Origin of the sequence: Kitasatospora sp. GP30 (assembly GCF_029892145.1) — a bacterium.
GTDB lineage: Bacteria > Actinomycetota > Actinomycetes > Streptomycetales > Streptomycetaceae > Kitasatospora > Kitasatospora acidiphila.
The window spans coordinates 394270-451132 of record NZ_JARZAH010000002.1; the positions used below are offsets into that span (position 1 = coordinate 394270).

Below are 56863 nucleotides of genomic sequence, written 5' to 3' on the forward strand. Positions count from 1 at the left end.
GGCCGGGCTGTCCGGCGCCGCGCCGCTGCCCGCGGCGCTGCGCCCTGCCCTGCCGAGCGCTCACGAAGTTCACCGGTAGTCGGTCTTGACGCCCATGGTTGGAACGGGAGTTGACGGGTAGCCTGGGGCGGACCGCCGGTGCCCGCGGCGTCGGTGGCCCGTCACCTTGGGGGGAACCGTGTCACTTCGGCTGGACACCGCATTCGCCGAACTGGCGTTGCGCACCGGCGGGGACACGGCGGCGCTGGCGGTCTTCAGACGGGTGCTGGCCGCGGACCCGCCGCCCGACCCGGCCACCGCCTGGCGGGCCCACCGCGGACAGGCCTGGGCGCTGGAGAAGCTGGGACGCCTGGAGGAGGCGATCACCGAGTACCGGGAGCTGCTGGTCGCGCCCGAGGCCGTGCCGGGCAGCGCGGACTGGGCGCTGCTGACGGTGGCGCTGTGCCGCTGCTACCGGGACGTCGGGGACCATGCGATGAGCATCGACCTGGGGGAGCGGGCGCTGCGCGAGCTGGCCGCCGCCGAGGCCGAGCCGATCCACGAGCACCTGCAGCTCGGCTCCACCCTGATGGGGTGCTACGTGGTGCGCGGCGACCTGACCTCGGCCAAGCTGCTGGCCGAGCAACTGCTGCCGCTCGCCGAGCGCGCCGACTCGCGGGTGGCCCGGGGCGCGGTGGAGTGGAACCGCTCGGTGATCGCCCGGGAGCAGGGCCGCCTCGCGGATGCGCTCGAACTGGCCGAGCGGGCCCTGGTGTTGATGGCCGAGGCGGACAACGAGCGGCACCAGGGCATGCTCCGGGTGAACCTGGCGACGGTGCTGCTGGCCGGCGGCGAGCCGTGCCGCTCGGTCGAGCTGCTCGCCACCGCCCATCCGATCCTGGCGGACCACGCCCAGTTGCACGAGGCCGTGTTCGCGATGGCGCTGCACGCCGAGGCGCTGGTCCAACTCGGCGAGCCGGACGCGGCGCTGGACTGGGTGGCGCGCGGCCGCGCCCGGTTGGACGGGGGTGGGCAGCCGCACTGGTACTACCGTGCGCAACTCGCCCTGGCCGCGGCCAGGGCCCGGCTGCTGGCCGGCCAGGACGGGCCGGGGGAGGCGGAGCTGCGCGGCTGTGCGGCGCTGCTTGGGCGGGCGGCGTCGGCCCGCCCGGTCGCCGTGCTGTGGCGCCAGCTCGGCGACGTCTGGGCCGAACGGCAGCAGGCGGAGGAGGCGATGACGGCCTACCAGACCGCGCTGACCGTGCTGGGCCTGCCCGCCGCCCCCGTACCGGTGTCCGGACGGCGGCGGGCACTCTCCTGACCGCCGTCCGGCGATGTCAATCGGGGTCAAGTGAACTGTAAAGGGCCTGGGGGGCGGCCGAATCGAGCATCGAGCGCCTACCATCACGCGGTATGAAGCTGATCACCGCCGTCCTCAAGCCGTTCAAGCTGGAGGAGGTCAAGGCCGCGCTGCAGGAGCTGGGCGTGCACGGCCTGACCGTCACCGAAGCCACTGGTTACGGCCGCCAGCACGGCCACACCGAGGTCTACCGGGGCGCCGAGTACCGAGTCGACCTGGTGCCCAAGGTGCGCTTGGAGACCGTGGTGGAGGACGACGACGCCGAACGGGTGATGGCCACCATCGTGCAGGCCGCCCGCACCGGCCGGATCGGCGACGGCAAGGTCTGGGCCCTCCCGGTCGACACCCTGATCCGGGTCCGCACCGGGGAGCGCGGGCCGGACGCGATCTGAGCGCCGGCGGACGCCGTGAAGTGACCCAGTGGGACGACCAGTTGGACAGGGGCGGGATGAGCGCCGCGGGGCAGCAATAGAGTGCCGGGGAGGAGGGCGACCATCGTGACCGATCGCAGTGCGCAGCGGGAGCAGCGCAAGCAGCGGCCCCAGGGGCTGATCACCACCGGGCAGCGGGCCGAGTACATGCGGCAGGGGAACGCCTCGGCGGTGCTGCGTGCGGTGCTCGCCTACGGGCCGGTGTCGCGGGCGGAGATCGTCCGGCACACCGGGCTGTCGGCGCCCAGCGTCACCAAGCTGACCGCGGTGCTGATCGAGGCCGGCCTGCTGGCCGAGCTGGCGCCGGCCGAGCCGACCCAGGGGCGGCCACGGGTGCCGCTGCGGGTGGACGGCGAGCACACGGTGGCGCTCGGGGTGCACATCGACCTGCTGCGCACCACCTTCGGCCTGGTCGGCCTGGGCGGTCGGATCATCGCGGAGCGCGAGATCGTGCATCCGGCCGACCCCGCTCGGCTCGGCCCGCGCGAGCTGGTCGGGCGGGCGGCGGAGGCGATCGGGACGTTCCTGCGGGAGCGGCTGGGCGAGCGGCGGTTGGTCGGCACCGGGGTGAGCATCGGGGGCTGGGTGGACGGCGCCAGCGGGCTGGTGGTCGAGCACGGCCCGCTGGGCTGGCGCGATGTGCCGCTGCTCGCCGAGTTCGGCGACCGGCTGCCCGGTCCGGTGGTGCTGGAGCAGACCGTGCGGGCGATCGCGCGGGCCGAGCTGTGGTTCGGCGTCGGGCGCGAGGTCGACGACTTCGTGCTGGTGTTCCTGGGCAATGTGCTGGGCGCCGCGATCGTGGTGGACCGCACCGTGCACCGCGGTCCGGGGGCGGCGGCCGGCGGGATCGAGCACCTGCCGGCCACTGATGACCCGTCAGTTCGCTGCCCGAAGTGCGGGACCGGCTGCCTGAGCGTGGCGGCGAGCGACATCGCGCTGCTGGCCGAGGCCCGCGCGGCCGGTCTGCTGGATGCGGCGGGGCGGTCCGGCACCAGCGGCTCGCTGGACCTGGAGCGGCTGGTGGCGAACGCCCGCCCGGCCGGCTCCGGCAGCGGCGACGAGCGGGCCCAGGAGTTGCTGCGCCGCCGGGCCCGCCGGGCCGGGCGGGCGATCGCCACCCTGGTCGACCTGGTGAACCCGAGCCGGGTGGTGCTGGCCGGCGGGATCCTGGTCGCCGACGAGTACCTGGACGACCTGCGCGCCGAAGTCGCCCAGCGCAGCCATCGCGGCCCCTCGGTGGCCGCCGACATCGTGCCCGCCGACTTCGGCGCCCGGACCCTGGTGCGCTCCTCCGCCGTGCCGGTGCTGGAGCGGGTGATCACCGAGCCGTTCAGCTCGCTCGGACTGCTGTGACCCGAGCCGTCGTCCGAGGGTCCTGGGGGCGGTCGGACGAGGCGCGGCCGCGCTGCCAAGGCCGCACCGAAGATTGACTGATGGTCCGCTCGGTCGGAACCGCTGCGGGCCCCGGCGTCGTCATAAGATCTGCACAAGTCGCCGCCCGGTCTCGGGCCGGCGCGGCCCGGGCTCGTTCGGCCCGGGCATCCACCCACCAGCCGGAAGTCCGCCCACCGTGCAGCCGCGCCCCAGTCGTTCCCGTGTGTTTTCGTCCGCCGCCGTCGTCCTGGCCCTGGCCACCGCGCTCACGGCCTGCGGCGGTTCCGACGACGGCAAGAAGCCGGCGGCCGACGCGGCCAAGGGGGCCTCGGCGGCAGCGTCGCCGAACGGCTCGGCCGCACCGAGCGGTGCGGCCGGCGGCCGGCCGAGCGCCTCGCCGAGCGCGAGCGACTCCAAGGTGCTGATGCCCACCGGGCCCGCCACCCAGCTGACCAAGGCCCGCGACACCGCGGCCGGCCCGATCATGATGACCACGCTGGCCGGGCCCAAGTCCGGTGTGACGGCCAAGGTCTGGATCTGGCTGCCGCCGGAGTACAACGACCCCAAGTACGCCGACTACGGCTTCCCGGTGCTCACCCTCTACGCGGGCGGCCAGAGCAACGGCTACAACACCTGGACCGACGACCAGCTGCCGATCCAGGTCGAGGACGAGCAACTGGTCAAGCAGGGCAAGGCCGCCCCGTTCATCATGGTGATGCCGGTGCAGAACCTGGTGTCCAACGAGCACCAGACCCTGGACTGCAGCGACATCCCCGGCCAGCCGAAGATGGAGACCTGGATGACCCAGGACGTGCCGGATTTCGTGCATGCCAACTTCCGAACCCTGAAGAGCCGGGACGGCTGGGGGCTGATGGGCGCCTCCACCGGCGCGTTCTGCAGCGCCAAGCTGGCCATGCAGCACCCCGATCAGTACAAGGCCGCGGTGCCGATCGACGGCTACTTCGACCCGGACTCCTCGTTCTGGAAGGGCCACGAGGCCGAGCGGCTCGCCAACAGCCCGGATGTGCTGGTCAGCCAGTCCAAGGCAGACGTGCGGATGCTGGCCACCGCGGGCGGCGCCACCCCCGACGAGGTGAAGCTGGTCAAGAACTGGGTGGCCAAGGCCGCGCCGCCGCTGAAGATCGACTACTACGAGCAGCCCGGCGGCAAGCACCTCACCTCGCACTTCAAGAAGATGATCCCGGACACCCTGCAGTGGCTGACCAAGAACATGGCGGGGCCGTCCGCTCCCTGACCCTGGCCGCGACCGACGAACGGGCGGTGCTGACATCTCGTCAGCACCGCCCTATTTCGTCCCCGTATGGCCTCTGACCTGCACGGCAATCCAGCATTGATTCGGTTCTGATCGACTGCGGACACGCTGTGGGCCACGGCATCGCGCTTCCCGACCAGCGGGTGGGCGCCGACGCCAGGTCCCTCCAGAGTCCGCCCTGAGTGCCGAGAAGAGTGCCATGCAGCCGCATTTGCTTTCCGTCCCCGCCCAGCGCGGCGCCAGTGAGGCGGTTCCAGCCGTGCGTCCCGTCCGATTCGCCGGCCTCCGCCTGGTCCACGCCGCACTCCGCCGCGACCTGCAGCGGATCCCCACCGCGCTGCGCCTGCTGCAGCCCGATGACGAGGCGAGCGCCGAGGCGCTGCAGCGGCACTGGGACTTCCTCACCGCCATGCTCACCTGCCACCACGAGCAGCAGGACGGGCGGATCTGGCCGATGCTGCGCCGGTTCGCGCCGGAGCTGCGGCTGCTCATCAACTGGCTGGAGGACGACCACCACAACCTGGACCACTCCTTCACCCGGACCACCACGCTGATGCGGATCGGCACCCGGGACCCGGCCAGCGCCTGGCCGGTGGCCTACGCGGTCGAGGAGCTGGCCGCCCGGCTGGAGACCCATCTGCGGATCGAGGAGGAGCAGGTGCTGCCGGTGATGGCGCAGCTGCTCGCCCCGCAGTCCCGGGTCGGCACCCTGGGCGAGCTGCTGGACCTGCTGCGGCTGGCCGACGGGCCCGGCGCACCGGACGCGCTGGCCTGGCTGCTGGAGGGGGTGGCGCCGGAGCAGGTGGACGCGCTGCTCGCCGAGTGCGACGACCTCACCGCCCGCCAGTGGCCGCACTGGCAGGCTGTCTACGCGCGGTGCACCGAGGAGCTGTGGGGCACGGTGCCGTCCGGGGACTGAACCGGCGGAACCGACTTCCGGCGCCCGATCTGCCGCATCCGGAGCAGGAGTTGACGCACATTCGGGTCACCCGTGGTGCGAGCGGTGACCATGGGTGGACAAGGTGGGAACAGGCCGTCACCGGCCTGAGCCAACCTTGGAAGGAACACCACCCTCATGCAGAAGAAGTGGACATCGGTCCTCGTCACCGGCGCGCTGGCGGGCTCGCTCGCCGTCACCACGGGCATCGCCATCAGCCACGCCGCGGCTGACAACCACCCGATGATCAGCCCGGCGGCGGGGACCCCCACCGCGCCCAAGACCCTCGCGGCGATCGGCGACCTCGGCGCCGTGCTGCACCTGGTCGGCGACCTCGCCGCGACCAGCAGCCCGATGAACGGGGCCGCGGTCGACCCCGCCGCGCTGAAGGGCCAGCTGGCCAAGCTGACCGCCGCCGCCGACAAGCTCAAGGCGGAGCTGCCCGCCGAGACCACCACCACCACCGACGACCAGTCGGGCGTGCCCGGTGCGCCGGTCGACCCGGCGGGCTTCGCCTCCCCGGCCGGCGCCGCGCAGCCGGGTAGCGTCAACCCCGGCGGCCCCGAGCAGCCCGGCACGGCCGAGGACCCCGGCGGCCCGGTGCAGTTCGGTGGGCCGATCCAGCGGGACACCCAGCCGGCTGCCGCCAAGGGCGTGGCGGAACTGCTGACCGCCCTGCGGCAGCACGCCGGCGCCCTGGTCAGCGCCGCCTCCGCCAAGCAGCCCGACGCCGCGAAGGTGCAGAAGGCGATGGTGCCGCTCTCCACCGACGCGCTCCAGCTGAGCACGGCCGCGGTCAACCGGCTCAGCGCCAAGTGATCGGCCTTCGCGGCTGAGCGGCGTGCACCGCAAGGGCTGACCGGGTGCCGGTCAGCCCTTGCGGGCCGCCGCCAGGATCTTGGCGGTGGTGTGGAAGAAGCGGACGGTCGTCTCGCCGGTCCACTCCTTGCCGAAGACCGGGTCCGGAGCGCCGACCGGGCGCCCGCCGATGATCCGCCCGACGATGAAGGCCTCACCCTCGGTGGCGGCGATCACCTCGACGTCGCCCCGCGCCGACCGGGCCGGCAGCCCCAGCCCGGCGGGCAGCGGCTCGGTGAGGAAGGCCACGCAGAGCCGCACGTCCTCGGTGACCGGCACCCCGCGGAACGGGTCGGCCTCGACCACGGCGGCCAGCTCCTCGACGGTGCGCAGCAGCACCGGCACCCGAAAGCCGAGCGCCTCCCGCAGGTGTGCCGAGATCACCCGGGCGAGCTCCGCCCGGTCGCGGCCGGCCGGATCCTGGAAGAAGACGTTGCCGCTCTGGATGTAGCTGCGCACCCCGGCCAGCCCCAGCTCGGCGAAGAGCGCCCTCAACCGCTCCATCCGCACCTGTCGACCGGGCACGTTCACCGCGCGCAGCAGTGCCACCCAGGTGGTCACGAGGGCAGCACCGACCGCAGCGCCTCCTCGCTGCGGGCCACCACGGCGTGCCCGTCGTCGGCGGTGATGATCGGCCGCTGGATCAGGATCGGATGCTCCGCCAGCGCGGCGATCCAGCGCGCGCGGGCCGCGTCGCCGTGCTGCCACTCGCGCATGCCCAGCTCCTTGGCCACCGCCTCGTCGAGCCGGGTGATGTCCCACGGCTCCAGGTGCAGCCGGCCGAGCACCGCCTCCAGCTCGGCCACCGACGGCGGGTCCTCCAGGTAGCGGCGGACCGTGTAGTCGAGGCCGGCCGCGTCGAGCTCGGTGAGCGCGACCCGGCACTTGCCGCAGCGGGGGTTGATCCAGATCTCCATGGGCTCAGGGTATGTGGTGGACGTGACCGAACCGGGACCTTGGGCCCGCTCCGCAGGGCCGAACGCCCTCGGCCGGGCCGCGGGCCGTTACGCGACCATGGATGGCATGCCCACTCAGACCAGCACCCAGAGGAGCCCCGCCGTGCCCGCATCCGCCGAGCCGCGCCGTCCGGCCGGTCCGCGAGCGGTGGCCGAGCCCGGCTCACCGCCGCGCTGGGTGCGCTGGCTGCCGGTGCTGCTGCTCTTCACCGACCTGGTGATCCAGACGGTGTTCCCGCAGGCCACCGCGGCGGGCTTCCTGCTCACCGCGCTGCCGGTGCTGGTCGCCTTCGGCTTCGGGCCGTGGCTCACCGCCGCGTCCGGCGCCGGCGCCCTGGTGCTCCAGGTGCTGGTGGCCAGCCACGCCGGGCACCTCTACGAGCACCACCACGTCTGGGTCTACCTGTCCACCGGGCTGGCCGCCATGGCCGGTGTGATGCTCGCCCTGCAACGGGTCCGGCAGGCCCGCCACCTGGTGCTCGCGAGCACGGTGAGCGAGGCGCTGCGCCGCACCGTGCTGCACCCGGTGCCGGAGCAGGTCGGCGAACTGCGCACGGCCGGCCGCTACCAGGCCGCCCAGGCGGAGGTCGCGATCGGCGGCGACCTCTACGAGCTGTGCGACACCCCGTTCGGCACCCGGGTGCTGCTCGGCGATGTGCGGGGGAGCGGGCTGGAGGCGGTGCGGGCGGTGGCCGACCTGCTCGGCGCGTTCCGGGCCACCGCCCATGAGGTACGCGAACTGGGCGAACTGGCCGAGCTGTTGGACCGCCAGGTGCGCCGCGGGGCGCTGGAGAGCGGCGACGAGGAGCTGTTCGTCACCGCCGTGCTGCTGGAGCACCGGCCCGACGCGGACCGGCTGGACGTGGTCAACCGGGGCCATCTGGACCCGGTGCTGCTCGGGGGCGGCGCAGTGCGCACGGTGCACTGCCCGCAGGACCTGCCGCTGGGGCTCGGACACCTGCGCGGCCAGCCGGCCCCGGCGCCGACCAGCATTCCGTTCACCGCCGGCCAGACGCTGCTGCTGCACACCGACGGCGTCACCGAGGCCCGGGACCGGGCCGGCCGGTTCTACCCGCTGACCGCCCGGCTGGCCACCCGGTTCCACGGCCGCCCCTCGGTCGTGCCCGAGCAGCTGGTCTCGTTCGTCACCGAGGACCTGGCCCGGCACGCCGGCCCGGCCCGCGACGACCTGGCCCTGCTGGCACTCACCCCGGCGCCCGTTCGCGGGAAGGCGGCACACCCGGCGTGACGGCCTCTTCGGGGTGACGGCCCCTTCGGATCAGCCCTTGAGGCTCAGCCCTTGAACAGGTTGTGCCCGACGTCCGCCGGCACCACGTCCTGGACCGGCTTGCCGCCGGGCACCGGCACGTGCTCACCGGGAACGGGCTCGTTCTGCCACCGGTGCAGCAGCACGACGCCGTTGCTCCCCCACACCTGCTGGTAGCCGTGGGCCAGCAGCAGCCGGATCCGGTCCCGCTGCTGCTGGTCGGAGGCGAACGGGAACGAGCGCCCGATGGACCGGATGAGCACGTACTCGCAGCCGCGCGGCGTCTGGTCGACCAGGACCACGTGGTCTCGTGCGGTCAGCCGGGGCGCGATCTGGTTGTCCGCCTCCACCCAGGCGCCATCCGGGATCAGCGTGGTGGCCTTCAGCAGCGTGACCTGGCGGGGCCCCGGGGACCACTGCGACGGGATGGCCAGCTCGGCCAGCCCCAGCGGCACGGCGGTGGCCAGACTGACGCCCGCCAAGCCGACGCCGAGCCAGCGCACCCGCCGGGGCCGGCCCCGGCCGTGCAGGCGGCCCAGCACCTCGATGGTCGCGGTCAGCAGGATCGGCCACAGGAAGGCGTCGTAGTGCCGGGCGACCGACCAGTGGTTGGGGTTGCTGGAGAGGATCCGCTCGGCCAGCAGCGGCACCGCGCAGAGCGCCGTGGCGGACCGCAGCGGCAGCAGGAACAGGGTGCCGAACAGCCAGAGCAGCAGCAGCGGCTTCAGCGTCTGGTCGGTGGCGGCGCGCAGCAGCACCAGCGGGTCGGTGAGGACGTGCTGTGCCGCGGCGGGAGCGTTGGGGCCGACGGCGTCGTAATGCCAGTAGTAGCCGGGTTCCCCACCCATCGTCGGGATCGCCCACTGGACGGTGATCGCGGTGGCCGCGAGGCCGGAGACGAGCAGCCAGCCGCCGGTCTGCCGAGCGGTGCCGGCTGCAGCCGAGCCGCGGCCCCGCCACAGCAGCACCAGCCCGTAGGCGGCGACCACCAGGCCCATGTCCTCCTTGGTGCAGCAGAGCAGCACCGCGGCCAGGACCACCGTGCGGTACTCGCGGGCCATGCCGCGTTCCAGCATCAGCAGGGTCAGCGGCACGGCGAAGCCGACCTCGTGGAACCCGACCTGGGAGGCGACCAGCAGCGGCCAGCCCAGCCCGAAGACCAGTCCGGCCAGGTCGCGGGCCCGGCGCCGCACCACGGGCTCGGCGGCGGCGAAGGCGTGGTCGCTGATCCGCCGGACCAGCGGGACGCCGGCGGCGAACAGCAGCGCCTGGCCGAGCAGTAGCGAACGCGGGTCGTCCCAGATCCAGTACAGCGGGGCCAGCAGCGCCAGGATCGGCGAGAAGTGGTCGCCCAGCAGCGAGAAGCCGGGCGGGAACTCGTGGTGGAAGTACTTCAGCGTGGAGACCGGCAGCCCGAAGTGGGCGTAGCCGCGCACACCCTGGTCGAAGATGCCGAGGTCGAACCCGCCGAGCCCGACCGAGGACCAGGCCCGCAGGTCGGTGCCGAGCAGGGCGGCGAAGCACAGCCCGGTCAGCAGCAGGGTGCGCTGGACGTCCGACAGGCGTTGCGGACTGCGGCCCTTCCGGACGTCAGGCCTGACGGCGGTGGGCTGCGGCGGTGCGGTCTGGATGCTCACGTGGTTCCTTGCTGGCGGTTCACGAGTCGTGCCTCTGCCGGACCCGGCTGTCGGGCGGCTGCTTCTCGTAGCGGTTGTAGCGCCTGTCGTGACGCTGGTAGCGCTGGGAAGCGGCCATCCGGTCAAGGTCCAGCCGTTTGAGGGATGCCGTGGACGGCGGGGCAGGCACTGAGACGTTCAGTCCAGACGGCCCGTCATGAATGCGATGCCCCAGTCGACTTCGGGCATGGGGCCCGTACTTGAATGACCGGTGTGTGAGGTGGCTCACACCTGACGCTCTTTTAACTGCACGTACGTGCGGTTACTTTGTTCATGCTGGCCCTGGCCACCAGGACGCGTGGCAGTGCGATCAGACAGGGGTGGGACCATGAAGTCCATGCGCAAGGCGACCAAGACAGTCATCGCGGGCGCTGCGGCCGCGGCAGCCGTCGTCGGTCTGTCCGGCACCGCTTCGGCGAACGACGTGACCGCCTTGTACCAGGGCGACACCCTGTACGTCGGGGACTCGGTCGACGGCTATGGCGCCTCTGGTCAGACCTACCAGCTGACCATGCAGTCCGACGGCAACCTCGTCGAGTACCGCTGGGACAACGGCAGCCGCAGGGCGTGCTGGGCAACGAACACCATGGGGTCCACCGCCAACCGTGCGGTCTATCAGCCGGACGGTAACTTCGTGGTCTACACCCCGGGCAACTTCGCGCCGTGGTCCTCGCGCACCGTGGGCGACCAGGGCTCGACCATCAACATCAACTCGCACGGTGCCTTGTGGGTCGGCTACACGCAGATCTTCGGCGGATGCTGACCGATCTCCCGAGTCGATCGGCCGGTTGGTGCCGTCTCGCTACCGTGAGGCGGCTTTGGAAGCTGTCGTGGCATCAGTCTGATGATTCGTCAGAACTGCGATTCACCAGCTGACTTCGGGTGTGCTGCTGCGCGGTTCGAAGATCGAGGGCGGCGGGTGTCGCACATCTGATGCCCGTTTAACTGCACGTACGTGCGGTTACTTTGTTTATGCTGGCCACCAGGACGCGTGGCAGTGCGATCAGACAGGGGTGGGACCATGAAGTCCATGCGCAAGGCGACCAAGATACTCATCGCGGGCGCCGCGGCGGCGGCAGCCGTCGTCGGTACGTCTGGAACCGCCTCGGCGAACAATACGAGTGAGTTGTACCGCGGCCAGACCCTCAACGCCGGGGACTGGGTCTTCGCCGCTTCCGCCGCCAACAATGGCTCTTGGTTCCAGCTGATCATGCAGTCGGACGGCAACCTCGTCGAGTACCGCTGGGACGGCGACCCGACCGCCGGCCAGCAAAGCCGTTCGGTGTGCTGGTCATCGAACACCATGGGGTCCGGCGCCAACCACGCAACGTATCAGCAGGACGGCAACTTCGTGGTCTACACGCCGGGCGGCTATGCGGCATGGGCGTCGAACACCGCGGGCGGCGGGGGTTCGAGCGTCGACATCAACTCGGTGGGCGTGGTGTTCGTCGGCTACAAGGCGATCACCGGCTCCTGCTGACAAATCTCCCTAGCTGACTGGCCAGTTGGTGCCGCCTCGCGAGCCGTGGGGCGGCACCGACGTTTCGCCTTGGCACAGGTGCGCCTAGATCGGGTTCGCCCAGGGCGCGGTGTGGTGTGCCGCCAAGGAGTAGCAACTTCCCCGCATGCTCTGCGGCGCGTTGCACCGGCTAGTGGATCGACTCCAACTCCGCCTGCTGGAGGATCAGATCGGCCTCCGCGGCGACCGCGGGCAGCTGTCGGGCCTGACGTATCCTCACGCCAAGGTAGATCAGCACCGCGATCAGGACCGGTGCGTACGGCGCCGACGGCAGCTGCCAGGACCAGGGCACGCCGCGGCCGTCCTGGTTGGGTGCCAGCCACATGGCGTACGACAGGAAGGCCACCGACACCGCGGCGAGCAGGCCCCGGGCCGGCCAGCTGCGGGCCTCGGCGGCGAGCAGGACCAGCAGCGGCACGCACCAGACGAAGTGATGGGTCCAGCTGATCGGGGAGACGAGCAGGGCGGTTATCGCGGTGGCCATCGCCCCCCAGGCCTCGGCCCGGGGCAGCACGTTCGCCGAACGGCCGGCCGCCACGGCGACCGCCAGCCCCAGCAGTCCGACCAGCACGGCCACCGCCATGACCGCGGTCCCGGGCTGCTCGGTGTGCAGCAGCCGGGCCGCGACACCGCGCAGCGACTGGTTGTCGACCAGCTGGACCTCGCCGACCCGCCGGGTGTCCCAGAGGTAGCGGGTCCAGAAGCTGCCCGAGGCGCCCGGCAGCGCCAGCCAGCCGAGCAGCGCCGCCCCGAGGAAGGTGCCGACCGAGACCGCGGCGGTCCGGAACTGGCGGGTGAGCAGCAGATAGACCACGAACAGGCCCGGCGTGATCTTGATGGCGGTGGCCAGCCCGATGCCGACGCCCTTGTGGGCGCAGGATTCCGAGCGGGTCATGTCCCACAGGACCAGGCAGAGAATGGCCAGATTGACCTGGCCGTACTGCAGGGTGGTGAAGACCGGCTCCAGCCAGACCGCGAAACCGGTCCCGAGCAGCACCGCGGCCGCGTGGTACCGCCGACCCGACCAACCCGCCAGCTTCACCGAGAGGTGGACGGCGAGGGCCAGCAGGCCGATGTTGAGGACCATCACGATGATCCGCAGTGTCGCGGCGTGCACCCAGGCGCTCGGCGCGAAGAGCAGCGCCGCGAACGGCGGGTAGGTGGCGGCCAGGTCCCAGCCCGGCAGCCGCATCGCGTAGAGGTCCTGGCCGTGCACCACGGCCGCGCCCTCGGCCCGGTAGACCAGCATGTCCACCATGGAGTGGTGCTGGTGGTGCCGGAGCGCGATGAAGGCCACCAGGGACAGCAGCGACAGCACGGCGGCCGGCCAGACGAACGACTGCCCGGTACCGGGGGCGGCGGGTCTGTCGCGCATGCGATCTCGGCCCGGTTTGCCCCAGAATGGCCGATCGCTCGCGTGCACTGGGACGACCCCCCTGTTGAGACGACCCGGACCATCCCTCAGCCCGGACGAGATCTGCAACGATATCCGACCTGTGTGAGTACGCCCTGTGAGGCTGGATTCGCGTGCGATCTTCATAACCGCGAACAGCGCTTTGCGATCAGTTCCTTCGGGCCGAAACGGGCAGCTGACCGCAGGGCCCCCGCCCCCTCGGGCGAGGGGCGGAGGCCCTGGAACGGGTGCGGCCGCGAGACGGGGAGCGGACTCTCAGAGGTCGTAGTAGAGCTCAAACATGCCTCTGACCTGCGATGGAAGAGCCTGGGGGGGCCGGTGCACGACGGGTGCACATTCTGGAGCCCTCGGGTGCCGCTTGCCGGCCCGCCGGCGATCGGGTCAGGTCCAGGTGCCCCGCCGTTGCCGAACGCCGATCAGGCCGGCGCCTTCACGTCATGGGCAGGAGCCGTAGAACCTGGTTGGTCGCCGCGGGCGGGTGGTGGTGCGTCAGGTGGTGGCACTGGGGCGTTGGCGATGCCTGACCGCTCACCTTTGGCTCAGCGGTAGCGCGGGAAGTCGCCGGTGGCGAGGAGCCAGCGGCCGACGGGGATGGGTTGGCCGTAGTCGTAGGTGCGGGTCTTGCCGTAGCTCGTGCCGTTCGGCTCGGACATCACCTGGGCCGTGCCGCGGCCGGGATCAACGATGAGGTAGAGCGGGATGCCCATCGCCGAGTAGTCCGCGATCTTGTCGCGGTAGTCGTTCTCCGGATTGGACCTGGAGACGACCTCGACGACCAGCTCGACATCGCGGGGGTTGACGGCGTCCTGCGGTTGGGAGTCGATCACATCCATGGGAAGGACCATGAGATCGGGTACGCGCATCCGGCCCAGCTCGACGTCCTGCATGTCGGTGTCCGTGAACACAAGCGCATCCGGGGCCTGCTGCTCAAGCTGTCGGCGCAGGTAAATGGCCGTCAGGCCGTGCGGAGTCGTCGCCGACATCATCATGACCAAGCCCTGCGGGCCGATCTCCACGCGGGGCTTCATGGGCAGCTGGGACAGCTCGTCCGCGATCTCGCGCAGGCGGGCGAAAGTGGCGGCATCGATGCTCATGATCCCAAGCTACGCCACTGCACGGCTGCTCCGGAGCCGCGCGCACTCACCAGGTGGCGGCTGGAGGCGTCGCAGTCGACGGTGAGCCACCACCTGAAGAAGCTGTGCATGGCTGGGCTGCTGTCGTGGGGCCGGTCACCTCGTGCCACCGGACAGGAGGCCGTTCGTACCGTTTGGTGCAAGGCCAGGGCAGGGTTGAGCATCCGGTCGGAGCGCGGTGGTCAGGCCATCGTGTCAGCCTCGACTGGAATTGGTTACTGAGCGTTGTGGCATGAGAGGGAAGGAGGATGTCCCGGCGGAGTCTTCGATGGGCGGCAATCGAGTTCGATCTCGGTGCACCGGTGCACATCGCGGGCGGGTGACGAGGTAGAGGTTCTCACTCGTGCAGTATCGGTGCAGGTCAGCGAGTCGCTAATCTGCATTGATAACTGCGGCCCCTATCCGTATTTCCGCAGGTCGGAGGGCCTACTCGAACATGTATCCGACCCGCGGAGACGCCTAGTCCCAGGGAAGATCATTTCACAGCCAGTGCACACGTGGCGGCCGCTACAGGTGCGCAAAAGTCTCGGAGCATCGCTGGCGCTGTCTCCTGCCCCGAGTTCGTGCCCGCAGAATCGGCACACCTGGTATCCCTTGAGCCGCAGGGTCCGGTCTTCGGCGACCATCTTCGAGTACAGGCGCGGAGATGCAACGTCGCCTTCGACATAGTGCTGCTTGCCGTCAACTTCCACGACAATTCGTACCGTTCCGGGGAGGCCGACTGCAACGGCAGCAACAACCAGCGGTGGGACCTGCTCCGGATCAACAACTTCCAGTAGATGCCGACCTCTTGAGGCTGGCCCGGCAACCTGGCGGCGGTCCGTCCGGTTACCGGGCCGGGACGTGGCCGTCGATCCGGTGAAACGTCTTCGGTGCCGCGCGGCTCGTGAGAGGCTCATTCGTGTCGGACGGGCCTAACGCGTGCTGTGAGGAAGGACGTGAGCCGGGGATGACCGATCGAAGCGAGGCTGCTATCCGGGATGAGCTGGCCCAGAATCTCGCGCTCATCGAGCCTGGCCTCTCGCTTGTGGGAGTCGAGTTTCACCTCAAGAACGCGCACGGTGCGCGCGGATTCGTGGACATCCTGGCGCGCGACTCACTCGGAAACCTGGTCATCATCGAGCTGAAGCGCAGTGAATCCACGTCGAGACAAGCGATCCACGAGCTTTTCAAGTACACGATGCTGGTTCGGGCCGGGCACGGGATCAGTGTCGGGAAACTGCGCTGCCTCCTTCTGTCGACCTCGTGGTCAGAGCTCATGGTGCCGTTCTCCGATTTCGTTCGCAACGTCGAGTTCGCTGCAGAGGCGAAGCGGTTGGTATTGGACGACGCGGGGCGGGTGAACGCCGTCCTACCGGTGCCCCTGGTTGCTGATCCAACCGCTGCCGGGCTGTTGCCGTGGCACAACATTTATCTGTACGGCGACGCTGTTGCCAGATCCGCCGGGGCGATGGAACTCGCCGACGGGATGCGGCGTGCCGGAATCTCCGACTATGTCCTCGCACTACTCGACCACCGCGGGGAGGGCGGCAACGTGATCCACCGGAGTGCCATCTATGCTGCAGTCTCGATGCACTTCGCCGACGGACGTCACCTAGTGCCGTACACCTCACCCGAGTATGCCGAGTATGAGCGGCTCACTTACCGGGCATCCCGGCGGGTCGTCCCAGAGAGCGTCGAGATCGGATATCCGGACAAGCTCCGCCAGATCCTGCGTTCCTGGGAGGTCGGCCGAGTCGTCCGTGGTGGGCGTTTCTCGTCGGACGCCTTGTGGCCCGACGACGGATTGATCGGCCTGATGCTCTCTGAGGATGGCGAGTACTCCGGTTGGCTCGAAGTACTGGCGTCCCCGCGACACCTGCCTGGGTGGAAGAAATCGCTCGGGCGCATTGCGCAGTTCCTTGAGGGTAACTGCAATTGGAGTCGTGGCATCGAGGACATACTAAGCCACCTGGAGCACACGGCGACCGCCTCGCTGGAGATTTTCAATCCGCGGGATGTCATTGCAGCCGTCGGCCATGCTGTACGACACGAGAACACCTCGGCGTTTTCGGTCCTGGAACTGATCGTTGATGCCGAGGGCGAGGTAAGAGTCTTCAAGGGATTCGTCTGTTGGGACGGTACGACTCGGCCGGCGGATCCGGTGGAGGTGATGGGTCGAGTCCTGGCGGGCGGCGCGGCCGAATATAGCGACCTGTATCACTTCGATGGCGTGGGCCCCCACGACCCCGCATTGATGGCATGTCACGGACTCTCGCACGAGCTCTTCGAAGTCGCTGACGGCAGGTTCGTCCGGAGATTCGACGCGGTGGATGGCGGTTGGGTTGAGTTCGACGAAGGGCAGCGTCGCCTGTTCAGGCCGGCAGCGGAGTTCCTGTTGGCCAATCAAGCCTACTGTCGGGCACTGGAAGCGCTGACCCACGTCATCGAGGTACCTGGATGACGACTCGGTTACTGACTTCGGCCTGTCAGAGTGGGGTTGGGGCGTCGGGGGCAGGCCGGTGCTGGCTATGAAGCCATCGGGGGTGTCGGGTCGGTACTGCAGGCGTTTGAGCCGATTGCGTACGAGGTCCTCGAGTCGGTCGACGGCGACGTTGGCCGGACTGCGGTCCATAACTGGTCCTCCACCCAGCCGTGCGCGGCCGTGCCCGGCTGGCCACTGGCCTGGTCTGCGGGCTGGGCGGCCTGTGTGGCAACTACCTCTGGGCCCGTCTGCAGCACAGAGCCCGCCGGAGAAGGTGCTGAAACTTGAGCACCCAGAGTAGTGAAGGGATGTGTCGTGTTGCGGTGGTTCATATGTCGGGAGGTGCGCTGCGGACCTTCCGCTGAGTTGGATCTCCGTGCGCGCTCATTTCACACTCATTTCACATCGCGAGCCGGTGTCAGCCCTCCGATGGGCGTTTCCGCAGGTCAGGAAGGTCCTGGCCTGCGGAAACAATGAGAGATCGAACTGCGTCTCCGCAGGTCAAAGGCCCCTTACAGGTCGTAGTAATACATGAACAGGGCTCTGACCTGCATCGGAACCACCCTCCGGGATGCCCGGTGCACAACGGGGGCACACTCGGGAGGGCTCAGGTCACGCCGCTCGCCGGTCGCCGCAGCGGGTAGAGGGCGTGTCGATGTTTTTCAGACAGACCCCATGAAGCCGGGCGCTTGACTCAGTGGCCCTCCGGTAGGGGCACGGCGTTCCAGTCGACCGGGCTGGCTGTCGGTACTGAGGACGAGAGAGAGTGCTGGCTGGTCCGGATTGCCTCTTTGGGCTGGGGTGGTGCACATCCGGGCACAGCGTGCGCACGCGCTTGACGTAATGATTGCGTCATCCTATCGTCGATACATGCTCTTCCCTGCGCCTTCCCTTGCTGTCGACGACGAGCGGGTACTCGACGAGATCGAGCGCATGCGCCTCGCGCTGCGGCACCAGGTTCGTACGGCCCCGGCCAAGTGGACCGAGGGCCTGCGCAAATTCCTGACGGCCGATGCCGTGGCGGCTTCGAACTCCATCGAGGGCTTCAGGGTGTCCACCATCGATGTTGAGGATCTGCTGGAGGGCGAGCGCGATGTGGATGTGTCAGAAGAGAATCGCGAGGAGACGCTCGCTTACCAGCGGATGATGACGTACATCCAGACATTGCACGATGTTGACGACTTCTCCTACAGCAAGGGGTTGCTCAACGCGCTGCACTGGATGCTGCAGGGCCACCGCCACACTGTGCGGAAGCCGGCCGGCCAGTGGCGCCGTGGACCGGTGTACGTGACCGATGCCCGCGATCCGAGTATCGCCGCCTACACCGCACCTGACGCAGGGGATGTTCCTTCGCTGATGGAGGAGTTGGTGGACTGGCTGAATGACGGTGACGACGCGCATCCACTCGTGCGGGCTGCGATGGCGCACCTGCATCTGGTGTCGGTCCACCCTTGGGCCGATGGGAACGGTCGGATGTCGCGCTCGCTGCAGACTCTCATGATCGCCCGGGAGGGCGTTCTCGCCCCGGAGTTCTCCTCGATCGAGGCCTGGTTGGGGCGCCCGGGCAACACCTGGGAGTACTACCGGGAACTGGGACGCCGAGGCTCCGAATACCTGCCCGACCAGGATGTCTCCGGATGGGTTCGCTTCAACTTGACCGCCTACCACCAGCAGGCGCAGACCGTGCAAGGCCGCCTGGACAGGTCCGGGCAGGTCTGGGGCCTGCTTGCGGACTTTGTCGAGGCTGCCAGCATGGACGAGCGGGTGGTAACGGCTCTGCACGACGTGGCCATGGCCGGCCGGGTGCGACGCTCGCGTTACGAACACGCGGAGGGACTGAGCGTGCAGCAGGCACAGCGGGATCTGCGTGAGCTGGTCACCGCTCAAGTGCTTGAGCCAGTCGGCCGCACTCGGGCCAGGTACTACACGGCCGGACTGCGTTTCCCGGAACGGGCACTAGGCGTGGCACGAACTCCGATGCGCCTCGTCGACCCGTTCGTTGGCTGAGATCCTGCTGGTAGGTGGACGGCGGCGCTCCACTGCGCTCCGCGTGGGAGGTTACAGTACGTCGCCGCTCGCGTGGAGGGCGCCGTTTTCGATGTCATCGACGTGGACGATGGCGTCCGGAATATCAGTGAAGTGCATGAGGGCCCTGACTGAGACCTTGTAGCTTCGACCTGCCCTCGCCACAGGGAGGGGAAACTGCCCTGCTCTGATGAGCCGGTACGCAGTGGATTCAGCGACCCCCATCACGCCTGCTGCTTCTCGGAGCCCGATGAATGAGGGGTAGAGATCTGAGGTGTAGTAGTAGAGATTTGGGTTGGAAATCCGGGTTCGGGATAGGCCTGAGGCCTTCACCGCCTGGCTGATCGACCCCGAGCGGTGACCGGCGCGAATTTCCTCGTGAAAACCTCGCACGGCATCGAAGCAACCCAGCCCGTGAAGAAGCGCTCCGAGTCGCTCACCCCTGATCTGTTCTGCGACATCCGCGTCACGGATGTTGTTGACATCGATGACTGACGACGCCCTCAAGGGGGCGCCGTGGGCTGGTATCTCCGGCGAAAGCAATATCTCAATGTCGTCCGTCGATTGCTCCGGTGAGCGGGCCTTCCCTCGCTGGAAGGCTACTTCGAAGGCTGCCTTGACCATTCGGTCCCTGACGTGGCGCGGCGGAACGCCCTGGGAAGTGTCTGCCCAAACCTCCAGTGCGGTTGCCACCATGGCTGACCGGAGTTCTTCACGCTCGACCCGGAATTCACGGGCGATCCTCGTGGACAGTGAGCGGAAACATGGAACGATGCAGTCGAGGATTACCATTCGCCATGTGTCGTCGCCATCCAGGTCACATAGCCTCCCCATGGCAATCATGGACTCCCATAGACGGGAATTTGGAGCGGAGCGGACTCCCGCCAGGATCGCCTCGGCGCGAAACCTTGGATACGTGTGATGTCGCTTTATGTCGCAATGATTGACATTTCCAACATGTGCGCAAACCGGCTCGCTCCCGAAGATATTCCGGATGTTCAATTCAATCTGGTGAAAGATATCCGACATGTGTGGACTCCAATCCGTGATGGTCACTCGTGGTCAAGTATGGAGAACTGCTAAGGGTCTGGCGGCCCTCCTGTTCGTGCCAATTTAATGACGTGAGGAATATTCAGTCGGCCTGCAGATGCCCTCGGCGCGCTGGCGCAGTTGGCGTGGTGCAGGGCAACGGGGCGAATCCATGTAAGCGTAGAAAGTTTTTCCGAAATCTGGAGATAGTCTGTTGAGATGAACGATATTGCGGGAAATGTGATCGGATAGATCGTCGAAATCGCCAGAACTACTGCAACACTCTTGACCGTTTCGGGTTGAGTGCCACCCTCGCATCGGCCTACGGCCGGCACCCTGAGATGCGATGAAGGGGTGGGCGCCTCCGCTCCCTGCGGGCGCTCCCAGTGTTGGTCGACCCTGGGCTTGTCCGTACAAACCTGCACAACGATCGAGGTCCCGTATGGGCCGAGTGCGCCGGCGGGCGGCAGTGCGTCGGTATCGACCCGCACGGCCGCCACTCGTGATCGTGAGTCAGAGTGATCAAGGAGAACTGCTGGAGACCGCCCGGATCGACAACGGCCCCGTGGTGCGGGCCCTTTAGATCGCCACGGTGGGTCCCGATCTGGATGCGGTACTGGAGGTCACCTCTGGCTGGGTACTGGGCCGCCGACGTGCTTCAGGCTGCTGCTGCCACCGTCCATCTGGCGCACCCGCGCCGCTTGACAGCAGCTCTGAGCGCCGTGGCCAAGCCATGGTGTGAGTCTCCGCTGGAACTGGTTACCGAGCGTTGTGGTTGCAGGATGGCGGGCGATGCCGTGCCGGAGTCTCCGGTGGTCGGTCACCGGGTTCGATCTGGGTGCACCGCTGGTGCACATCACGACGGGCTGAAGCTGCGGGGGGCTCCCACCCGAACGGCGTCGGTGCAGGTCAGCGACTCGCTGACCTGCACCGACACAGCCGGCCCTTTCGCTATTTCCGCAGGTCAGCGATCCAGCGCACCTTCGGTGCGCGCCGGGGGCGTGGTAAATGCCGTGGCGTGCGCGGGAGGTGCGCTTCCGTCTGCCCTGACGTGGGCCGATGCCAGTTCCGGGATGCTTGAGGGGTTCGTTCCGGCCGAAACCGATGCCTCTGTGATGCCGGTGAGCTCGCAGGTCAGCGTGGTGCCGAGGGCCGTCCACGGGACCGTGGAGTGTTGCTGTGATCACGTGCGTCAGAATTCCTGATTCACCCTGGCCCTCCCGGAACGACGTACCGCTTGACCGTGCGTCAGGGAGGGAGCGGGAGCGTGGATGTGCTGCACGAACGCTGTGCCGGCCTGGACATCAGCAAGAAGGACGCCAAGGCGGGTGTCCGGACCCCGAGCACGAAGCGCCGGGGGTCGTTCACCAGCCAGACCACGACCTGGGGATCGACGACGAACGCCGTGCTCGCCCTGCGGGACCACCTGATCGCCGCCGAAGTCACCCTCGTGGTCATCGAAGCCACGTCGGACTACTGGAAGCCCTTCTACTACCTGCTGGCCGAGGACCTGAACGTGATCCTGGTCAACGCTCGGCAGGTCAAGAACCTGCCCGGCCGCAAGACCGATGTCTCCGATGCCGCCTGGCTGGCCCAGCTCGGCGCCCACGGCCTGGTCCGAGCCTCGTTCGTCCCGCCGCAACCGGTCCGCGAGCTGCGGGACCTGACCCGGGCCCGCACCACCGCGACGCGCGAACGCGGCCGGGTGATCCAACGCCTGGAGAAGCTGCTGGAAGACACCGGGCTCAAGCTCTCAGCGGTCGCCTCCGACATCATGGGCGTCTCCGGACGGGCCATGCTCACGGCCCTCGTGACCGGTGAACGCGACCCGCAGACCCTCGAGGACATGGCCAAGCGCAAGCTCCGCAACAAGATCCCCGAGCTCACCGAGGCGCTGACCGGCCACTTCCGTGAGCACCATGCCCCCTGATCCGCCTGTATCTCGACCAGTACGACCAGCTCACCCGCATGATCCAGGACCTGGACGACCGGATCGGAGAGGCGATGGCGCCCTTCCGCGACGCCCTCGACCTGCTCGACACCATCCCCGGAGTCAGCCGGGGAACCGCTGAGGTGATCATCGCGGAGACCGGCGGCGACATGGCCTGGTTCGCCTCCGCCAAGCACCTCGCCTCCTGGGCCGGAGTCTGCCCGGGCCACCATGAGTCGGCCGGCCGTACCAAGAGCACCAAGGTCCGGCCGGGCAACCCCTACCTCAAAGGCGCCCTCGGCATCGCCGCGTTCGGTGCGGTCGGCAACAAGAACACCTATCTCCAGGCCAGGTACCGACGCCTCGCCGCCCGCCGCCGCCCGCCGTGGCCCGCTCAAGGCCCTGGTCGCCATCGAGCTCTCGATGATCACCGCGATCTGGCACATACTCACCGACCGCGTCCCCTACCACGAGCTCGGCGGCGACTACTTCGCCCGGCGAGACCCCGAACGCGCCACTCGCCAGGCCGTGGGCCGACTCAACCAGCTCGGCTACACCGTCACCCTCAACCCGATCGAGCACCCAGCCTGAACGACAGCAAGACAGAACCCGGCGACCGCTGACGGCCACCGGGTCCCGACCCTGCCCAAAACCACCCTGACTGCTGCTATTTACGCGTCAGAGGCCCCTTTACAGATCGTAGTAGAGCTCGAACTCGTGCGGGTGCGGGCGCAGGGCGATCGGGGCGATCTCGTTGGTGCGCTTGAAGTCGATCCAGGTCTCGATCAGGTCCGGGGTGAAGACGCCGCCGGCCAGCAGGTACTCGTGGTCGGCCTCCAGGGCCTCCAGTACCGCCGGGAGCGAGGACGGCACCTGTGGGACGCCGGCGTGCTCCTCGGGGGCCAGCTCGTAGAGGTCCTTGTCGACCGGCTGGAGCGGCTCGATCTTGTTCTTGATGCCGTCCAGGCCGGCCATCAGCATCGCGGAGAAGGCCAGGTACGGGTTGGAGGACGGGTCGGGCGCACGGAACTCGATGCGCTTGGCCTTGGCGTTGGAGCCGGTGATCGGGATCCGGATCGCCGCCGAGCGGTTGCGCTGCGAGTAGACCAGGTTGACCGGGGCCTCGAAGCCGGGCACCAGGCGGTGGTAGGAGTTCACCGAGGGGTTGGTGAAGGCGAGCAGCGAGGGGGCGTGCTTGAGCAGGCCGCCGATGTAGTAGCGGGCGGTGTCGGACAGGCCCGCGTAACCCTGCTCGTCGTAGAAGAGCGGCGCGCCCTCGGCCCAGAGCGACTGGTGCACGTGCATGCCGGAGCCGTTGTCACCGAAGATCGGCTTGGGCATGAAGGTGGCGGTCTTGCCGTTCCGCCAGGCCACGTTCTTGATGATGTACTTGAACAGCATCAGGTCGTCGGCGGCGTGCAGCAGGGTGTTGAAGCGGTAGTTGATCTCCGCTTGGCCGGCCGTGCCGACCTCGTGGTGCTGGCGCTCGACCTGCAGGCCGGCCTTGGCCAGCTCCAGGGACATCTCGGCGCGCAGGTCGGCGAAGTGGTCGACCGGCGGGGTGGGGAAGTAGCCGCCCTTGTACTTGACCTTGTAACCGCGCACGTCGCCCTCGGTGGAGCCGGTGTTCCAGGCGCCGGCCTCCGAGTCGATGTGGTAGTACGACGCGTTGGCGCTGGTGTCGAAGCGCACCGAGTCGAACACGTAGAACTCGGCCTCGGGACCGAAGAAGGCGGTGTCGGCGATGCCGGACGAGGCCAGGTAGGCCTCGGCCTTCTTGGCGATGTTGCGCGGGTCGCGGCTGTAGGCCTCGCCGGTGATCGGGTCCTGGATGAAGAAGTTGATGTTGAGGTGCTTCTCGCTTCGGAACGGGTCCAGTCTGGCGGTGGCCAGGTCGGGCACCAGGGCCATGTCCGACTCGTGGATCGCCTGGAACCCGCGGATCGACGAGCCGTCGAACATCAGCGTCTCGTCGGGGTCGAAGGTGGCTGCCGGGACTGCGAAGTGCTGCATGACGCCAGGCAGGTCACAGAACCGCACGTCGACGAACTTGACGTCGTTCTCCGCGATGAACTGCTTGACCTCGTCCGCGTTCTTGAACATCGGAGTCTCCTCTACCCGTCCGTCGGCCGGCCGTCCCAACCGGTTCGGGGTGGGCTCACGATAGGAACAGGCCGTTTCCTGGCGGTGACCCATTCGTTTCCCCCATGTTAAGCGGCCTCCTCCGAACGGATGGCAAAGCCGGGCGGGACGGGGCAAATCGTGTCCATGGCAGGGACGTTCCTGCTGAGTGGACTAGACCACTTGGGGTTGTCGGCGAAGCGGGATTCACTCGCAGGGGGAGTCGCCGCCGGTGCGCCCGGTAAGCCCGGCTACTGTTGATTCGTGGACAGCAGAGAAGCACTGGGATCGTGGCTGGAGGGCCCCAAGGCCGCAGCCGAGCGCATGGGGGCCGACTTCGGCTACCGCGGTGAGCGGCTGGGCCGCCCGCAGACCGGTTCCGGAGCCGTGGCCGGGCCGGGCCGGCGGATCGGCGCGTTGTTCGTCGACGGCTGGATCGCCAACATCATCGCCCTCGGCCTGCTCGCCCACGGCAACCTGGCCAAGGCCAACATCTACGGGCTGCCGGTCTTCTTCGCCGTCAACGCGGTGCTGCTGGCGACCGCCGGCACCACCTTCGGCAAGCGGCTCTTCGGGCTGCGGCTGGTCCGGCTGGACGGCAACCGGGCGACCGTTCCGCAGGTGCTGCTCCGCACCCTCCTGCTCTGCCTGGTGGTGCCGGCGCTGATCTGGGACCGGGACCAGCGCGGGCTGCACGACAAGGCGGTCGGCACCATCGAGGTCCGGATCTGAATCGCCGAGAGACCGCACGACATCGTCGAGATCGCACGACATCGTCGAGAACGTACGAGAGGGGCCCTGCTGCCGGCGGCAGCAGGGCCCCTCTCGTACGTGGTGCGGAGCCTCAGCGGGCCTGGCCGCCCTTGGGCATCCGGGCACCCTTGGGCATCGGGCCCTTGGGGATCGGCGCCCGGGAGAGCAGGTCGCCCAGCGCACGCAGCCGGTCGTTGGTCTCGGTCACCTGGGCCCCGGTGATCGCGCGGGGCAGTCGCATCAGGGTGATCTGCAGCTTCTTCAGCGGCACCTCGCCCTCGCCGTCGCCGACCATGATGTCGTGCACCGGCACATCGGCGACCACGCGGGCCATCTTCTTCTTCTCGGCGGCGAGCAGCGGGCGGACCCGATTCGGGTTGCCCTCGCCGATCAGCGCGATGCCGGCCCGGCCGACCGCACGGTAGACCGCGTCCTGGCTGCGGGTGACCGCGACCGGGGTCGGGTTGGCGGTCCAGCCGCGCCGCAGGTTGTTCAGCACTGCCGCGGCGGCACCCGGCTGGCCCTCCATCTGACCGAACGCGGCCCGCTCGGCCCGGCGGCCGAAGACGATCGCGGCGGCCAGGACGGCCACGATGAAGCCCAGGATCCCCAAGTAGATCGGGTGACCGATCAGGAAGCCGATGGCGAGGAACACGCCGAACGTCAGGAGGCCGATGCCCCCGAGGATCAGACCGATCTTGGTGTCGATCTGCTTGGTCATGATGTACGCCTGGCGGATCTGTGCGAGCCGCCCAGGAGTGTCGGATTTTTCCCTCGCCATGAAGGTCATGGTACGTGGCCGGACCTGCGGACGACGAAGCCCGGTCCCGATTCGGCCCGAACCGTAATCCGACGGCCCACCGCGCCCGCCGGGGAGAGCCGCGGCGCAAAGGCCGCGGGGCCCGGCCGTTCGCACGACCGGGCCCCGCGGGCCGTCAGGCCTGGGCCCCGCGGGCCGTCAGGCCTGGGCTACGTGGACCGTCAGGCCTGGGCTACGTGGACCGTCAGGCCTAGGCTACGTGGACCGTCAGGCCTGGGCGGCCGAGCGCCGCTCCAGCGCCTGCCGGTAGAGCCGGCCGGCCCGGTAGGAGGAGCGGACCAGCGGGCCGGACATCACACCGGCGAAGCCCAGCTCCTCGGCCTCCTCCTGCAGCTCCACGAACTCCTGCGGCTTGACCCAGCGCTCCACCGGGTGGTGGCGCAGCGACGGGCGCAGGTACTGGGTGATGGTGATCAGCTCGCAGCCGGCGCCGACCAGGTCGGCCAGCGCCTGGCTGACCTCCTCGCGGGTCTCGCCCATGCCCAGGATCAGGTTGGACTTGGTCACCAGGCCGGCCGCCCGGGCCTGGGTGATGACGTCCAGCGAGCGCTCGTAGCGGAACGCCGGGCGGATCCGCTTGAAGATCCGCGGCACCGTCTCGACGTTGTGCGCCAGCACCTCGGGGCGGGACGAGAAGACCTCGGCCAGCTGCTCCGGCACCGCGTTGAAGTCCGGGATCAGCAGCTCGACGCCGGTGCGGCCGGCCGCGCGCTCCGCGGTCATCGCGTGCACCTGGCGGACCGTCTCGGCGTACAGCCAGGCGCCGCCGTCCTCCAGGTCGTCGCGGGCGACGCCGGTGATGGTCGCGTAGTTGAGGTCCATGGTGACGATGGACTCGGCGACCCGGCGCGGCTCGTCACGGTCGAACTCGGCGGGCTTGCCGGTGTCGATCTGGCAGAAGTCGCAGCGCCGGGTGCACTGGTCGCCGCCGATCAGGAAGGTCGCCTCGCGGTCCTCCCAGCACTCGAAGATGTTGGGGCAGCCGGCCTCCTGGCAGACCGTGTGCAGCCCTTCCTTCTTCACCAGCGAGTGCAGCGCGTTGTACTCCGGGCCCATCTTGGCCCGAGTCTTGATCCACTCCGGCTTCCGCTCGATGGGGGTCTCGCTGTTGCGGACCTCCAGGCGGAGAAGCTTCCTGCCGTCGGGTGCGACAGCGGACACGTGCGGCTCCTAGAAGTAGACGGGGTACCCCCAGGGTACGCCTGTGCTTGTACGGTCGGCGCTGGGCCGGTGCCCAGCAATCGCAGGGCAACATCGCTACCGGTCGGTAGATTCCCGGGCGCCCTGGGCCTGGCTCAGCGAGCGGCGGCCGGCTCGGGCAGTTCGGCGAGCACCTCGGTGAGGCACCGCTCCACCGCCGGGATCACCTCGGGCACCGGAACGTCCCGGCTCAGCTCGGAACTGAGCGAGGCCACCCCGGCGTCCCGGATGCCGCACGGGATGATCCGGTCGAACCAGGTCATGTCGGGGTTGCAGTTGAGCGCGAAGCCGTGCATCGTCACGCCGCGCGCCACCCGGACGCCGATCGCGGCCAGCTTGCGGTCGTCGCCGCGCTGCCCCGCGTTGGACGGCGCGTACTCCGGGCCGGCCAGCCGCGGGTCGATGCCCAGCGGCAGGCCCATCCGCAGGGTCAGCTTGCCGATGTCCACCACCTGCGCCGGGTCCACCTGGGCGTCCGGAAGCTCGTCGCCGAGCACCCAGACCCCGCTGCGGCCCTCCACCCGGCTGGTCGTCACGGTGAAATCGGTGCAGGCCCGGATCAGCGCCTCCTCCAGCCGGCGCACGTAGGCCACCACGTCCATCGGCTCGGGCAGCTTGATGATCGGGTAGCCGACCAGCTGGCCGGGCCCGTGCCAGGTGCCCTCGCCACCGCGGTTCACCTGGACCACCGGGGTGTCGTCCAGCGGCAGGTCCTCCGGCTTGGTGCGCTTGCCGGCCGTGAACACCGGCGGGTGCTGGAGCAGCAGCACGGTGTCGGGGATCTCGTCGGCGAGCCGAAGGGCGTGCAGCCGCTGCTGCTCCTCCCAGGCGTCCTGGTACGGGACCAGCTCCTCGCCGTTGCCCAGCCGGACGAACCGCACGTTCTCGCTCACCACTGCTCCTAGCCCAGACGACGCGAGCGAGCGCGACCCGGGGCCGACCCGCCAACCTCGCCACTGTACGCCTGCTCGTTCAACCGTCCGAGAGCAGCGCCAGCCGCAGGGCCAGCTGGAGCTCCAGCGCGCGCTCCGGCCCGTTCCAGTCCCGCCCCAGCAGCGCCTCCACCCGGTCCAGCCGCTGCACCACCGTGTTCACGTGCACATGGAGCTCGTCCTTGGCCCGGGTCAGGCTGCCGCCGCAGGCGAAGTAGGCGCGCACGGTGCGGACCAGCTCGGTGCCGCGCCGGGCGTCGTACTCCAGCAGCGGCCCCAGGGTGTGCGCCACGAAGCCGGCCACGTCGTGCCCGTCGCCGAGCAGCACCCCGAGGAACCCGAGCGAGGCGGCCGAGGCGCCGTCGCCGGTGCGGCCCAGCGCGTGCAGGGCACGGACGCAGCGCGCCGCCTCCGCATGGGCGGCCGCCAGCGCGGCCGGGCCGGCGGCCGGGCGCCCCGCGCCGACCGTCACCGGCTGCCCGGCCAGCCGGGCCAACCGCTGCGCCGCGGCGGCCGCCGCCTCGTCCGCCGCCATGTCCGCACCGGCACCCGGATCGGCCGGCAGCAGCAGCACCACCGCGTCCTCGTGCTCCGCGCTGACCCCGCGGGCGCCGTCCCCCAGCCTTCGGCCGGTGGGGGCACCTCCCGGCCGCCAGGCTGGGGGAGGACCCCCCGGCCGGGCGGGCCGGCCGAACAGGTACTGGGCGGCGGCCCCGGCCAGCCGGGACCGCCCGTGCGGCCCGGTCTCGGCGACCAGCACCAGGTGCGGGCGGGACAGGTCGACGCCCAGCCGGCGGCCCCGGGCCAGCAGCGCGGCCGGATCGCGGTCCGGCGCGGTCAGCAGGTCGGTGAGCAGCTCGCCGCGCACCCGGTGCTCGGCCTCGGCGGCCGACCGGCGCAGCAGCAGGAGCAGCGCGGTGACCACGCCCGCCCGTTCGAAGAGCCGCCGGTCGGCGTCGTCCAGGTCGCCGCGCCCGGACAGCAGCAGCGAGCCCAGCAGCTCCTGCCCGGCCAGCACCGCGCAGACCCAGCCGTCACCGTGCCGCACCGCGCGGCCCTCGGCCCGGGACCGCTCCACCGCGCCGGCCAGGCCCGCCGTGGCGGCCCGCCCGGTATGGGGGTACCCCTCGGCGTCCTGCACCGCGATCCGGCCGCCCAGCAGGGTGGCGACCTCGCCGGCCACCTCGGCCAGGTCCGCGCCGCGCAGCACCAGGTCGGTCAGCCGGTCGTGGGCCTGCTCGGCCCGCTGCGCGGCGGCCGCGTTCGCCCGGATCACGGTGTCGGCGGCGTTCAGCTCGGCCAGCGCGGCCCGGGTGTCGGCCAGCGCCCCGGCGGTGTCCAGCGCGATCGCGGCGTGCGCGGCCAGCGAGCAGAGCAGCGCGACCTGGTCGGGGGCGAAGGCGCGCGGCTGCCGGTCGGCCGCGAACAGCACCCCGACCACCTGGCGCCCGAGCAGCAGCGGCACCCCGAGGATCGCCACCAGGCCCTCCTCCGCCACCCCGGCGTCGATCCGCCCGGTGTGCCGGAACCGCTCGTCGGTGCGGTAGTCGGGGGTGGCGTACGGGCGGGCGGTCTGCGCGACCAGGCCGCCGAGGCCGTCGCCCAGGTTGAGCCGGAGGTTCTGGAAGAGCGGCGAGACCGAGCCGTCGGTGACCCGCATGTAGGTGTCGCCGGCCGCCTCGTCCGGCAGCGTCAGATAGGCGGTGTCGGTGCCCAGCAGCAGCCGCGCCCGGTGCACGATCGCCCGCAGCACCTGGTCCAGGTCGCGGGAGGCGGCCAGGTCGGTCGCGGTGTCGAAGAGCGCGGTCAACTCGGCCTCGCGGCGGCGGTGCTGACCGAGCGTGCGATGGACGGTGAGGGCCAGCGCGGTGGCCTCCTCGATCTCGGCGAGCACCTCGGGCCCGGCGCCGTCGCGGCGGGCCCGGGCGGGCACGGCGGCGTAGTCCTCGGCGGCGGCGCCGGCGGCCAGCAGGTCGAGCAGGCGGCGCAGCGCGGGCGCGCCACCCGGAGCGGGGAGTGGTGCGGGGTGGCTCATGGTGCCCGACATGGTGTCAGAACGGCGGCCCGGTACGGAAGATCGCGGCATGTGGGTGGCCGCCACAGTGTCGCCGCTCGGCATGGTGTTCCCAGCCACCACGGGCTCGGCGCCGAGAACCCGCGCGAACCCAAACCACAAGCGCCCCGGGTTCAGCGGATCGGACGCGTGCCCTTCACCCGTTCGGAGGATTGCCCGGCCATAACCGCCCAGAGCGCCCGAATGCTCGCTACATTCACGCCGATTCCCGACAGGGGCGTCGCGAACGGCACCGGGGGCCCGGACTGCGGCGTCCGAGAGGTGTTGACTGATCATGCCCCAACGGCCTGCAACCGACAGCCCGGCCTACCGTCCGCTCGACCCGACGGACCCGCTGGACCCGCACGAGCGGCAGTCCGACCCGACGCCGCACGGCGCCGCCCTGCCCGGGCCGCGCCAGGACGCCGGACACCAACCGGACGGACCGGACGGGCCGGCCGCCGACGCCGCCGCGCACTCCGAGGCCGGCCGGGCCCAGAACCCGCTGCTGGCCGCGCTGATCGAGGAAGCCGGCTTCTCGCACGCGGGCCTGGCCCGCCGGGTCGACCAGCTGGGCCTGGAACACGGCCTCGACCTGCGCTACGACAAGACCTCGGTGACCCGCTGGCTGCGCGGCCAGCAGCCCCGGGGTGCCACGCCCGCGCTGATCGCCGAGGTGTTCACCCGCCGGCTCGGCCGCCGGCTCTCCGCCCAGGACATCGGCCTGGACGCCTGCGCCCCGGTCTACGCGGGCCTGGAGTTCGCCGAGACCCCGCAGGAGGCCGTCGACATCGTCTCCAGCATGTGGCGCAAGGACACCGGCCCGCAGTCCGAGCTGCGCCGGATCGCCTTCACCCCAGCCGGCCTCGTGGTGCCCAGCCGCGACTGGCTGATCGGGCGCAGCGACGAACAGGTCGCCAGGGACGGCTCGGCGGGCATCTACGTATCCGGACCCGACGGCCCGCTGGCCAAGCTGGACCCGGCGCTCGACCACCCCGACCCGGGCGGCCGCGGAGCGCGCGGCACCCCGGCGGGCCGGGTGCCCTCGCAGGCCCGCCGCCCGCTGGTCTCCGGCGCCCGCACGGTGCCGCTGCCCGGCCCGGCGCACGGCGGCGCGGCCGGCTCCGCCGGTCACGACGAGCGGCCGCGCTCGCAGCGGGCCGGGCTGCGGGTGGGCCGGGGCGACATCGCCGCGGTGCGCGCGGTCGGCGACCTGTTCCGGGCACTGGACAACGCCTACGGCGGCGGCCACGCCCGGCAGGCCCTGGTGCGCTACCTGGAGAGCGAGGCCGAGCCGATGCTGCGCGGCCGGTACGGCGAGCAGATCGGCCGGGCGCTGTTCGGCGCGGTCGCCGACCTGACCAGACTCGCCGGCTGGACCAGCTTCGACATCGCCGCGCACGGGCTGGCCCAGCGCTACTTCGTGCAAGCGCTGCGGCTCTCCCAGGCGGCCGGCGACCGGGTGCTGGGCGGCTACGTGCTGATCACCATGAGCCAGCAGGCGGTCCACCTGGGCCACGGCCGGGAGGCGGTGCAACTGGCCCGGGTCGCCCAGCAGGGCGTCGGCAGCACGGCGCCGGCCGCCGTGCAGGCGCTGATGCACGCGGCCGAGGCCCGCGGGCACGGGATACTGGGCGATGTCCGCTCCTGCACCGCCGCCCTGGTGCGGGCCGAGCGCTCGCTGGCGCTCGCCAGGACCGGCGACGACCTGCCTTCCTGGGCCAGGTTCTTCGACGAGGCCCAGCTCGCCGACGAGTTCGCGCACTGCTACCGGGACCTCCAGCAGTGGCGCCCGGCCATGCAGCACGCCGAGAAGTCGCTGCGGCTGCGCTCCTCCGGCTACGCCCGCAGCCGGGTGTTCTGCCGGATGGTGCTGGCCGCCGCCCGGCTCGGCATGGGCGAGGTGGACGAGTCCTGCCAGCTGGCCACCGAGGCGCTGCGGGCGGCCGGTGAGATGCGCTCCGCCCGCACCGTCGAGTACCTGCGGGACTTCCACCGCCGGCTGGCCCCCTACCGGGGCAGCCCGGCCGCCCGCGCCTTCGAGGAGGCGGCCCGGCAGGCGGGGGTGCTCTGACGGATCGTCAATTGCCGTCCGGGGCTGACGAGGTGTCGGGCCCACCGGCCCGACGCTCGGTCAGATGCCGCTCAGTGCGAGGACGGCGGCGGCGCGCGTAGCGCCTTCGCGGAATATCCGGGAGGTCGACACGGCGCCAGATCACGGCTCAGCTGCCGTGGCGCCGTCCGGCGGGTGTCGGGCCCGGTCCGGGCCCGGCACCCGCCGGGTGCCGTCAGGCCGCCGCGCGGTCCTGGCCGGGTTCGGTGGCGGCGATCCCCAGGTCGCGCAGCACGGCCAGCGCCGCCCGGCGGCCGGAGACCATCGCGCCGTGGGCGCTGCTGGTGTCCCGGTGGTCCCCGCAGACGTAGAGGCCGGCCAGTACCCGGACCGGGCGGTGGAAGTTGTGCGGGGGCGGCATCGCCGGTACGGCGTCCGGGAGGTGACGCACACTCAGGAACTCCCAGTCGCGGGTCGGCACCTGGTAGAGCTCGGCCAGCCGGGCCCGGACCAGCTGCTCGGCCGCGGCCGGCCCGCCCGCCCAGGCGCGCCGGCCCAGCACCGTGGTGGCGACCAGTGAGCGGCCGGCGGGTGCGTAGGAGGGGTGCACCTGGCTGAGCACCAGGGCGTGCGAGACCGGTGCCGGGCCGACCGTGTGGTCCGCGTCCAGGAGCAGCAGCGGCTCGGTCAACGGGGCGTCGGCGCAGCTGTGGTAGAAGGTCGTCACCGGTTGGAAGTCGGGCAGCCGCAGCCCCGGCAGCAGCTCCACGGCGGACCGGGCATCGGTGGCCAGCACCACCGCGCGGGCGCCGAGCCAGCCGTGCTCCTCGGTCTGCACCCCGTCGGCGCCGACCGAGGTCACCCGGGTGTTCAGCTGGACGGTCCCGACCGGCAGCGTGGCGGCCAGCTGCGCGGGCACCGCTCCGGTGCCGGCGGCGGGCAGCGCCAGCCGCCCGCGGGCGTAGCCGCGCAGCACCAGGTCGGCCACCCGGCTGCTGGTGCCGAGCGCCGGATCGCTGAGCAGCGCGGTCAGCAGTGGACGCAGGAAGCCGTCCACCACCCGGTTCGGCAGGCCGCGTTCGGCCAGCGCCCGGGCGGTGGTGGTCTCGGGCCGGGCCAGCAGCTTGGGGACCGGCGCCGCGGCCAGGCGGCTGAGGGTGGCACCGAGCCTGGCCTTCTCCAGCGGGCTGCCCAGCGGCGACCGGGCGGCGACCTGCCGGGTGCCGCCGAGCTGCGGGCTGCCGACCCGGTAGCGCCGGCCGGCGCTGTGCACCAGGACCCCGGGGGCCAGCGGGCTCAGCCGCAGGTCGGCCAGGTCGAGCCGGCGGGCCAGCTCGGGGAACCCGGTGTTGAGCAGCTGGCTGCCGTGCTCCAGCCGGTATCCGTCCAGCTGGTGGCCGGCCATCCGGCCGCCGATCCGGTCGGTCGCCTCCAGGATCCGCACCTGGAGTCCGGCCCGGTCCAGCGCCCGGGCGGCGGTGAGTCCGGCCAGTCCGGCGCCGACCACCACCACATCGGGGTCGTCGGACCGGCTGCGGCGGGTGAAGTCGTGTGGGGTCACGGGTGAGCTCCCTCCCTGGTCCCGGGTCTCCGGCCGGCGGACGGCTGCGGGCATGCCGGGATGGTCCAGGGGGTGATGCCCCGTCAGTTGCTTGATCAGGCGGGCAGACCGCTCCGGATCGCCGGCCTCCGCACGGTGGCGGTGGCACGGGCTGGGGGCACGCGATTGCGCCGTGCGCCGTCGCGTGCGCCCCTGCGCCGGGGGTGGCTGGTGCGCGCGCGGTGCTGCGGTCGGGGCCGCGCGCCGCGGGTCGTCAGCGTCCCAACCGTCCGCGTCTCACCGGCCCGCGTCCCAACCGCCCGCGTCCCGACTCTCCGCGTCTCACCCGTGCGCACCGCGGGTCACGGCCGCCCGCAGGGCGTCGGCCACCTGCGGGTGGGCGAACCGGAAGCCCGCGGTGAGCAGCTTGTGCGGCAGCACCCGATGGCTGCCCACCACCTCGATCGCCATGTCGCCCAGCACCAGCCGCAGCGCCCACTCCGGCACCGGCAGCACCGTGGGCCGGCCGAGCACCCGGCCGAGCGCCCGGGTCAGCTCGGCGTTGGTCACCGGCTGGGGTGCCGTCAGATTGACCGGACCGCTCAACTCCTCGCAGTCGATCAGGAAGCGCAGCGCGGCGACCTGGTCGGCCAGCGAGATGAAGCTCCAGTACTGCTCGCCGCTGCCCAGCCGGCCGCCCAGGCCCAGTCGGAAGAGCGGGAAGAGCCGGGCGCCCGCCCCGCCGTCGGCGCTCAGCACCAGCCCGGTGCGCGGGTGCACCACCCGGATGCCGGCTTCCGCCGCCGGGCGGGCCGCACCCTCCCACTCCACGCAGACCCCGGCCAGGAAGTCGTCCCCGGGCGGCGCGGTCTCGTCGATCACCCGGTCGCCGGTCTGCCCGTAGTAGCCCACTGCCGAGGCGCTGACCAGGACGGACGGCGGGGTGTCCAGCCGGGTCAGCGCATTGGCCAGGGTGAGCGTGCCCTGCACCCGGCTGTCGCGGATCCGCTGCCGGTAGGCGTCCGTCCAGCGGTGGTCGGCCACCCCGGCGCCGGCCAGGTGCACCACGGCCCCGGTCCCGGCCAGACCGGCCAGGTCGACCTCGCCGCGGACCGGGTTCCACCCCACGCCCACCGACCCGTCGGGCTGCACCCCCAGCCCGGTCCGGTGGCGGACCAGCCGCAGCACGTCATGTCCGTCGGCCAGCAGGGAACGGACGAGGGCGGAGCCGATCAGCCCCGAGGAACCGGTGACAGCGATACGCATGGGGCCATCCTGGCAGCCGGCACCGGGCGGGCGGTGGCTGACCCGCCCTCAGGTCGCCCGCCCTGTCTGCGAGTGGACCCGGCCCGATACGGTGAACCGGTGAGCACCTCCACCCCTCCCGGTTGGTACCCGGACCCGCGGGCCGCCGGGCACGAGCGCTACTGGGACGGCCGCGACTGGACCGGGCAGAGCCGGCCGCCGACCGTACCGGCCGCGGGCCCGGTCCCCGACGCCACCCCTGCGTACGGCCAGCCGGCGATCCCGGAACCGCTGGTGCTCCCCGGCCCGGTCTCCGACGCCTCCCCGGCGTACGGCCATCCGGCCATCCCGGAGTCGCTCGTGCTCTCCGAGCCGCCGGAGCCCGGGGGGTACGCCGGCCCGCCGCCCGTCCCAGAGCCCGGCGGCCACCCGCTCGACCCGCCGCCGCAGAAGCGCACCGGGCTGGTCATCGGCCTCACGGCGGGCGCGCTGCTGCTGGTGACGCTCGTGGGCGGGCTCGCCATGATGCTGTCCGCAGGGGGTGCCGCCCGCAGCAGCGACGTGGCGGGCGCCCCCGCACCGGCTCCGGGCGCCGCCCGGCCCACCGATCAGCCGGACGGCGTCCGACCGTTGACCCCCGCGCCGCCCCTGCCGACCAGCGGCGGGCTCCAGGACCAGCAGCACGGCTGGAACGTCCCGCTGCCGGAGGGCTGGCAGGTGGCCGACCCTGACGACAGCCACACCCTGATGATGGTCACCAGCCACTACGAGTGCGGCACCCCGGGCGGGTGCGTGCGCGGCAACTTCGCGATCGACGCCAAGCCCTCGCGCGGCAGCGACGCCGAGACGGTGGCCCGGCTGACCATGGCCTCGTACGCGCAGCAGACCTACGGCACCCCCGTCGACCACCAGGAGCTGACCTGCGCCCCGATCACCGTGGCCGGCCAGACCGGCTTCGCGGTCCGCTGGCGGGTGGTGCCGCAGCAGGGCACCCCGGCCTATCTGCTGCTGGTCGCCGTCCCCGCCGCCGACGGTGACTTCACCACCATGGTCGGCTCGGTCGACGACAGTTCGAAGTCGCCCGACCGCGCCATCCTGGACCGGATCGCCGCCGGCATCACCGCCGTGGTCCCGGCCAACGCCTCGTAGCCGCCATGACCCGCAACGTCCGCCGGGTCCGACGCCTGCTGGTGGGGGACGCCGCCTACCGCTGGACGGTGGGCCACCAGCGCCGCGTCCGCTCGGCACCGTGGCCTCCCGGGGAGTGCCATGTGCTCACGCTGCGGCGGGAGGGAGCGCACGGGCGGCTCCAGATCGGCTTCCAGAAGCGGCCCGGACACCTGGTGCCCGACGGCTACCTGCCGTCCGGAGCAGTCGGCAGGGCGGGCGGGGCCTGCCTCAACCTGCACCAGCCCGGAACCGTCCGGGCCCTCCTGGACGAGGCGCTCGCCCACGGCTGGCGGCCCGACCGGCCGGAGCCCGTCCACCTCGACGGCTGGCTCCTCTTCGACGCCGTGGCCGCGCGGCGGCCGGGCTAGTCCCCGAACCGCTCCCAGAGCCTGGGGAAGCGCTCGGCCAGGGTGGCGGGGTCGTCGAAGTCGAACGGCTGCCCCGCGGGCCGGCGCGGTTGGCCGGTGCCGAGGTCGGGCAGCGGAAGGCCGGTGAGCTGCTCGTGCGCCTCGTCGGCGGCGTAGCCGATCTCCTCGGCGTCGCCGTCCTCCTCCTCGTCGAAGTCGGGCACCAGCTCCGCCAGGTCGTCCGGGTTGTGCACCGCGCCCTCGAAGACCTCCCGGCCCTGGGCGATCAGCCAGCAGCGGAAGTAGTCGAACGCGTCATCCGAGGCTCCGTCCAGCAGCAGCACCGCGGCACCCCACAGCTCCCAGGTGTACGCGCGCTGGAACCGCGCCTCGAACAGCCGGGCGAAGTCGATCACCTCGTCCGGCGTCAACTGCACCAGCCGCTCCACCAGCAGATCGGCCTGGTCCTGCGGATCACCGTCCGCGGCGTCCCGGGACTCGTCGATCAGCTGCCAGAAGTCGGTCTCGTACATCACGCCCACCAGCATCGCCGCTAGGGGGTGCGAATGCATGCGCACGCGCCGGGGTAGCGGGGCGCGCGCTCGCTGGGTTGGGGGAACGCCCTCGCTTCTACGCGCTCCACGGGGCACGGTCACTCGGAAACGGAACGCCGCCGGCCGGTGCCCGCGAGGGACACCGGCCGGCGGCGTTGACAGCAGACCCTTACAGGCCGAGCTCGACCTCGAACTCGCCCGCCTCCAGGATCTCCTTGACGGCCACCAGGTAGCGGGCGGCGTCGGCGCCGTCCACCAGGCGGTGGTCGTAGGAGAGCGACAGGTAGGTCATGTCGCGGATGCCGATGGCGGTGCCGCCGTCGGCCTCGATGACGACCGGGCGCTTCACGGTGGCGCCGATGCCCAGGATGGCGGCCTGGGTCGGCGGCACGATGACGGTGTCGAAGAGGGCGCCGCGCGAGCCGGTGTTGCTGATGGTGAAGGTGGCGCCGGACAGCTCGTCCGGGGTGATCTTGCTCTCGCGCACCTTGCCGGCCAGCTCGGCGGTCTTCTTGGAGATGCCGGCGATGTTGAGGTCACCCGCGGCCTTGATGACCGGGGTCATCAGGCCCTTCTCGGAGTCCACCGCGATACCGATGTTCTCGGTGTCGAAGTAGGTGATGGTGCCCTCGGCCTCGTTGATCCGGGCGTTGATCGCCGGGTGGCTCTTCAGCGCCTGGGCGGCGGCCTTGACGAAGAACGGCATCGGCGACAGCTTCACGCCCTCGCGGGCCAGGAACGAGTCCTTGGCCTTGCCGCGCAGCGACATGATCTTGGTGACGTCCACCTCGACCACGCTGGTCAGCTGGGCCTGCTCGTGCAGGGCCTTCATCATGTTGTCGCCGATGACCTTGCGCATCCGGCTCATCTTGACCGTCTGGCCGCGCAGCGGGGACGGCGCGGCGGCGGCCTTCGGAGCGGCCGCAGCGGCGGGAGCGGTGGCCGGGACGGCGACAGCGGCGGCCTTCGCGGCCTCAGCGGCGGCCAGCACGTCCTGCTTGCGGATCCGGCCGCCGACGCCGGAGCCGGTGATCGCGGAGAGCGCGATGCCCTGCTCGGCGGCGAGCTTGCGGACCAGCGGGGTCACGTAGGCGTCACCCGAGTCGGCGACCGGCGCGGCGGCGACCGGAGCGGCCGGGGCGGCAACCGGGGCCGGGGCGGCGGGAGCCGCGGGGGCGACCGGAGCCGGAGCGGGGGCCGGGGCGACCGGAGCCGAGGCAACCGGAGCCGGGGCCGGAGCAGCGGCAACCGGGGCCGGGGCGGCCGGAGCAGCCGGGGCCGGAGCGGCAACCGGAGCCGGAGCAGCCGGGGCGGCCGGAGCAGCCGCAGCCGCACCCGCGGCGCCGATCAGCGCGAGCTGGGCGCCGACCTCGGCGGTCTCGTCCTCGCCGACCAGGATCTTCACCAGGGTGCCGGCGACCGGCGACGGGATCTCGGTGTCGACCTTGTCCGTCGACACCTCGAGCAGCGGCTCGTCGACCTCGACGGTGTCACCCTCGGCCTTCAGCCAGCGGGTGACGGTGCCCTCGGTGACCGACTCGCCCAGCGCGGGCAGCAGCACCGGGGTGGCGTCGCCGGCGGGGGCGGCCGGGGCCGGGGCAGCGGCGGCCGGAGCCGGAGCGGCCGGGGCCTCGGCAACCGGAGCCGGAGCGGCCGGAGCGGCGGCGACCGGGGCCGGAGCGGCCTCGGCGGCGGGGGCCGGGGCGGCGGCCGGGGCACCGGAGCCGTCCTCGATGATCGCCAGCTCGGCACCGACCTCGACGGTCTCGTCCTCGGCGACCTTGATCGAGGCCAGGATGCCGGAGGCCGGCGCGGGGATCTCGGTGTCGACCTTGTCGGTCGACACCTCGAGCAGCGGCTCGTCGGCCTCCACTCGCTCACCCTCGGCCTTCAGCCAGCGGGTGACAGTACCTTCGGACACACTCTCGCCCAGCGCGGGCAGCGTTACTGAGACCGCCATGGTTTCAGCGACTCCTATCAAGTCTTGCGTTCAGGGAAGTCCGTATGAATGGACCGGATAAGTGGTGCGGGGCGAGAGGGCTCAGTCGTGCGCGTGCAGCGGCTTGCCGGCCAGCGCCAGGTGGGCCTCGCCGAGCGCCTCGGACTGGGTCGGGTGCGCGTGGATCAGCTGGGCGACCTCGGCGGGCAGCGCCTCCCAGTTGTAGATGAGCTGGGCCTCGCCGACCTGCTCACCCATCCGGGCGCCGACCATGTGGACGCCGACCACGGCGCCGTCCTTGACCTGGACCAGCTTGATCTCACCGGCGGTCTTGAGGATCTTGCTCTTGCCGTTGCCGGCCAGGTTGTACTTGAGGGTGACGACCTTCTCCTTGCCGTACAGCTCGACCGCCTTGGCCTCGCTGATACCCACCGAGGCGACCTCGGGGTTGGAGTAGGTCACGCGCGGCACGCCGTCGTAGTCGATCGGCACGGCCTTGAGGCCGGCCAGCCGCTCGGCGACCAGGATGCCCTCGGCGAAGCCGACGTGGGCCAGCTGCAGGGTCGGGACCAGGTCGCCGACGGCCGAGATGGTGGGCACGTTGGTGCGCATGTACTCGTCGACCAGGACGTAGCCGCGGTCCATCGCGACCCCGGCCTCCTCGTAGCCCAGGCCCTGCGAGACCGGGCCGCGGCCGATCGCGACCAGCAGCAGGTCGGCGTCGATCTGCTTGCCGTTCTCGGTGGAGACCCGCACACCGGTCTCGGTGTACTCCACGCCCGAGAAGCGGGCCTTGAGCTCGAACTTGATGCCCCGCTTGCGGAAGGCGCGCTCCAGCAGCTTGGAGGAGTTCTCGTCCTCCAGCGGGACCAGGTGCGGCAGGGCCTCGACGATGGTGACGTCGACGCCGAAGGACTTCCAGACGGAGGCGAACTCGACACCGATCACACCGCCGCCGAGGATGACGGCCGACTTCGGGATCCGGTCGAGCTTGAGGGCGTGGTCGGAAGAGATGATCCGGTCGCCGTCGATGGTCAGGCCGGGCAGCGACTTCGGGACCGAGCCGGTGGCCAGCACGATGTGGCGGCCCTCGACCCGCTGGCCGTTGACATCCACCGAGGTGGCCGAGGAGAGCCGGCCCTCGCCCTGGATGAAGGTGACCTTGCGGGAGGCGACCAGGCCCTGGAGGCCCTTGTACAGGCCGGCGATCACGTCGTCCTTGTACTTGTGGACGCCGTTGATGTCGATGCCCTGGAAGGTCGCCAGCACACCGAAGTCGGCGGCTTCCTTGGTCTCGTCCGCGATCTCGGCCGCGTGCAGCAGCGCCTTGGTCGGGATGCAGCCGCGGTGCAGGCAGGTGCCGCCCAGCTCGCCCTTCTCGATCAGGGCCACGCTCAGCCCGAGCTGGGCGGCGCGGAGCGCCGCGGCGTAGCCGCCGCTTCCGCCTCCGAGGATGACTACGTCGAAAACGGTGCTGGCGTCGTTCGCCACGTCACGTCCTCCATGCAATGGGTGTGGATCGTCCGGGCCGGTGCTGGTTCCGCCAGTACTGGTTGTCCAGGTGTCGGAAGCCCTTGTGAGGCGCCCAGTCGTGCCGGAAATACATCTTCGCACTTGTTCACCGCGACTGATGTCCGGGTCCGTGCCCCGGGGGGTCGGACGGCCCGGTCCGCACCCCGCCGGGACCCGGGATGACCCCCGTCTGCGCAGGTCAAGGCCGTGATCAGGCGGTTCTGGCGGGCCGCCGCGCCAGACCCGCCCCGGCACGATTCCACTGTGTGGAACAAAGTTTCGCCGGAGGCGAACAGAGAGATGAACGGGACTCGGCGGGCTACCAACCGGTAACCAGGCGCAAAAGTCAACAGGGCCCGGTGCGAGAAGCACCGGGCCCTGTTCGAGGGGGCGGGTCAGCCCGCGGTCTCGACCGCCAGCTGCACCAGGGTGCGCACCGCGCTGCCGGTGCCGCCCTTCGGGGTGTAGCCGTACGGGGCGCTCTCGTGGAACGCCGGGCCGGCGATGTCCAGGTGCGCCCACTCGATGCCGTCGGCCACGAACTCCTTCAGGAACAGGCCGGCCACCAGGCCGCCGCCCATCCGCTCGCCCATGTTGGCGATGTCGGCGATCGGGGAGTCCATGCCCTTGCGCAGCTCAGCCGGCATCGGCATCGGCCAGGACTGCTCACCGGCCCGGCCGGCGATCGCGTGCAGCCGGTCGCGGAACTCGTCGCTGCTGCTCAGCACACCGAAGGTGCGGTTGCCCAGGGCCAGCACCATGGCGCCGGTCAGGGTGGCCACGTCGACGATGGTGTCCGGGTTCTCCTCGCCGGCCCGCACGATCGCGTCGGCCAGCACCAGGCGGCCCTCGGCGTCGGTGTTGAGCACCTCGACGGTCTTGCCGCCGTACATGCGCAGCACGTCACCCGGGCGGGTGGCGGAGCCGGACGGCATGTTCTCGGCCAGCGCCAGCCAGCCGGTGACGTTGACGGCCAGGCCCAGCCGCTTGGCGGCGACCACGGCGGCGAACACGGCGGCGGCGCCGGACATGTCGCACTTCATGGTCTCGTTGTGGCCGGCCGGCTTCAGCGAGATGCCGCCCGAGTCGTAGGTGATGCCCTTGCCGACGAAGGCGAGGGTGGCCTTGGCCTTCGGGTGGGTGTAGGCGATCTTCACCAGCCGGGGCGGGTTGGTCGAGCCGTTGCCCACGCCCAGCAGGCCGCCGAAGCCGCCCTTGGTCAGCGCCTTCTCGTCCAGCACCTCGACCTTGAGCCCGTACTCCTTGCCGACGGTCTGCGCGATGGTCGCGAAGATCTTCGGGTTGAGGTCGTTCGGCGGGGTGTTGATCAGGTCGCGGGCGCGGTTCATCTCCTCGCCCAGCACGGTGGCGCGCTCGATCGCGGCCTTGGCGTCCTTGCTGCCCTTGCGGCTGGTCAGCACGGTGAGCTCGCCGACCGGCTCCTTGCCGCCCTCCGAGGTGCGGTAGACGGTGAAGTCGTACGCACCCAGCAGGCCGCCGAGCGCCACGGCCTCGACCTCCTCGGCCGAGTCGGCCGGCAGCAGCAGGCCCGCCTTCTTGGCCCCGGCCAGGGTGCGCGCGGCGACACCGGCGGCGCGGCGCAGCGCCTCGCCGTCGAAGCCGTCCTCGGAGGCGTCACCGAGGCCGACGGCCAGCACGAAACCGGCCTTGACACCGGCCGGAGCCGGCAGCTTGGTGGTCTCGCCCTCGGCGCCGGTGGCACCCAGGGTGGTGAGCAGATCGGTCAGCTTGCCTTCGAACGCCTCCGCCACGGCCTCTGCGCCGGCGGCGACCACCAGGCCCTTGGGGCCCTTGGCCACGCCGATCACCAGGGCGTCCGCGCGCAGCGCGGTGGCGGAGGAGGTGCTCACAGACAGTGCAGTCACGTATTGTGTCCTGTTCTTTCGCGGTCCACGGCCGGATTTGCGGCATGGCTACAGCCCAAGCATGCTCCGTCGTGGCGGCGCAGGGCTACGGTGCGCATGGTAGTCCGCGGGTTGGGATGCCGTGCCCCCTGGGATGCAGACGGTTCTTCAGGGACCCAGTGCGAGAGCGGCCAGCGCGGCCATGGCGGCCGTCTCCACCAGCGCACCCAGCACGTCCCCGGTGATCCCGCCGAACCGCCGCACGCAGCGCCGCAGCAGGACGACCGCCACCAGCTGACCGAGGATCAGGGCCAGCGCATACCGAGGGTGACGGCCGGCCAGCGCCACCGCACCCGCCGTCAGCACGGTCACCGCGAGTGCCGCCCGGGTCGACACGGTCGCGGCCACCATGGCGCCCAGCCCGCCCGGCCGGGCGGCCGGCACCTGCTCCCGGCAGCCCCAGAGCAGCGCACACCGGCCGGCCGCCCCGGCGGTCAGCGCGGCGAGCAGGCCGCGCCCCGCCGAGTGCCCGAACTGCTGGGCCAGCACCGCGATCTGACCGGCCATCAGCAGGACGAGGGTGAGCACGCCGAACGGGCCGATGTCGGACTGCTTCATGATCCGCAGCGCGTCCTCGGCGGGCTTGCCGCTGCCCAGGCCGTCGGCCACGTCGGCCAGCCCGTCCAGGTGCAGCCCGCGGGTGAGCACGGCCGGCAGCGCCACCGCGGCGACCGCGCCGAGCAGCGGCCCGGCGCGCCAGCAGAGCAGCGCGCCGACGGCCCCGGCCAGCGCCCCGACCAGCAGGCCGACCAGCGGCGCGGCCAGCATCGCCCGGCCGCCCGCCGCCCGGTCCCAGCGCTCGACCCGGACCGGAAAGACCGTCAGGGTGCCGAACGCGAACCGCAGTCCGGCCAGCCGCTGTCCGGGCGACGGCTCCGCGTCCGGCGTGCTCAGAGCTTGCCCAGCAACTCGGCGGCGGTCGGCAGCGGGCGCGGCCGGCGGGGCGTGGACGGCAGCGCCGGCTCGAACAGCTCCTCGGCGAGGGTGTCGGAGGCGGCCTGCAGCAGCGGCAGCGCCAGAGTCGCGCCGACGCCCTCGCCCATCCGGGTGTCCTGCTCGTGCAGCGGGGTCAGGGTGAGCCGGTCGTAGGCCTTGGCGAGCGCCGGCTCGCCGGTCAGCACGGCGCCCCGCCACCACTCCGGGGCCCGGAACGCCACCCGCTGCGCGACGAGCGCGCAGGCGGCCGACACCACGCCGTCCAGCACCACCGGCAGCCGGCGCACCGCGGCCTGCAGCAGGAACCCGGTGATCGCCGCGAAGTCGGCGCCGCCGGTGGCCGCCAGCAGCGCCAGCTGGTCGCCGAGCACCGGGCGGGCGCGGCGCAGCGAGTCGCGGATCGCGGCGCACTTGACCATCCAGACCTGGTCGTCGATGCCGGAGCCGCGGCCGCAGACCGCGGCCGCGTCGGTGCCGCAGAGCGCGCCGATCAGCACCGCCGCGACCGTGGTGGAGCCGACCCCGAGGTCGCCGAGCAGCACCAGGTCGGTGCCGAGTTCGGCCTCCTCGTCGGCCAGCGCGGTGCCGACCGCGAACGCCGCGGCGGCCTCCTCGCGGCTGATCGCGTCCATCCGGTCGATCCGGCCGGAGCCGCGGCGCACCCGGTGCGCGGTGACGTCCTCGGGGAACTCCTCGAGCGGGGCGTCCACCGCCACGTCGACCACCCGCAGGCCGGCGCCGTAGCGGCGGGCCAGCCGGGCCACCGGGGCGGTGCCGTCCAGCACCGCGTGCACCCGGCGGGCGGTGCCGCCGGTCGCGGGCAGCCGGGAGACGCCCAGCTCGGCGATGCCGTGGTCACCGGCGAACAGCAGCACCTTGGGTGCGGTGACCGGTCGCACGGGGGAGGCGCCCTGGACCGAGGCGAGCCAGTTGCCCAACTCCTCCAGGCGTCCCAGCCCGCCGCGCGGCTGCTCCAGCTCCTGCCAGCGCTGCTCCGCGGCCCGGCGGGCGGCGTCGTCCGGCCGCTCGACCTGGGCGGCGAACATGTCGAGATCCACGGTGGTGTCCATCGCGGGGAACCTTACCAATCAGCCCCGGAGGGGCCGCCAGTAGTGGGGCGGACCCTCCGGGCGTCCTTCACCGTCATCACCTGACCGGCCACCACCAGCAGGACCTGGTCGGCGGCCTCGGCGACGGCCATGTTGAGCCGCCCCAGGGTGTCCCGGAACCGCCGGCCGGCCGCGGTGGCGGGCACCACGCCCAGCCCGACCTCGTTGCTGACCAGCACCACCCGACGCGAGGTCAGCCGGACCGCCTCGGCCAGCTCGGCGCACCGCTCGGCCACCGACGCCTCGGCGGACCGGACCCAGTCGCCGTCGTCCCAGGCGCCGGCCCGGTCCATCACATGGGTCAGCCACAGGCCCAGGCAGTCGATCAGCACCGGGGCCGGGTCGGATTCGTCGGCCAGCACCGCCTCCAGGTCCCAGGTCTCCGCGGTGCGCCAGCCGGCCGGCCGGCGCCGCCGGTGCAGCGCGACCCGGGCCGCCCACTCGGCGTCGCCCTCGCGGCTGCCGCCGGTGGCCACGTAGAGGACGTCGGGGTGCTCGCCGAGCAGCTGTTCGGCCCGGGTCGACTTGCCGGACCGGGCCCCGCCGAGGATCAGGGTGCGTGTCATACGCTCCATCCTGGCCCACCGGGGTTGACCGGTGGCAGGGCGGGCAGCCTGCCTGTCTGGAGCTCGCACGACAGAGACGACAGAGACGGAGTGGACCCATGGCGTGGACGTGGCAGTACCTGGGGGCGGACGGCGCGCAGCTGAACCCGGCGAGCGGCTCGGGCGAGGAGTTCTCCAGCCAGGGCGACGCGGAGAGCTGGATCGGCGAGGAGTGGAAGGGCCTCAAGGAGGACGGCGTCGACACGGTGGTGCTGCTGGAGGACGGCGCGAAGATCTACGGGATGAGCCTGCAGGAGGGCTGACGGTCCGCCGGGGCGGGCACTACTTGGTGCCCACCAGGTGCAGCAGCGCGGCGACCTGGCGGTACGGGTCCTCGCGCCCGGCCCGCTCCTCGGCGTCCAGCAGCTGACCGAGCTGGCGCCCGTCCACCGGGGCGGCGTGGTCCGGCGTCGCGTCGGTGAAGACCCGCACGCCGTACCAGTGCCGCAGCGGCACGGACACCTCGCGCAGGGTGGTGGCCAGATCGGCGAGCCGGTCGGCGCGGGCGCTCAGGCCGAGCCGGTTGGTGTAGTGGTCGGAGTCGAAGGCCTGCACGGCGGCACGCCAGTCGCCGGTGAGGCCGGCCCGCATGGCCAGCGCGTCCCGGTTGCGGGCGAGCAGCGAGAGCAGGCCGCCGGGGGCGATCATCCGGGCCAGCGAGGCGATCAGCGGGCCGGGGTCGGGCAGGTACATCAGCACCCCGTGGCAGAGCACCACGTCGAAGCTGCCCGGGTCGAACCAGCGCCCGCAGTGGTGGCCGTCGCCGCTGAGCAGCCGGACCCGGTCGCGCACCTCGGGCGACTCGGCGCCGAGCAGCGCCTGGGCGGCGCCCAGGGTGACCGGGTCGGAGTCCAGGCCGGTGACCCAGTGGCCGGCCCGGGCCAGCCGGATGGCCTGGGTGCCCTGGCCGCAGCCGACGTCCAGCACCCGCAGCGGCTCCTGGACCACCCGCATCCCGAAGTGCTGCAGCAGCTGCTCGGCCAGCTGGCGGCCCACCATCTCCTGGCGGACCAGGTTGTGCAGCCCGCCCTGCCGTTCCAGCCAGGCTCCGGCGCCGCCGGCGAACGAGCCGCTGCGGGCGGGCAGGCCGTGCTGCGGGTAGCCGTTGCCCGCGGCGCGCTCGTGCCCGCCGTCGGTCTGGCCGGGCAGCGCGTACAGGCCGGGCCCGGTGCCCGTGGCGGCGGGGGCCCAGTCGTACGGCAGCGGTTCCGCGGTCAGGGGTGCTCGCCCCGCTTCACCTGCGGCTTGGGAAGCCGCAGTCGGCGCAGCTGGAGGTTGCGCATCAGGCCGTACATCACGGTGCCGCGGCTGTCGGTGTCCGGGAACCGGTTGGCCAGCGCCCGGCGCAGGCCCAGGCCGAGCCGCACGAAGTCGACGATCACCAGGATCAGGAAGATCAGGAAGAGCAGCGTGGAGAGCAGCTGCAGGGCCGGCACCCGCACGATGCTGAGGATCAGGATCAGCACGGCGAACGGGAGGAAGAACTCGGCCACCGACCAGCGGGAGTCCATGTAGTCGCGGGCGAACTTGCGCACCGGGCCCTTGTCACGGGCCGGCAGGGCGCGCTCGTCACCGTTGATCAGGGCCTCGCGCTGCTTCTCGCGCTCGGCTCGAAGCCGCTCCCGGGACTGCCGGGACGCCTCCTTGCGGTCCTTGGGCACGCTCACCCGGACGCGGCGGTTGGCCTGGGCCTCGCTGCGCTTGGGGGTGGGGCGGCCCTTCTTCGCCTGCGGGTCGCGGGTCTGGGCGTCGTCCTGCTCGGCCAGCGCGGTGGCGGAGGAGGTGGCTTCATCTGAACGGCGTCGGAACACGATGACAAGGGTACGGGGTGGTGGTCCCGTACGGTTGCCCCCGTCCGGGCGGGCCGCGAGTAGGGGGTGCAGATCCACCCAGGGGATGAGGCCGGGGCATGGCCGGTCGTAGCAGTCTTGTTGCAGCAGAGGGCACTGCGGTGATGGCCCCGCTGCACCTACACTCGCAGTAGATAATTCGGTACGAGATAGCAATCCGCAGCCCGGAGAAGGGGGCACCCGAGGCCCATGAGCGACGGAATCATGAAGCGTATGGGGTTGATCTTCCGCTCCAAGGCGAACAAGGCCCTGGACCGGGCGGAGGATCCCCGCGAGACGCTGGACTACTCGTACCAGAAGCAGCTCGAGCTGCTGCAGAAGGTCCGCCGGGGTGTCGCCGACGTCGCCACCTCGCGCAAGCGGCTGGAGCTCCAGCTGACCCAGCTCCAGCAGCAGTCGGCCAAGTACGAGGACCAGGGCCGCAAGGCGCTGTCCCTGGGCCGTGAGGACCTGGCTCGGGAGGCGCTGACCCGCAAGTCGTCGATGCAGTCCCAGATCAACGACCTCCAGGTCCAGTACCAGCAGCTGCAGGCCGAGGAGGAGAAGCTCACGCTCGCCTCCCAGCGGCTGCAGGCCAAGGTGGACGCCTTCCGTACCAAGAAGGAGACCATCAAGGCCACCTACACCGCTGCCCAGGCGCAGACCCGGATCGCCGAGTCGTTCTCCGGCATCTCCGAGGAGATGGGCGACGTCGGCCTGGCGATCCAGCGGGCCGAGGACAAGACGGCGCAGATGCAGGCCCGGGCCGGCGCGATCGACGAGCTGCTCGCCTCCGGCGCGCTGGACGACTCCTCCGGGCTCGGCCGCAAGGACGACATCGAGGCCGAGCTGGAGCGGGTGGCCGGCGGTAGCGACGTGGAGCTGGAGCTGGCCCGGATGAAGGCCGAGCTGAGCGGCGGTTCCACCGGCCCGGCGGCGCTGGAGCAGGGCAACGGCGGCGGCGCGCAGCAGCACCAGAACGGGCACGGCCAGCAGGACACCCCGCCGCCCACCATCAACTACCAGAAGTAAGTCCACCGGCTCGAACAGCAGGGAGAAACACCGGCATGATCATGCGGATCATGGCTGAGGGCCAGTTCGAGGTGGCGGACGAGCACCTGAACCGGCTCAACCAGCTCGACGACGAGCTGCTCAAGGCGCTGGACTCGGGCGACGAGGGCAAGTTCCGGACCGCTCTGGACAACCTGCTCGGTGCGGTGCGCGAGGCGGCCGTCCCGGTGGCGGCGGACTACCTGGGCCCGTCCGACTCGATCCTGCCGCGCGACGGCGCCACGATCGAGGAGGTCCGGGAGTTGCTGCGGGCCGAGGGCGACGGCCTGATTCCGGGCATCCCGGAGTAGCGGCCGACCGACGTCGAAGGGGCGGCACCCGCACTGCGGGTGCCGCCCCTTCGACGTGAGGCGACGTGAGGAATCGTTACGGCAGGGCCAGCATCCGGTCCAGGGCGGCCTTGGCGAACTTCTCGGTCTCCGGGTCCACCGTGATCACGTTCGGCACCCGGCCCTCGACCAGCGACTCCAGCGCCCACACCAGGTGCGGCAGGTCGATCCGGTTCATCGTGGAGCAGAAGCAGACCGAGCGGTCCAGGAAGACGACCTCCTTGTCCGGGTGCGCCTTGGCGAGCCGGCGGACCAGGTTGAGCTCGGTGCCGATGGCCCACTTGGAGCCGGGCTCGGCGGCGTCCAGCGCCTTGATGATGTACTCGGTGGAGCCCACCAGGTCGGCGGCGGCGACCACCTCGTGGCGGCACTCGGGGTGCACCATCACGGTGACGCCCGGGATCCGCTCCCGGACCTCGGCCACCGAGTCCAGGGTGAAGCGGCCGTGCACCGAGCAGTGCCCGCGCCAGAGGATCATCTTGGCGTTCCGCAGCTCCTCGGCGGTCAGGCCGCCGTTCGGCTTGTGCGGGTTGTAGAGCACGCAGTCGTCCAGCGAGAAGCCCATGTCCCGCACCGCGGTGTTGCGGCCCAGGTGCTGGTCCGGCAGGAACAGCACCTTCTCCCCCTGCTCGAAGGCCCACTCCAGGGCCCGCTTGGCGTTGGAGGAGGTGCAGATGGTGCCGCCGTGCTTGCCGGTGAACGCCTTGATGTCGGCGGAGGAGTTCATGTAGGAGACCGGCACGGTCACGTCGGCGATGTCGGCGTCCCGCAGCACGTCCCAGCACTCGGCGACCTGCTCGGCGGTGGCCATGTCGGCCATCGAGCAGCCGGCCGCCAGGTCCGGCAGCACGACCCGCTGCGCGTCGCCGGTCAGGATGTCCGCCGACTCGGCCATGAAGTGCACACCGCAGAAGACGATGTACTCGGCCTCCGGACGGGCCGCCGCGTCGCGGGCCAGCTTGAAGGAGTCACCGGTGACGTCGGCGAACTCGATGACCTCGTCGCGCTGGTAGTGGTGGCCCAGGATGAAGACGCGGTCACCGAGCTTGGCCTTGGCGGCGCGGGCGCGCTCGATCAGCTCCGGGTCGGAGGCGGGCGGCAGATCGCCGGGGCACTCGACGCCGCGCTCGCTGTTCGGGTCGGCCTGGCGGCCGAGCAGCAGCAGGGCCAGCGGCGTGGCCGTCGGCTCGGTGAAGGTGCTGTCAACGATGGTGGTCACGGGCGGCTGCCCTCCTGTGGGGCCGGACACTACCAGCCTTCTCGTCTATCTGACGCTATCTATCATAACCCTGTTAGCGTCACTCTGACGATGGACATCGTGTCGATGTGACGCGATCGTCTCGACGGATCGGCGTGACGTCAGGTCGACTCGACTCAGTGCGCACGCGTCCCGGCGATCGTGGCCGGGAGCGTGTTTGCTGGGCTCTATGAAGGCAATCGCGATCCAACGCTACGGCGGCCCCGAAGTCGTCGAGTTCATGGAGCTGCCCGACCCCAAGCTGGATCCCGACGCGGTGCTGGTCCGGGTCAAGGCGGCCGGCGTCAACCCGGCCGACCGGCACATCCGGGAGGGCACCGCAGACGCCGTGCTGGAGGTGCGGTTCCCGCTGGTCATGGGCTGGGACGTGGCCGGCGTGGTGGAGCGGGTCGGCCCTGCGGTGACCGAGTACCAGGTGGGCGACAAGGTGATCGGCTACGTCCACAAGGACTGGGTGCAGAACGGCACCTTCGCCGAGCTGGTCGCGTGCCCGGTGCGCACCCTGGCCCGCAAGCCCGCCTCGCTGGACTGGGCGCAGGCCGGCGGGCTGCCACTGGCCGGGCTGACCGCCTACCAGGGACTGCACGGGGCGCTGGCCGTCAAGCCGGGCGAGACGGTGCTGATCCACTCGGCGGCCGGCGGGGTGGGCAGCATGGCCACCCAGATCGCCGTCGCCCTCGGCGCCCGGGTGATCGGCACCGCGAGCGAGCACAACCACGGCTATCTGCGCTCGCTCGGCGCCGAGCCGGTCGCCTACGGGGAGGGGCTGGCCGACCGGGTCCGGGAGCTCGCCCCGCAGGGTGTGGACGCCGCCTTCGACCTGGTCGGCGGCTCGGCGCCGGAGGTGTCCCGGGAGCTGGTCGCCGACCCGGGGCGGATCGCCTCGATCGTCGACACCGCCGTGGTCGACCACGGCGGCCGCTACGTCTGGACGCGCCCCGACCCGGCCGACCTCGCCGCCCTCGGGGAACTCGCCGACAGCGGCCGGCTCACCGTCAACGTGGCCGCCACCTTCCCGCTGGCCCAGGCCGCCTCCGCCCAGGAACTGCTGGCCGAGCGCCGCACCCGCGGCAAGATCGTGCTGACCGTGGACTGATCACCGGATGGTGGACTGATCAGCAGGGTTCGGGAGAATGGGGGCGGCGGTAACCGCCGTCCGCAATCCGAACCCTCTGGGAGACCGGCCAGCCATGAGCACCAGCAGACCCCCGTCCGAGCTGGGCGGAGTCTCCCTGGACGAGACCGACCGCCTGCTGCTGGCCCACCTGGGCCGGGACGGCCGGGCCTCGTACGCCGAGATCGGCCTGCTCGCCAATCTCTCGGCGACCGCCGTGCGCCGCCGGATCGACCGGCTGCGGGCCCGCGGCGTGGTGCGCGGCTTCACCGTGGTGCTCGACCCGGAGCTGCTCGGCTGGCAGACCGAGGCCTTCGTCGAGGTCTACTGCCGCGAGCGGACCGCGCCAGAGGAGATCCTGGCCAGCCTGCGCCAGTTCCCCGAGGTGGTCGCGGCCTGGACGGTCACCGGCGACCCGGACGCCCTGGTCCACCTGCGGGCCGCCGACACCCGCCACCTGGAGGCGGTGATCGAGCGGATCCGCAAGGAGCCCGGCGTCCAGCGCAGCCGCAGCTCGGTGGTGCTCTCCCGGTTGATCGGCTGACCCGCGAGCCGCTGGGACCGGGGCACGCAGGAATCCTGCGCCAGGGCCGCCGAAGACGCTCGAAAGCTGCCTGGACCGGCGCATTCGGACGCGCGGGTGACACCCCGCGCTGCCTACGCTGATCCGAGTTGTTCAGCCGAAGGAGTACCCCTGTGAGCACCGCACCCAACCGCATGCACCGGCCCGACAACGAGCTGGTCGACCTGGTCTTCGGCTACATGCGCGAGCGGCTGCAGTACGACCCGGTGCCGCTCGACCACCCCGGGGACGGCGAGCAGCTGCGCGCGCACCTGGCCGGCCTGCTGAACGAGCACGGCAACAACCCGGCCGACGTGCTCAAGCTCTACGACCACGAGCTGTCCCGCGCGGTGATCTCCGCCGACAGCCCGCGCTACCTCTCCTTCATCCCGTGCGCGCCGACCAAGGCCGCGCTGCTCTTCGACATGGTGGTCTCCTGCGCCTCGCTGCAGGGCATCTCCTGGCTGGAGGCGGCCGGTGCGATCGCCGCCGAGAACCAGGTGCTGCGCCTGATAGCCGACCGGGCCGGGCTGCCCGAGACGGCCGGCGGCACCTTCGTCTCCGGCGGCTCGGCCGGCAACCTCTCGGCGCTGGTGGTGGCCCGCGACACGGCCCGCCGCAAGCTCGCCAGTAGGAATCAGCACAGTGGCCCGGAGGCCCGGCTGCGGATCGCGGTGGCCGACCAGGTGCACTCCTCGGTGAAGAACACCTTCAACATCATCGGCGTGGAGGCCTTCAAGGTCCCGACCGTGGACCGCCGGTTCACCGGCGAGGCGCTGCGGGCCGCGCTGGCCGCCGACCCCAACCCCGAAACCGTCATCGCCGTGGTCGGCACCGCCGGCACCACCAACGAGGGCATCATCGACGACCTGCAGGGCCTGTCCGAGGTCACCCGGGAGCGCGGCCTGTGGTTCCACGTGGACGGCGCGTACGGCGGCGCAGGCCTGTTCGCCCCCTCGATCCGGGAGCGCTACAACGGCATCGAGCACGCCGACTCCTTCGTCGTCGACCCGCACAAGTGGCTGTTCGCGCCCTTCGACTGCGCCGCGCTGCTCTACCGCGAGCCGCGCCTGGCCAAGGCCGTGCACACCCAGGACGCCGGCTACCTGGACGTGCTGCACCACGAGGGCGACGAGTGGAACCCCACCGACTACGCCTACCACCTGACCCGCCGGGCCCGCGGCCTGCCGCTCTGGTTCTCGCTCGCGGTGCACGGCACCCAGGCCTACACCGACGCGATCGAGGAGGGCCTCACACTGGCCCGGGACACCGCCCAGCTGATCCGCCAGACCGAGCACCTGGAACTGCTGCACGACCCGCAGCTCTCCGCGGTCTGCTTCCGCCGCACCGGCTGGACCGAGCAGCAGTACTACGACTGGTCGCACCGGCTGCTCGCCGACCAGATCGGCTTCGTCACCCCCACCGGCTGGGACGGCGAGACGGTGGCCCGGTTCGCGTTCCTGCACCCGGGCACCACCATGGAGATGGTCCGGGAGATCCTGGACACCATGGCCTGACCAGGACTTGAAGGACTTACAAGAAGGCGCCGCTGGGCAGGTAGGCGGTCGGCGGGCGCATCCCGCGCAGCGCCAGGTAGCCGGCGTTCTCCAGGGCCAGCCCGAGGTCCAGGCCGACGTCCACCGCCCACTCCTGCTCCGCGGTGGCGTGCTCCACCTTGGCCCGGGCGCCCTGCGGCACCCGGGCCAGCGCCTCGCGCAGCAGCCGGGCCGCCAGCCGGCGCGAGGTGGCCGCCAGCAGTTTGACCGTCCCGCCGTCCCGGTAGCAGTAGCCGCTGCCGGCCAGGGTGTCGACCACCAGCAGTTCCTCGTAGTGCGCCAGCATCAGCCGGTGGTCGACCCCGTGCGCGGCGCCGCGCACCCGGCGGTCGATGGAGTCCAGCAGGTCCAGCTGGCGTTCGGTGCCGCGGTGCACCGGCAGCTCGCCCACCTCCCGCAGCGCCGACCGGTCTATGTCGCCGGTCAGCCGCATGGCCGGGTACAGGCTGAAGCCGGCCCGGCGGTAGCGGCGGGCGGCGGCCGGGTCGGTCGAGACGGTCATCATGCCGCGCAGGCAGCCGCGCCCGTGCTCGGCGGCCCGGTCCAGCAGCAGCCGCCCGATGCCCTTGCCCTGGAAGTCGGGCAGCACCGCCGTGAGCGCCAGCACCCACACGCCCTCGCGGCGCAGCGAGAGCGCGAACCCCACCGGCCGCCCGTCCACCACCGCCAGCCAGCAGCCCTGCGGGTCGTGGGCGACCAGATGCCTGGTCCGGGCCCGGTGGAAGACGTTCTCCGCCTCGGTCGGCCGGTGCGCCGGCCCGGGGGAGAGCGGGCTGAAGGCGGCCAGCGCGATCTCCCGGACGGTCTCGGCCTCGGCATTCGAGTCATGCAGCTGACGCAGGATCATCCGACCATCCTGGCGGCTCGGCCCCGACCCGCGTCGGCGATTACGCGCATGTGCGAGCATGGAACGGACAACGGGAACGGGCGGCGCCCGGCACCGTGCAATCCACAAGACGCCGGATCCACTGCCCGGAATCAAATCGGGCAGCCGCTGGTTGGCACTGGCGGCACTACGTCGTCATAGACCGGGAGTAAGCAGATGACCGTCCAGGACGAGACCACCGTCGAGAGTGGTCTGCTCCTTACCGATGCCGCTGCGGCCAAGGTGAAGGCCCTGCTGGACCAGGAAGGCCGCGACGACCTCGCGCTGCGCGTCGCCGTGCAGCCGGGCGGCTGCTCGGGCCTGCGGTACCAGCTCTTCTTCGACGAGCGCTCGCTCGACGGCGACGTCGTCAAGGAGTTCGGTGGCGTCAAGGTCGTCACCGACCGGATGAGCGCCCCTTACCTCGGCGGTGCCACGGTCGACTTCGTCGACACCATCGAGAAGCAGGGCTTCACCATCGACAACCCGAACGCCACCGGCTCCTGCGCCTGCGGCGACTCGTTCAGCTAAGTCGCTGAGCCGATCGGAAAGGGGCGGCCCCCGGAGCACTCCGGGGGCCGCCCCTTCGTCCTGCGCGCGGTGCGGTCAGTTGCCGGCGCTGACCGGGCCGCCGCCCGGCGCCGACTCCAGCGGCACCGGGGAGCTGTCCCGCAGGCTCACCACCGAGCGGCCGTTCAGCGGCTGGGCGAGGGTGCCCACCACGGACTGGCGCTTGGACAGCGCCGGGCACTGCTGGCCGGCCGGCGCGGGCTCGGCGATCACCACGTCCACCCCGACCACGCCGCCCGGCTTCTCGTTGATCTTCAGGCCGTACTTGTCGCAGATGCCGCCGGTGAAGAAGACGGTCAGCTGGTTGCCGTTGGAGAGGTAGCTCTCCGGCTTGAACGCGGTGGCGGGGTGGATCGGGTCGACCGGGAGCGGTGAGCCGGGGGCCTGGGTCTTGAGCGGAGCCGAGGGGTTGCCCCCGGGCAGGGCGCCGCTGCTGCCCCCGGAGGCGCCGGCCTTGCCGGTGGCCGGGGCGCCGGACGGGGCGGCCGAGGAACCGGCGGACGGCGCGCCGGAGGCCGAGCCGCTCGGCGCGGGGGAGGCACCGGTCGACACCGAGGCGCTCGTGCCACTCGCGGCGGTCTTGCCGCCGCTGCTGCCGCACGCGCTGACCGCCGCCGAAACCGAGAGCAGCAGCGCGGCGGCCGCCAGTGCCCGCCGGCGGCGGGTCGGCCGACCGGTCGGTGCGGCCGGGTGGGGAGCGGTGGTCTTGTCGTCCATGGTGCGACGTCCTCCAGTGTTCGGCGGATCCCTTTCACAGCGTTGGCTGCGCGGATCTGACGTGGCACGGAGGAAACGGGTTCCCGACCGGGCGGGAGAATTTTCAGCCCGGGTTCACAGCCCGTACTCCGCCATCCCGGCGACGAGCTCCCTGGTCCTGGCCGGCACCGTGATCGCGCCGCCGGGCGCACTGCCCGGCTCCGCAGCGCCCTCCAGCAGCGGCCAGAAGACGCCGAGCCGCCGTGAGGAGTCCAGCAGGGCGTCGAGGGTGTCCGGGTCGGCCTCGCCGGGCAGCTGGACGGGGGAGTGACTGGGCAGCATGGAGTGCGCTCCGATCGCCGGCCGCGGCACCGTCGCCGCGGCGTCCGGAGCCCGGGTGGGCCCCGCTGATCGCGACCCTAGGCCGCGCCGCCGGGAGCGGCCAGACCTACCCGCAGGTAGTCGCTCGGACGGTTGGCGGGATGCGGCCGCACCCCGGCCGGTACCGTAGGGGGGTTGGCCAGCCGTCCCCCGATGAGGAGACCCTTCCGTGCGCATCGCCGTCGCCGCCTCGATCGCCACCGATCATCTGATGACCTTCCCGGGTCGGTTCGCCGACCAGCTGGTCCCGGAGCAGCTGCACACCGTCTCGCTCTCGTTCCTGGTCGACTCGCTGGAGATCCGCCGCGGCGGCGTCGGGCCGAACATCGCCTTCGGCATGGGCCTGCTGGGCCTGCGGCCGGTCCTGGTCGGCGCGGCCGGCGCCGACTTCGCCGAGTACCGCTCCTGGCTGCAGCGGCACAACGTGGACACCGACTCGGTGCACATCTCCGAGACCCGGCACACCGCGCGCTTCATGTGCACCACCGACGAGGACCACAACCAGATCGCGTCCTTCTACACCGGCGCGATGGCCGAGGCCCGCAACATCGAGCTGCAGCCGGTCGCCGAGCGGGTCGGCGGGCTCGACCTGGTGCTGATCGGCGCCGACGACCCGCAGGCGATGGTGCGCCACACCCAGGAGTGCCGCACCCGCGGCTACGCCTTCGCCGCCGACCCCTCGCAGCAGCTGGCCCGGCTGGACGGCGACGACATCCGCGAGCTGGTGGACGGCGCCGCCTACCTGTTCACCAACGAGTACGAGGCCGCGCTGATCGAGTCCAAGACCGGCTGGACCGGCGAGGAGATCCTGACCCGGGTCGGCACCCGGGTCACCACGCTGGGTGCCAAGGGTGTGCGGATCCAGCGCCAGGGCGAGCCGGACCTCACCGTGACGTGCCCGCCGGAGCTGGTCAAGGCCGACCCGACCGGTGTCGGCGACGGCTTCCGGGCCGGTTTCGTGGCCGGCCTCGCCTGGGGCCTGGGCCTGGAGCGGGCCGCCCAGATCGGCTGCATGCTGGCCACCCTGGTGATCGAGACCGTCGGCACCCAGGAGTACGAGCTGCGCACCGGCCACTTCCTGGAGCGCTTCGGCGCCGCCTACGGCGAGCCGGCCGCCGCCGAGCTTTCGGCCAAGCTCGGCTGATCAGCCGGCTGAATGGTCGCTTGGTGAGCTGCTCCTCCGCCGCGGGCAGGTGCCCGCCGCTCCCCGCAGCCGGAGGCTGGGGGTCCCGGCGGACCCCTACCCTCCGCTGCGTCGCAGCTCAGTCGCTCAGCTGACCCGCCGCACCAGGTACGCGAAGCCCCGGTCCGCCCCGTAGGCGTCGGCCGGGGCTTCGCCCTCGTAGGCCTGCCCGCGCATCTCGCACCAGGCCGGGATGTCGAGGCGGGCGGCCTCGTCGTCGGCCAGCACCACCACCAGCCCGCCCACCGGCACCTCGCCGATCCGCTTGGCCAGCTCGATCACCGGCAGCGGACAGCGCTTGCCCAGCTGATCGACCACCAGCTCGGAACCGGCCGCAGCCGTGGGTGCCGGCAGGTCCAGCCCCAGCGGTTCGCGGACCCGGGCGACCAGCTCGGGCAGCACCGTGAGGAACCGCTCCACCTGCTCGGCGGTGGTCCCGGTGGGCAGCGAGAGGCGCACGTTGCCCTCCGTCAGTACTCCCATCGCGGCCAGCACATGGCTCGGAGTCAGGGTGCTCGACGTGCAGGAGGAGCCGGAGGAGACCGCGAAGCCGGCCCGGTCCAGCTCGCCGAGCAGCACCTCGCCGTCCACGTAGAGGCAGGAGAAGGTGACGATGTGCGGCAGCCGGCCGACCGGATCGCCGACCACCTCCACCTCCGGCACCAACCGCGGCACCGCGGCCCGGATCCGCTCCACCAGGGCGTGCAGCCGGGCGTTCTCGGCCGCCGCCTCGGCCTGGACGGCGCGCAGCGAGGCGGCCGCGGCCACGATCGCGGGCACATTGACGAAGCCGGGCACCCGGCCGCCCTCCCGCTCGTCGGCCGGCAGCGCGGAGTTGAACCGGCTGCCCTTGCGCACCGCCAGCACCCCGACCCCGGGCGGCCCGCCCCACTTGTGCGCACTGGCCGTCAGCAGCGACCAGCCGGCCGGGACCGGCAGCCGCCCGGCGCTCTGCGCGGCGTCCACCAGCAGCGGGACGTCCTGGAGCAGCGCGGCGGTCTCGGCCACCG

The 56863-nt window shown here is 71.5% G+C and carries 51 protein-coding genes and 2 pseudogenes (2 of these 53 running past the window's edge); 26 read left to right on the plus strand and 27 right to left on the minus strand.

Annotation, left to right across the window (positions count from 1 at the left end; genetic code table 11):
- The 7 genes from P3T35_RS05110 to P3T35_RS05140 form a co-directional block, all read left to right on the plus strand.
- Window positions 1-79, plus strand: the 3' end of a protein-coding gene (locus tag P3T35_RS05110; RefSeq protein ID WP_101380028.1) for a helix-turn-helix domain-containing protein. 1310 nt of this gene lie to the left of the window's left edge; 79 of the gene's 1389 nt are visible here — the last part of the coding sequence; its start codon lies beyond the left edge, outside the window; its stop codon occupies window positions 77-79.
- Between the two features lie 99 nt (window positions 80-178).
- Complete coding sequence (locus P3T35_RS05115) at window positions 179-1300, plus strand: transcriptional regulator (protein WP_101380027.1); 1122 nt, start codon at window positions 179-181, stop codon at window positions 1298-1300.
- 92 nt (window positions 1301-1392) lie between these two features.
- On the plus strand, window positions 1393-1731 hold the full coding sequence (locus P3T35_RS05120) for a P-II family nitrogen regulator (RefSeq protein ID WP_101380026.1): 339 nt from the start codon (window positions 1393-1395) through the stop codon (window positions 1729-1731).
- Between the two features lie 105 nt (window positions 1732-1836).
- Window positions 1837-3123: an ROK family transcriptional regulator gene (locus tag P3T35_RS05125; RefSeq protein WP_101380025.1), complete on the plus strand. Its 1287-nt coding sequence runs from the start codon at window positions 1837-1839 to the stop codon at window positions 3121-3123.
- A gap of 244 nt (window positions 3124-3367) precedes the next feature.
- On the plus strand, window positions 3368-4399 hold the full coding sequence (locus P3T35_RS05130; RefSeq protein WP_280704365.1) for an alpha/beta hydrolase-fold protein: 1032 nt from the start codon (window positions 3368-3370) through the stop codon (window positions 4397-4399).
- Between the two features lie 277 nt (window positions 4400-4676).
- Window positions 4677-5336 (plus strand): hemerythrin domain-containing protein, encoded by a 660-nt coding sequence (locus P3T35_RS05135; RefSeq protein WP_180356423.1) that lies wholly within the window; start codon window positions 4677-4679, stop codon window positions 5334-5336.
- A 156-nt stretch (window positions 5337-5492) separates the two neighbouring features.
- The gene (locus P3T35_RS05140) at window positions 5493-6173 is read left to right on the plus strand and encodes a hypothetical protein (protein WP_101380022.1); all 681 of its coding nucleotides are present in this window, start codon (window positions 5493-5495) and stop codon (window positions 6171-6173) included.
- 51 nt (window positions 6174-6224) lie between these two features.
- On the opposite strand, the gene P3T35_RS05145 is transcribed toward P3T35_RS05140, so the two are convergent.
- Window positions 6225-6773 (minus strand): DUF1697 domain-containing protein, encoded by a 549-nt coding sequence (locus P3T35_RS05145; RefSeq protein ID WP_101380021.1) that lies wholly within the window; start codon window positions 6771-6773, stop codon window positions 6225-6227.
- Window positions 6770-7129, minus strand: coding sequence for an ArsC/Spx/MgsR family protein (locus tag P3T35_RS05150; RefSeq protein WP_101380020.1), 360 nt, complete (start codon window positions 7127-7129; stop codon window positions 6770-6772). The genes P3T35_RS05145 and P3T35_RS05150 overlap by 4 nt, the downstream gene beginning before the upstream one ends.
- A gap of 106 nt (window positions 7130-7235) precedes the next feature.
- On the opposite strand from P3T35_RS05150, the gene P3T35_RS05155 reads away from it, so the two are divergent.
- Window positions 7236-8417: a PP2C family protein-serine/threonine phosphatase gene (locus P3T35_RS05155; protein WP_143676788.1), complete on the plus strand. Its 1182-nt coding sequence runs from the start codon at window positions 7236-7238 to the stop codon at window positions 8415-8417.
- Between the two features lie 44 nt (window positions 8418-8461).
- Here the strand turns inward: P3T35_RS05155 and P3T35_RS05160 are convergent, their stop codons facing one another.
- Window positions 8462-10072 (minus strand): DUF2079 domain-containing protein, encoded by a 1611-nt coding sequence (locus tag P3T35_RS05160; protein ID WP_101380018.1) that lies wholly within the window; start codon window positions 10070-10072, stop codon window positions 8462-8464.
- Between the two features lie 376 nt (window positions 10073-10448).
- Here P3T35_RS05160 and P3T35_RS05165 point away from each other — a divergent pair, with 376 nt between their 5' ends.
- Both P3T35_RS05165 and P3T35_RS05170 read left to right on the plus strand, forming a co-directional pair.
- Window positions 10449-10874, plus strand: coding sequence for a hypothetical protein (locus P3T35_RS05165; RefSeq protein WP_180356422.1), 426 nt, complete (start codon window positions 10449-10451; stop codon window positions 10872-10874).
- A 267-nt stretch (window positions 10875-11141) separates the two neighbouring features.
- The gene (locus tag P3T35_RS05170; RefSeq protein ID WP_180356421.1) at window positions 11142-11591 is read left to right on the plus strand and encodes a hypothetical protein; all 450 of its coding nucleotides are present in this window, start codon (window positions 11142-11144) and stop codon (window positions 11589-11591) included.
- A gap of 169 nt (window positions 11592-11760) precedes the next feature.
- Here P3T35_RS05170 and P3T35_RS05175 read toward each other — a convergent pair whose 3' ends face one another.
- The gene (locus P3T35_RS05175) at window positions 11761-13005 is read right to left on the minus strand and encodes a glycosyltransferase 87 family protein (RefSeq protein ID WP_180356420.1); all 1245 of its coding nucleotides are present in this window, start codon (window positions 13003-13005) and stop codon (window positions 11761-11763) included.
- Window positions 13006-13583: 578 nt separating this feature from the next.
- Complete coding sequence (locus P3T35_RS05180) at window positions 13584-14138, minus strand: Uma2 family endonuclease (RefSeq protein ID WP_101380014.1); 555 nt, start codon at window positions 14136-14138, stop codon at window positions 13584-13586.
- 602 nt (window positions 14139-14740) lie between these two features.
- Here P3T35_RS05180 and P3T35_RS05185 point away from each other — a divergent pair.
- The 3 genes from P3T35_RS05185 (at window position 14741) to P3T35_RS05195 (ending at window position 18648) form a co-directional block, all read left to right on the plus strand.
- A complete protein-coding gene (locus P3T35_RS05185) occupies window positions 14741-14956 on the plus strand; it encodes a hypothetical protein (RefSeq protein WP_180356418.1) in 216 nt (71 codons plus the stop codon).
- 170 nt (window positions 14957-15126) lie between these two features.
- On the plus strand, window positions 15127-16620 hold the full coding sequence (locus tag P3T35_RS05190; RefSeq protein ID WP_101380013.1) for an endonuclease NucS domain-containing protein: 1494 nt from the start codon (window positions 15127-15129) through the stop codon (window positions 16618-16620).
- Window positions 16621-17511: 891 nt separating this feature from the next.
- Window positions 17512-18648, plus strand: coding sequence for a Fic family protein (locus tag P3T35_RS05195; protein WP_101380012.1), 1137 nt, complete (start codon window positions 17512-17514; stop codon window positions 18646-18648).
- A gap of 51 nt (window positions 18649-18699) precedes the next feature.
- Here the strand turns inward: P3T35_RS05195 and P3T35_RS05200 are convergent, their stop codons facing one another.
- Window positions 18700-19509 carry a helix-turn-helix domain-containing protein gene (locus P3T35_RS05200; RefSeq protein WP_143676787.1) on the minus strand — a complete coding sequence of 270 codons (810 nt, stop codon included), beginning with the start codon at window positions 19507-19509 and terminating at the stop codon, window positions 18700-18702.
- A gap of 1453 nt (window positions 19510-20962) precedes the next feature.
- Between P3T35_RS05200 and P3T35_RS05205 the strand changes: the two are divergent.
- Window positions 20963-22216 (plus strand): annotated as a pseudogene (locus P3T35_RS05205) (IS110 family transposase).
- Between the two features lie 99 nt (window positions 22217-22315).
- On the opposite strand, the gene glnA reads toward P3T35_RS05205, so the two are convergent.
- Window positions 22316-23728 carry a type I glutamate--ammonia ligase gene (glnA, locus tag P3T35_RS05210; RefSeq protein WP_101380010.1) on the minus strand — a complete coding sequence of 471 codons (1413 nt, stop codon included), beginning with the start codon at window positions 23726-23728 and terminating at the stop codon, window positions 22316-22318.
- Between the two features lie 282 nt (window positions 23729-24010).
- Here glnA and P3T35_RS05215 point away from each other — a divergent pair, with 282 nt between their 5' ends.
- Window positions 24011-24478 carry an RDD family protein gene (locus tag P3T35_RS05215; RefSeq protein WP_101380009.1) on the plus strand — a complete coding sequence of 156 codons (468 nt, stop codon included), beginning with the start codon at window positions 24011-24013 and terminating at the stop codon, window positions 24476-24478.
- A 112-nt stretch (window positions 24479-24590) separates the two neighbouring features.
- On the opposite strand, the gene P3T35_RS05220 is transcribed toward P3T35_RS05215, so the two are convergent.
- The 4 genes from P3T35_RS05220 to P3T35_RS05235 form a co-directional block, all read right to left on the minus strand.
- Entirely contained in the window at window positions 24591-25280 is a 690-nt protein-coding gene (locus tag P3T35_RS05220) for a DUF4191 domain-containing protein (RefSeq protein WP_101384969.1), read from the minus strand.
- Window positions 25281-25526: 246 nt separating this feature from the next.
- On the minus strand, window positions 25527-26480 hold the full coding sequence (gene lipA / locus P3T35_RS05225; RefSeq protein WP_101380008.1) for a lipoyl synthase: 954 nt from the start codon (window positions 26478-26480) through the stop codon (window positions 25527-25529).
- A gap of 134 nt (window positions 26481-26614) precedes the next feature.
- Window positions 26615-27415, minus strand: a complete 801-nt coding sequence (lipB, locus tag P3T35_RS05230; protein ID WP_101380007.1) for a lipoyl(octanoyl) transferase LipB — start codon at window positions 27413-27415, stop codon at window positions 26615-26617.
- 76 nt (window positions 27416-27491) lie between these two features.
- Window positions 27492-29486 (minus strand): GAF domain-containing protein, encoded by a 1995-nt coding sequence (locus tag P3T35_RS05235; protein ID WP_101384968.1) that lies wholly within the window; start codon window positions 29484-29486, stop codon window positions 27492-27494.
- Window positions 29487-29799: 313 nt separating this feature from the next.
- Between P3T35_RS05235 and P3T35_RS05240 the strand changes: the two genes are divergently transcribed.
- Complete coding sequence (locus tag P3T35_RS05240; RefSeq protein WP_280704379.1) at window positions 29800-31578, plus strand: regulator; 1779 nt, start codon at window positions 29800-29802, stop codon at window positions 31576-31578.
- A gap of 214 nt (window positions 31579-31792) precedes the next feature.
- Here P3T35_RS05240 and P3T35_RS05245 read toward each other — a convergent pair whose 3' ends face one another.
- Both P3T35_RS05245 and P3T35_RS05250 read right to left on the minus strand, forming a co-directional pair.
- Window positions 31793-33118 (minus strand): NAD(P)/FAD-dependent oxidoreductase, encoded by a 1326-nt coding sequence (locus P3T35_RS05245; protein ID WP_280704381.1) that lies wholly within the window; start codon window positions 33116-33118, stop codon window positions 31793-31795.
- Between the two features lie 321 nt (window positions 33119-33439).
- Window positions 33440-34363 (minus strand): TIGR01777 family oxidoreductase, encoded by a 924-nt coding sequence (locus P3T35_RS05250; RefSeq protein WP_101380005.1) that lies wholly within the window; start codon window positions 34361-34363, stop codon window positions 33440-33442.
- A gap of 99 nt (window positions 34364-34462) precedes the next feature.
- Between P3T35_RS05250 and P3T35_RS05255 the strand changes: the two genes are divergently transcribed.
- Window positions 34463-35491, plus strand: coding sequence for a DUF2510 domain-containing protein (locus P3T35_RS05255; protein ID WP_180356417.1), 1029 nt, complete (start codon window positions 34463-34465; stop codon window positions 35489-35491).
- A gap of 5 nt (window positions 35492-35496) precedes the next feature.
- Complete coding sequence (locus P3T35_RS05260; protein ID WP_101380004.1) at window positions 35497-35880, plus strand: hypothetical protein; 384 nt, start codon at window positions 35497-35499, stop codon at window positions 35878-35880.
- Here the strand turns inward: P3T35_RS05260 and P3T35_RS05265 are convergent.
- From P3T35_RS05265 to cobU, 7 genes and pseudogenes are all read right to left on the minus strand, one after another.
- Complete coding sequence (locus P3T35_RS05265; RefSeq protein ID WP_101384965.1) at window positions 35877-36392, minus strand: DUF4240 domain-containing protein; 516 nt, start codon at window positions 36390-36392, stop codon at window positions 35877-35879. The two genes, P3T35_RS05260 and P3T35_RS05265, sit on opposite strands and share 4 nt — an antisense overlap.
- Before the next feature lie 190 nt (window positions 36393-36582).
- The gene (gene sucB / locus P3T35_RS05270; RefSeq protein ID WP_101380003.1) at window positions 36583-38373 is read right to left on the minus strand and encodes a 2-oxoglutarate dehydrogenase, E2 component, dihydrolipoamide succinyltransferase; all 1791 of its coding nucleotides are present in this window, start codon (window positions 38371-38373) and stop codon (window positions 36583-36585) included.
- An 81-nt stretch (window positions 38374-38454) separates the two neighbouring features.
- On the minus strand, window positions 38455-39843 hold the full coding sequence (lpdA, locus tag P3T35_RS05275) for a dihydrolipoyl dehydrogenase (RefSeq protein ID WP_101380002.1): 1389 nt from the start codon (window positions 39841-39843) through the stop codon (window positions 38455-38457).
- A 416-nt stretch (window positions 39844-40259) separates the two neighbouring features.
- Window positions 40260-41750, minus strand: coding sequence for a leucyl aminopeptidase (locus P3T35_RS05280; protein ID WP_101380001.1), 1491 nt, complete (start codon window positions 41748-41750; stop codon window positions 40260-40262).
- 147 nt (window positions 41751-41897) lie between these two features.
- Window positions 41898-42683 carry an adenosylcobinamide-GDP ribazoletransferase gene (locus P3T35_RS05285; RefSeq protein WP_101384964.1) on the minus strand — a complete coding sequence of 262 codons (786 nt, stop codon included), beginning with the start codon at window positions 42681-42683 and terminating at the stop codon, window positions 41898-41900.
- Window positions 42680-43795, minus strand: a complete 1116-nt coding sequence (locus P3T35_RS05290) for a nicotinate-nucleotide--dimethylbenzimidazole phosphoribosyltransferase (RefSeq protein WP_101380000.1) — start codon at window positions 43793-43795, stop codon at window positions 42680-42682. The genes P3T35_RS05285 and P3T35_RS05290 overlap by 4 nt, the downstream gene beginning before the upstream one ends.
- 11 nt (window positions 43796-43806) lie before the next feature.
- Window positions 43807-44394 (minus strand): annotated as a pseudogene (cobU, locus tag P3T35_RS05295) (bifunctional adenosylcobinamide kinase/adenosylcobinamide-phosphate guanylyltransferase); the annotation flags it as partial.
- A gap of 104 nt (window positions 44395-44498) precedes the next feature.
- Here cobU and P3T35_RS05300 point away from each other — a divergent pair.
- Window positions 44499-44702 (plus strand): hypothetical protein, encoded by a 204-nt coding sequence (locus P3T35_RS05300; protein WP_101379998.1) that lies wholly within the window; start codon window positions 44499-44501, stop codon window positions 44700-44702.
- Window positions 44703-44721: 19 nt separating this feature from the next.
- On the opposite strand, the gene P3T35_RS05305 is transcribed toward P3T35_RS05300, so the two are convergent.
- The gene (locus tag P3T35_RS05305; protein ID WP_180356416.1) at window positions 44722-45438 is read right to left on the minus strand and encodes a class I SAM-dependent methyltransferase; all 717 of its coding nucleotides are present in this window, start codon (window positions 45436-45438) and stop codon (window positions 44722-44724) included.
- A gap of 215 nt (window positions 45439-45653) precedes the next feature.
- Window positions 45654-46250: a DUF3043 domain-containing protein gene (locus tag P3T35_RS05310; protein ID WP_101379996.1), complete on the minus strand. Its 597-nt coding sequence runs from the start codon at window positions 46248-46250 to the stop codon at window positions 45654-45656.
- 228 nt (window positions 46251-46478) lie between these two features.
- On the opposite strand from P3T35_RS05310, the gene P3T35_RS05315 reads away from it, so the two are divergent.
- Window positions 46479-47300 (plus strand): PspA/IM30 family protein, encoded by an 822-nt coding sequence (locus P3T35_RS05315; protein WP_280704386.1) that lies wholly within the window; start codon window positions 46479-46481, stop codon window positions 47298-47300.
- A 35-nt stretch (window positions 47301-47335) separates the two neighbouring features.
- Window positions 47336-47629 (plus strand): hypothetical protein, encoded by a 294-nt coding sequence (locus P3T35_RS05320; RefSeq protein WP_101379994.1) that lies wholly within the window; start codon window positions 47336-47338, stop codon window positions 47627-47629.
- A gap of 76 nt (window positions 47630-47705) precedes the next feature.
- Here the strand turns inward: P3T35_RS05320 and nadA are convergent, their stop codons facing one another.
- Window positions 47706-48878 (minus strand): quinolinate synthase NadA, encoded by a 1173-nt coding sequence (nadA, locus tag P3T35_RS05325; RefSeq protein WP_101384963.1) that lies wholly within the window; start codon window positions 48876-48878, stop codon window positions 47706-47708.
- 217 nt (window positions 48879-49095) lie between these two features.
- On the opposite strand from nadA, the gene P3T35_RS05330 reads away from it, so the two are divergent.
- The 3 genes from P3T35_RS05330 to P3T35_RS05340 all read left to right on the plus strand — a co-directional run bounded on the left by P3T35_RS05330 (window position 49096) and on the right by P3T35_RS05340 (window position 52119).
- The gene (locus P3T35_RS05330) at window positions 49096-50022 is read left to right on the plus strand and encodes an NADP-dependent oxidoreductase (protein ID WP_101379993.1); all 927 of its coding nucleotides are present in this window, start codon (window positions 49096-49098) and stop codon (window positions 50020-50022) included.
- Between the two features lie 94 nt (window positions 50023-50116).
- Complete coding sequence (locus P3T35_RS05335) at window positions 50117-50584, plus strand: Lrp/AsnC family transcriptional regulator (RefSeq protein WP_101379992.1); 468 nt, start codon at window positions 50117-50119, stop codon at window positions 50582-50584.
- Between the two features lie 152 nt (window positions 50585-50736).
- The gene (locus P3T35_RS05340; RefSeq protein WP_280704389.1) at window positions 50737-52119 is read left to right on the plus strand and encodes a pyridoxal-dependent decarboxylase; all 1383 of its coding nucleotides are present in this window, start codon (window positions 50737-50739) and stop codon (window positions 52117-52119) included.
- Window positions 52120-52135: 16 nt separating this feature from the next.
- Here P3T35_RS05340 and P3T35_RS05345 read toward each other — a convergent pair whose 3' ends face one another.
- Window positions 52136-53005, minus strand: a complete 870-nt coding sequence (locus P3T35_RS05345; protein ID WP_101379991.1) for a GNAT family N-acetyltransferase — start codon at window positions 53003-53005, stop codon at window positions 52136-52138.
- A 195-nt stretch (window positions 53006-53200) separates the two neighbouring features.
- Here P3T35_RS05345 and erpA point away from each other — a divergent pair, with 195 nt between their 5' ends.
- Window positions 53201-53554: an iron-sulfur cluster insertion protein ErpA gene (gene erpA, locus P3T35_RS05350; RefSeq protein WP_101379990.1), complete on the plus strand. Its 354-nt coding sequence runs from the start codon at window positions 53201-53203 to the stop codon at window positions 53552-53554.
- A 75-nt stretch (window positions 53555-53629) separates the two neighbouring features.
- Here the strand turns inward: erpA and P3T35_RS05355 are convergent, their stop codons facing one another.
- Both P3T35_RS05355 and P3T35_RS05360 read right to left on the minus strand, forming a co-directional pair.
- Window positions 53630-54310 (minus strand): hypothetical protein, encoded by a 681-nt coding sequence (locus P3T35_RS05355; RefSeq protein ID WP_180356414.1) that lies wholly within the window; start codon window positions 54308-54310, stop codon window positions 53630-53632.
- A 114-nt stretch (window positions 54311-54424) separates the two neighbouring features.
- A complete protein-coding gene (locus P3T35_RS05360; protein ID WP_101379989.1) occupies window positions 54425-54631 on the minus strand; it encodes a hypothetical protein in 207 nt (68 codons plus the stop codon).
- Window positions 54632-54839: 208 nt separating this feature from the next.
- Here P3T35_RS05360 and P3T35_RS05365 point away from each other — a divergent pair, with 208 nt between their 5' ends.
- A complete protein-coding gene (locus tag P3T35_RS05365; protein ID WP_101379988.1) occupies window positions 54840-55814 on the plus strand; it encodes a carbohydrate kinase family protein in 975 nt (324 codons plus the stop codon).
- 126 nt (window positions 55815-55940) lie between these two features.
- On the opposite strand, the gene P3T35_RS05370 is transcribed toward P3T35_RS05365, so the two are convergent.
- Window positions 55941-56863, minus strand: partial view of an aminotransferase class V-fold PLP-dependent enzyme gene (locus P3T35_RS05370; protein ID WP_101379987.1) — the 3' portion only. 481 nt of this gene lie beyond the right edge of the window; 923 of the gene's 1404 nt are visible here — the last part of the coding sequence; its start codon lies off the right edge, out of view — the gene reads right to left on this strand; its stop codon occupies window positions 55941-55943.

Bases quoted from the DNA above. Each gene is read 5' to 3' on its own strand.
- P3T35_RS05220 (WP_101384969.1), bottom strand. From the start codon at position 25,280: ATGGCGAGGGAAAAATCCGACACTCCTGGGCGGCTCGCACAGATCCGC.
- P3T35_RS05360 (WP_101379989.1), bottom strand. From the start codon at position 54,631: ATGCTGCCCAGTCACTCCCCCGTCCAGCTGCCCGGCGAGGCCGACCCG.
- P3T35_RS05320 (WP_101379994.1), top strand. From the start codon at position 47,336: ATGATCATGCGGATCATGGCTGAGGGCCAGTTCGAGGTGGCGGACGAG.
- sucB (WP_101380003.1), bottom strand. From the start codon at position 38,373: ATGGCGGTCTCAGTAACGCTGCCCGCGCTGGGCGAGAGTGTGTCCGAA.
- P3T35_RS05140 (WP_101380022.1), top strand. From the start codon at position 5,493: ATGCAGAAGAAGTGGACATCGGTCCTCGTCACCGGCGCGCTGGCGGGC.
- P3T35_RS05290 (WP_101380000.1), bottom strand. From the start codon at position 43,795: ATGGACACCACCGTGGATCTCGACATGTTCGCCGCCCAGGTCGAGCGG.
- P3T35_RS05165 (WP_180356422.1), top strand. From the start codon at position 10,449: ATGCGCAAGGCGACCAAGACAGTCATCGCGGGCGCTGCGGCCGCGGCA.
- erpA (WP_101379990.1), top strand. From the start codon at position 53,201: ATGACCGTCCAGGACGAGACCACCGTCGAGAGTGGTCTGCTCCTTACC.
- P3T35_RS05155 (WP_143676788.1), top strand. From the start codon at position 7,236: ATGCCCACTCAGACCAGCACCCAGAGGAGCCCCGCCGTGCCCGCATCC.
- P3T35_RS05300 (WP_101379998.1), top strand. From the start codon at position 44,499: ATGGCGTGGACGTGGCAGTACCTGGGGGCGGACGGCGCGCAGCTGAAC.
- P3T35_RS05305 (WP_180356416.1), bottom strand. From the start codon at position 45,438: ATGGTGGGCCGCCAGCTGGCCGAGCAGCTGCTGCAGCACTTCGGGATG.
- P3T35_RS05120 (WP_101380026.1), top strand. From the start codon at position 1,393: ATGAAGCTGATCACCGCCGTCCTCAAGCCGTTCAAGCTGGAGGAGGTC.
- P3T35_RS05315 (WP_280704386.1), top strand. From the start codon at position 46,479: ATGAGCGACGGAATCATGAAGCGTATGGGGTTGATCTTCCGCTCCAAG.
- P3T35_RS05195 (WP_101380012.1), top strand. From the start codon at position 17,512: ATGCTCTTCCCTGCGCCTTCCCTTGCTGTCGACGACGAGCGGGTACTC.
- P3T35_RS05260 (WP_101380004.1), top strand. From the start codon at position 35,497: ATGACCCGCAACGTCCGCCGGGTCCGACGCCTGCTGGTGGGGGACGCC.
- glnA (WP_101380010.1), bottom strand. From the start codon at position 23,728: ATGTTCAAGAACGCGGACGAGGTCAAGCAGTTCATCGCGGAGAACGAC.
- P3T35_RS05250 (WP_101380005.1), bottom strand. From the start codon at position 34,363: ATGCGTATCGCTGTCACCGGTTCCTCGGGGCTGATCGGCTCCGCCCTC.
- P3T35_RS05180 (WP_101380014.1), bottom strand. From the start codon at position 14,138: ATGAGCATCGATGCCGCCACTTTCGCCCGCCTGCGCGAGATCGCGGAC.
- P3T35_RS05355 (WP_180356414.1), bottom strand. From the start codon at position 54,310: ATGGACGACAAGACCACCGCTCCCCACCCGGCCGCACCGACCGGTCGG.
- P3T35_RS05335 (WP_101379992.1), top strand. From the start codon at position 50,117: ATGAGCACCAGCAGACCCCCGTCCGAGCTGGGCGGAGTCTCCCTGGAC.
- P3T35_RS05265 (WP_101384965.1), bottom strand. From the start codon at position 36,392: ATGTACGAGACCGACTTCTGGCAGCTGATCGACGAGTCCCGGGACGCC.
- P3T35_RS05345 (WP_101379991.1), bottom strand. From the start codon at position 53,005: ATGATCCTGCGTCAGCTGCATGACTCGAATGCCGAGGCCGAGACCGTC.
- P3T35_RS05240 (WP_280704379.1), top strand. From the start codon at position 29,800: ATGCCCCAACGGCCTGCAACCGACAGCCCGGCCTACCGTCCGCTCGAC.
- P3T35_RS05190 (WP_101380013.1), top strand. From the start codon at position 15,127: ATGACCGATCGAAGCGAGGCTGCTATCCGGGATGAGCTGGCCCAGAAT.
- P3T35_RS05150 (WP_101380020.1), bottom strand. From the start codon at position 7,129: ATGGAGATCTGGATCAACCCCCGCTGCGGCAAGTGCCGGGTCGCGCTC.
- P3T35_RS05330 (WP_101379993.1), top strand. From the start codon at position 49,096: ATGAAGGCAATCGCGATCCAACGCTACGGCGGCCCCGAAGTCGTCGAG.
- P3T35_RS05170 (WP_180356421.1), top strand. From the start codon at position 11,142: ATGCGCAAGGCGACCAAGATACTCATCGCGGGCGCCGCGGCGGCGGCA.
- P3T35_RS05175 (WP_180356420.1), bottom strand. From the start codon at position 13,005: ATGCGCGACAGACCCGCCGCCCCCGGTACCGGGCAGTCGTTCGTCTGG.
- P3T35_RS05235 (WP_101384968.1), bottom strand. From the start codon at position 29,486: ATGAGCCACCCCGCACCACTCCCCGCTCCGGGTGGCGCGCCCGCGCTG.
- P3T35_RS05200 (WP_143676787.1), bottom strand. From the start codon at position 19,509: ATGATTGCCATGGGGAGGCTATGTGACCTGGATGGCGACGACACATGG.